We start from the raw sequence: 56,328 nt of genomic DNA on the forward strand, positions 1-56,328 counted from the left end.
TCGGCACCGGCGACGGCATCGGTTTCGAACTCGATATTATCGTCGGCTTCGACGATGCCGTAGACGTACTTGTGACTCACGGGTCGATCACCGTCCGTGGGCGTGACCGTACTTCTCTTCCAAACGGGTTGCGTGTCAATATCATAGGGGTTGAGACGAGAGTTGGCGAGCCGAATGACTCGTTAGTGGTGATTGGTCAGCTTCGAGCGTTACGGTAGTGCTTGCAGTGGCAGCGTCGGCACCTTATAACGGCAGGCTTGCATTAGCAGCGACAGCCGTGTTACGCGTCAATGGTCAAGTGTAGAATGCTATGCCACCCCAACAAAGACCCGACTCCTCGAGCCTCGCGGAAGTGCTGGACCGCGTCCTCGACAAGGGCGTCGTCATTGACGTCTGGGCGCGCATCTCGGTGGTTGGAATTGAACTGCTGACGATCGAAGCGCGGGTCGTCGTCGCCTCTGTCGACACCTTCCTCCATTACGCAGAGGAGATCGCGAAACTCGAACAGGCGACGGCGGAGGGGGACCTCGAAGAACTCGAGATCGAGGAGCGACCCGAATCCTCGCCACAGTCCACCTCCGAGTAATCATGCTCCGCGCTACGCCGGTTCGCGCGAGTCACCCATTTGAAACTGGATTCTGTGCCGATACCGCCTCGGTGACATTTTGGATGTACCGCATGCTCGTCGCGATCGCCATGATCCCGTCCATCAACGCTTGCTGGCTCGCTCCGTCCGGATAGATGCGGTACTCAATCTGAATCGTTTCTGCGTTCCGTAGCTCGCAAGACGCTCTCTCTCCGTCGAGAAACGTGTAGAACCCTGGCGTCGAGGCGAGCATTGGTCCGACATGCTTGAGCAACTCACCGCGACGCTGATCGTCCCGGAGCATCGTTTTGGCCGCGGCCGTGTCGAACCCGCTCTGACCGACGAGCCGTATCGGACCGAATTCGGTCTCCTTGATGACGTGTACCGGAAGTCGCGAGAGCTCAACTTGGTAGTTGAACGCGGTCTCCTCGTCGGTGTGTGGGGTCACGTTAGAAATCGCCGTATCATCTAACCACTCTCGTACCTGCGTTTCGCTCACGTGCGTCAACATACAGAACCAGCCACGACTGTTCGAATAAGGCTTCGGCGTGCCCTAGCCTGCAAATCGAGCCCGGCCATCGGTTGTGACGGTCCTTGTCTGATACGGATTAGTGTCATCAATTACCGCTGATCGGCCAGACGGTTCGCCGATCGGCGGTAACTACGGACACGAATCCGTATGAGGCCGGACAGTATCGCTATTTGTTTCGCTTCGGCATCGTCGAGTAGCGCTTGACTGCATGGATGTCGGCTCGTTCGGACGGCGGCGGCGCCACTGTCGAGAGACGAGAGGAATCACTTGAGCCGAGTCCGCCGTTTCCCAGCCCGAAGAGTTCGTTATCGTCTTCGTCGTCATCGTCGTTTTCCTCGTCGATGTCTTTCACTTCGTCCGCCTCGTCCTCGTCGCCCGCCGTCGCCTCCTCGACTTGCTTTTGGATTTCAATGAGCACTGAGTAAGAGGTATTACTTCCATGTGCCAGTGACTCAATTCTCGTTCCTTGCTATATCGGAAATCCAATTCGTAGCTCCAGTTCGTATATTCGCCAAACGGTAGGCTCGAATACACCCTTAGGTGAGAAATTGATCCGTTATAGAGTCGATTTCTCAGATTGTTCGGTGTCGTTTGATCGCATATAGACTTCGAGGATACCGTTCTTGAACCACGCTTTTCGTATTTCAGGCGACGTCCAGGGAAGCTCCACCCGTCCAACAGTAGTGCCCGTTTTCTTGATAACGAGTTCGTTCGTTCTTGGATTGATTCCAGCTGTGAGATCATCTTTGTTCGCTCCAGGAAGGTCAGCGACAACAACGAACTCGTCATTGTGAAGACGAGTATCGATTAAGCATTCTGTAGACTCCGATTTGCGTGCTTGTTTTTGGTCAGTACTGTCTGTACGTTGCTTTTGATCCATCCGAGGTCTCTGAGTAGGTGGGCGTGATCGAGGGGGGCCTCTTGAGGAGCGCTTTGCGTCTTCTCCAACCAGGTTTCCTAACCCCTCTGATAACGATCGCAACCCTGCTTGAAGTGAACTCTCAATAGCTGTTGCAAGGGAGGGGTCGGTTTGTTGGTGATTACGCTCGGATGTATCCCGTTTACTGTCTTCCCGCTCGTTTTCATCCTTGTTGTTCATGCGGGTTTATCTTTGTATCGCGATTACCTCGTGTGTTATGAGATGATCTCTAGCAGAATAAGTCCTTAGACTCGACAATTGTCATGTTTTATCTCATAATAGGTTCTAAAAGGCTATAAAAAACAGTTCGGTGGGTCATCTCATAACTACCAAGGGCATTGTTTAGTTGATAACCTCCTCAACTGGCGTTCGACCATCGAGCGCTTGATTCGGTCGATTGTGGTTATAGTAGTGTCTAAAGCGTCTGAGCCAGCGGCGTGCGCTGGCCGGACTGCCCCGCCAGAAGGAGTGAAAGCGGTCGATCCGCATTGAGACGGTCTGAAACCACTTTTCGACGTGGTTTCGGTAGCTGTAGTTGAGGTGACCGCTCAATTCGTGGCGAGCGAGGACAGTCAGATAACCACCAGCATCAATGAGAAATGCTGTATCGTCGAAATCGTATTTCTCCTCAAGTCGCGAGAGGAAGGCCGCCGCTGGATCGGTTCCGCGGCGTTGACGAGACGCACAGCGTCTCGTTCGCACACCAGAACGCTTCTCGTTCTGGGGGCGGCCAAAGACATCGATTTCCAGCAGCAGCTTTGATACTGTGTCGATTGCAGCGTATAGCCACTTTTTTTCGCCATCTACCTCGATCTATTTCTCATTGACCGCGACCGCGTCGCTGTCGGCGGGTCGCTCTATGCCTCCGACAATGTATGTGTCCAGTTCCAAGTCATGCCGTGAGACCGGTCAACGCCGAGTAATTCGAGCACTGAGACGACTTCCCGAACCGACAATCCCATTGAATGCAGACGCACCCCGAACACCCTGGCGGTGTCGGGATGCGCTCGTTCTCCTAAATCATCACAATCCACGTCTAAGCTCTCTCTGAGAAGGTTGGCGAGTTGCATGAGCATTTCTCGCCACCACCTGTTCGTTCCTCAAACTCTCATCTAGACAGTGCCCAAAATCGAATGTGTTATTTTCGTATTTTTCATATAGGAGGAAATATTAGCTTCACTCTTCAGACCTATTCGTCATTCCTGTCTGGGAAGACGATGACGGTCTACCGCATTCATAACTTGGCTGGCAGTAAGTCCGTGAACGAAAATCGACAGTAGAACCACGAACCCGACGAAGGCCCAGAGCCACTCTGCGGCGACGATCAGTTCCATTTCTTCGAATGATGCGTGAGCTAATGCGTGAGATAGATAATAGAACGATCCGATGCCGCGAATTCCGAAAAACGAGATGACAGCACGGTCGATCCACGGAGCGTCAGAGCCGAGAAATGCAATAATACCGGCGACAGGACGCAGTAGAAACAAAAAAGTGAGACCAAGTAACCCTCCGGCCCAGGTCAACGGTCCCAGGAGGCCGCCTGCAATCGCACCGCCGAATAACACGAGTACCGTGGCCATGAGGAGTCGTTCGACGATTGCGGCGAAGTCATGGAGTTGCCGATGGTAGTCATGTTCCCACTCGAAGCGTCGAAGTCCGAGCGCGGCGACGAAGACCGCGATAAAGCCATACCCGCCGAATAGTTCGGCTACTCCGTAGGCAAGCAATGTCGTGGCTAATGCCTCCGCTCCAACCATGACTTCCGATCGATAGGAGAGCGTTGGAGCGTGGAAAATAACACGAGCCATCACGTGTCCTACGACGTATCCGACTACGAGTCCGGCACCGATTTTGTACAGCACGTCAACCAGTACCCAGTTAACCAACCAAACGTAACCCGAAGCGTTCGCAGCAGCTGCAGCGATTGCAAGGTACGTGAATGGAAACGCTAGCCCATCATTGAGTCCTCCTTCCGATGTGAGCGCGAAGCGAATGGATCCCCATCTCTGTTCGATTGAATTTTCCTCTTCGATTTCGGTGAGCGGAGCGTCTGCCTCGACATCTGAGGCTAATACTGGATCGGTCGGGGCCAGGACCGCCCCCAAGAGAATGGCGGTCGGAAGCAAAAGTCCAACAAAATACCAGCTTAACAGGGCCGTGGCAGCGATAGTCAGTGGCATAGCAATCGCTAAAAGTCGCCAAGTTGATATCCAGGTCTGTACGTTGAACGGACGATCGATTTTCAGCCCAGCGCCCATCAATGCGATAATCACGACGAGTTCAGTGATCCGCTCGGTGAGACCGGACCTGGCGACTGGATCTACGGATGGCATCCCAGGAACGACAGAAAACAAGAGTATGCCGAACCCGACGTAGATCATTGGCAATGAGAGCGGTTTGTCCGCTAAAAAACGCGGAAGAATGACTGCCCCCAATACGGAAATGGCAATGACAATTAACGTAATTTCGTAGGCACTCATCCAGAGGATATTATGATAAGGACGGTGAAAGCTGTCAGGCCTGCTTGCACCCGTTTATAAGGGCTGCAAAACGAACACGAATTTGATAGTCGATTAGAAACGACGTGTCAAGGACCTTTATGCGCTATACGTAGAAGACACCGAAGCGATCATCTCGGCGTTCGTCAAGGAGAATCCCGCCGATCTCTCGGATTCGGAACTGGCACACGTCAAGGAGTGGGCCGATTACGAACACGGCGATTTCGCCGGCGTCGAACATCGCGAGGCGGACACGGTGTTTCTGGACCCGGAGGTGCCTCGAGCGTTCGGGGTGAAATCGCTTCACTTCGCGTTTTCGGAGTACCTGCCGGAGGAAGAGCTTCCACTCCCCGTTGCAGATGTCGCCTTGCTGCCCTTCGACGACGTGATCGTCAGTGATGGCTGGCTCAGACACGATCTGATGGGATCGATGGTCTGGCAGGAAACGGGAACCGACATCGATGCAGTGTACGAGGAAGCTAAACACCGCTTCGGGATCGTCGAGTCGCTCCCACCGGCCGACGAATCCGAGAAATCCGATGCCGAACAGCTCCGGTTTTTTATCAAGAACAAACGTAACCGCGAGCGATACGCCGACAAAATCGCCAAACTCAAAGACCGGAGCGAAGAACTCGCTCGGATCTACCATCAACAGTTGGGAAAAGCTCGAGCCCGCAGTCTCGGACGCACGTTCCGGGAACTGGAAGAAGCGTACGTCGCGATCTACGACGAACAAGTCGTTGCCACCGCACCGACGGAAGCGAAACTTCGGGAGACACTCGAGGCAATCATGCCCGATGGACGGGAAGACCATCCCTACATCTACCACTACGACCCCTGACGCGATCGAGTCGTACGTCTTGTTTCCGATCGAGGTAACTATTGGTCCCATTACATATTTATACCTCGTTGCACAAAATCAGACAGTGTCTGAAATGACGAAACAAGATGTAACTGTGTGTATGGATATCAATCCGGCTGACGATATCGATATTTTTCGAATCACTGCAGCCGACGACATTCTTCGTCTGTTGGCCGATGCTCACGAGACAGAGTTCACGATACCTGAACTCGTTAATGCGACCCGTGTTACTCGGTCTACAGTGTGGAGAGCAGTCGAGTTACTTGACGGAATCGGTGTAGTCCGTGTTCGCGAAACTCCTCAGAGAAATTATATATCTATCGATCCTCGACGGTTGCAGAAAGATAATCCATTACTGACAATCGAACAGACAGAATTCCATGCCCCGATACGCACATTTGTTGAACAGACTCGCGTGACTCTGGCTGACGACGACAACATTAATGATCTTCTCGGAATTGTCGTCTTCGGAAGCGTCGCTCGTGGCGAAGCCGACAGGCAGAGTGATATCGATCTGTTCATCGTTGTTGACGGTGACCGAACGACTGCACGCCGTCTTGTAACCGACGTTGTCAGTGATCTTAGTGAGCGCCGTTTTGATGGAGATCGGTTTGAGTTTGAGCCTTACGTCGAATCTGAAGAGAGTGCACAACGTGCCGGAGAGAAATTACGGGGAATTTTTCAAGAAGGAATCACAGTGTATGGCGGCGATCGAATTCAGTCAATACGTAAGGCGGTGTTCGCCGATGAGTAGTACGCGAATTGATCAACTGATCAACGAAGCACAAGCAGCATTTGACCGTCGGCCAACCGAGATTGAACTCGGCCTTGATGTCGAAGACGCTGCACTTCTCCAACTTCGTAAAGCATGCCGGTTGCTAGCTGGTGCAGAGACCCTCCAAGAAGAAGGCTACTACACCCTCGTCATTGAGGCATCATTTGTTGCAATCGAACGGACTGTCGAGTTTCGGCTCTTGGGACGGGGGACAATGCGACCTGTGGACTTACCCGGAACGCATCCTGGTGTGTATCGGGAAGCAGCTTCCGTCGGAATCTTTTCTGAAACCACTGCCGAGGACCTTACAGATCTCTGGCGTGATCATCGGGCAAAGACGTACTATCAGGATGGACTCGCTACGGCGAACCGTGCTGAACAAATGCTCTTACTCGCGACTGAGATTCATGCTTTCGTTGTTGGACGTTCATCCCAGAGCCATGAGTGCCTCTGTGACTCGAAATAGATGTCAAGATAACGATAGGCATTGAATGAGGCAAAATAGTTTATCAGCGGCCAAGGCGAATACTCCGGGGCCTGACCCCGAAGATGAAGCCGACACACGGTGATACGAACCATTACGCTCTTATTCAAAGCTCAGGAATGACCCCATAGCGAGGCTGTCGACGAGAATTTCGAGGGGTGCGCCGACGAGGTTGAATGATCGAACGATACCGAAGGTATGAGCAGCCTGTTCCAAGCCCTGCTTGGACAGGCCGCGAAACTTTCGCAGCCACGGTTTGACCAACGAAAACAGACACCCAATCTGGTTAATATGGGCACCCTCGGGCGAAATGTACGTCTCATCGTGAACGACGATTTTGTGGTCGAACTCCATTCATCGGTACGCTTGAAGACCGTCAGTCCAGACCTCTCCCAGCGGCTAGGAGAGGTCTTCAACCTCCAGCATTACCGGTTCTAAGTCCGTCTCATATTGAATGCCAAGCTGGCCGCGAATAACTCGTAACACGTCGCGGCAGGCCGCGACGAGCGTTAGTTGATCGCCGTGACGTCCTTTCCAGCGAGATCTGCCTGTCCGGGACGATCCGTCGCGATGACAGCTGTCACGCGGCGGATCTTGTCCTTCGTAGCCTGAACAAACTGAACTCGATTCGTCGACTTGAGTTGACCCGTCGATTCCGTGCTGAAAGCGTTCCCACACGGTTGGAAACCCGTTGTGTATTGCGGTTTCCACCTCTCGAATCGCGTAGCAGACGGTTCCGTACGCTCGATCAAGCAAGACGGCGATCTGTGAAATACGCAGCAACGTGTCTGCATAGAGAACGAACGCGAGAAGCACCTCTCCTCCGGTGAGGTGCTTCTCGTGAAATGGCGTTCCATAGGTATAGACCGGCTTGAAACCGCAGCTTCGACAAACTACGCGATCGGACGACTCCCACGTTTGGATGCTCGGATGATCACAGCTCGGACAGGTTGTTTGCTCCCAAAACTTCTTGAGTCGCCGCTCGATGTTTGCATCGAGCGGCTCGGTCCCAAGTTTGATCACGCCGAAATCGACGAGCTGGCAAAGCATCCGTCCAAGCGCCGGCTGTGACAGGGACATATTCTGCAGATATCACGCCGTTCACCGTAACTACGGGGGCGTTCCTCGCTTTTGAATAGGAGCGACGTAAGTTAACCAACAAATACCCGAGTCCGGGCCTGTTGTTGGTTAATGTAGTACTCCTCTCGAAGCCAACCAGCAGGCACCCAGTGCACCACTTTGGTCAGGAAATTATTCCTCTGAGTAAGAACTATATCCGTAGCCTCACAAGAACACGTATGCCCGACACAGTGTCCACGGACGGTCCCCCCTCTTTCGATGACCCGTTTAGTGGGGACGACGTCGAACAGCGTATCTATGGAACCATCCTCCAGACCCGGGAACCAGCGACGGCGAGCGCTATCGCCGACAGCGTCGACTGTGATCCCAAGACCGCTCGGAAGTACCTCGGCTGGTTCGACGATTTGGGTATCGTCACTCGACACGATGGCCATCCGGCCACCTACGAACGGAATGACGCGTATTTTGAGTGGCGACGCATCAACCAGCTCGCAGCCGACCATTCCGTCGAGGACCTGCAGGATCGCGTTCGTGAGCTGACGACGCGCATCACCGAGTACGAGGCGACGTACGACGCCGCGTCACCGGCCGCCGTCGACGCCATCGCCGCCGTGGAGGACAGCGACGAGCGAACCATCGACGACGTGTACAGCGACCTCACCGACTGGGCGACCGCCTGCGAGGAGCGTGACCGCTACGAACGTGCGCGCCAGCAACGCACGGGTGGCGAGCGCGAACGGGCGTCCGGGTAACCCGCTCGATGGTGCCACCGACAGGCGATGGCGGGAGCCCTGTCCCCATCGATCGTCCCATCCTCGAGTTCCTCCAGACGCGGCTCCAAGCGACGAGGCAGGTCTCCCGAGCGACCATCACGGACGCCAGCGGTCATCTGGAACTCCACGTCGTCTTTGCCCCGTCATACTACCCAGCAGCCGTCGACGAGGTGCAGTTGACGGTCCGTTGGTACACGAACGACGACTTCAAACTCCACTATCGAGAGCAGTACTCGGACCACGCCTGGGAGTGCCAGTGGGACCGGCACCCGAATCCGCACAATACACGGGACCACTTCCATCCCCCGCCCACCGCCCCGACGCCCGGCGAGGACGTATCGTGGCCAGACGACCATCGTGACGTCGTTGCGCTCGTCCTCGACGAGATCGAAGACCGAATCACCGCCCTGTGGAGCGAGTAGGGACCGCGGTCTCGCGTGAGGTTTGTCCGCGCCAAAAGGCGTGCAGCGCGCGATAACGTGCGCGACGTAACTCAACTCTGCCTGATTCCAATCCTCACGACGACACGAGTGCCGACTACGAACAGTTCGAGGCCGAACTCCCCGCCCAAGATCAAGACGCTGCCCGCGTTGGGACGGCGGACATGGACGATTCGGAGTCCCATAACCTGGTCAATGAGCTCGTCGACGCGGGTATCGTCATCCCAATCGCTGAAAAGCGCGTGCTCGTCCACGACCCTTCTGAGGTTCTGCAGTCCTACAAAAGGGTCAACTGGTTTAACCAACAAGTCCGAGAGTGGATCCGCAAAAAGTTGGCTAAAACTCCTGAAGCTCAGGGACTCGAGAGTGTACGCTGGCAGAGTTGACCGATTCGATTGAAATTAACAAATCGATAGCAAGTACTGTTATACGACGTGGAAAGGCCGATCGACTCGACTGGTTTTTACCGGACCCGATCGATAAAGAGAGGCTATCTGCATCAGGTTATCTGGCCCTTCTCCACATCCACATTAAGGACAATAACAATGTAAATACTAATGTCATTACAATGTATTCGAGCCCATCAATAGGGGTTCGGACAGCAATAATCCATACTGGGAACACAGTCTCAACAACGCGGATTGTTATCCAGAACACGAGAAGTCCGGCGTTGAGTAGAACTCCCAGTCTGAAAGTCCACCGGCCAGGGTCGAATAAGAGGCTGACACCCAACAGTCCCTGTCCAATAGCAAGTGCCGCAAAGAACGCCCCGTGCACTGGCCAGAATAACAGCGCCTCCGCTGCTACCCAGAGATAGAGCAGTTCTACCACGAATGCAAGACCAGCCGTGAGATATTGCAGATGAGTAACCGACTCACCAATAAGAGAGTCAAACAGTGATCTCTCCGACTTCGATTGGGGATCCAGACTCACGTCAGACCACCTCGAAGTTCGCCATCATCATCATGTCCTCATGTTCGAGGTTGTGACAGTGGAAGACGTACTTTCCACGATACGGACCAAATCGGGCGACGACCTCGACGGTATCTCCATCTAAAAACACCGTATCTTTCCACCCCGCATCGTACAGCCCCGGTGGGCCGCCATTCCGCGAGAGGACTTTGAAGTGAACCAGATGCAGATGAACAGGATGGGCAGGGTCGCTATCGAGCTCCCAGATTTCTACCGTGTCGAGTTTCGGGTTAGCGTCGATCCGCTCCGGGTCGAACGACTGGAGGTTGATCGTCGACATTCCTCCCTCCATCCCGGCGAGGAAATTGAACCGTCGAGTTTCAACAGCATCGTCGGGATCAGGGAACTCTAGTGGAGGGGTAAGCGTCGATGGGATTTCACTTTCATCGGATTCCTCGTGGGTCACCTCGAACTGCATGACATCGGCCGTCTTTCCCGACCCGCGCCGGTTCGTGAGTGTCACTTCTGTCCCGATCGAATAGTTCGAGAAATCGATGACGACGTCGAATCGCTCTGCTGGTGAAATACGAATCCGATCGTGTGAGAGCGATGTCTCAAGCAGACCACCATCGCTTCCGATCTGTACGAACGCACTGCCATCGGCTGGTGCTGGATCGAGTTCGAGGTCGTACACCCGCGCGTTCGATCCGTTGAGCATTCGGAAACGGTACTTCGTGTTCGAGACTTCTAGTTTCGGCCACGGTGCCCCATTTACGAGTATCGTATCGCCGTACCAGCCGTCACTCGCAGTTGGCAGGACTCCGTGCTCGCCGAGAAGCGACGGGTCGAGCGAGGGATAATACAGTTCGCCGTCCTCTCGGAAGGTTCGATCACAAATCAGGAGTGGAATCTCTTTTTCACCCGACGGGAGCGGAAGGTCGTCTTCGATTTCGTCGCGGATGATGTAGAAGCCTGCGAGGCCCTTGTACACCTGTGGTCCGGTGAAATCCATCCGGTGGTCGTGGTACCAGAGCGTCGCTGCCCGCTGTTCGTTCGGGTACGTGTACTCTTTAGTTCCGTGAGAAACCCCGTCAACGGTTCCGGCAGTGTGATGACCGGGCAGTTCATCATGATCGAGGTCCGGCGGAAAGAGAAGGTCCGTCGGGTATCCATCGCTCTCAGGAGGTGTGACACCCCCGTGGAGGTGGACAGCGACTGGAACGGGTAACTCGTTTTGTTGTTCGATCACGACCTCGCGTCCGCTTCGTGCTTCGATCGTTGGACCGGGAAAGAGTCCGTCATACCCCCAGATCGTCGTTTCGTATCCGGGGAGAATTTCGACCGTTTCCTCCCGCTGTGTGATTTCGTAATAGTCGGTCGTTTCATCGGAACGGACCGGTTCCGCCGTCGGTGGCACGGGAAGTGATACCTCGAATCGTTCGATTTCAGGACTTGCAACTCGACTCGCTTCAAGAAGGCGTGCAACGGGACGCGAGAGGGCACCGACTGGGAGGACGACTCCTGCCCCAGCCGTCAATCCGAGCTTCGTCAACCGTCTACGGGTGAATTCCATGCGATACTCGGATCTGGACTCAGATTCCGTTCAAGATGCTGGTGAACATGTTGCTCTTGACCAGAAAACGGAACCCGGTGTGGGTTCGCGGCGGTTGGCTCTGCGAGTGGCAGCCAGCTATTGTTCGACGACGGACGGAATGCCCTCCGCTGTCGACGATTCGAGGTAGGTGTAATAGTTGAACATATCTGTATAGGATGGTCGATCGATTTCAACGAGTGCGTGCTCGTAACTCGCGTCCAGTGCGTTCTTCGCGTCATTGAGCGAGGTTCCCTCCGGGAGGAACCCACGAACTTCGTCACCGCGGTGGAACGCACGTCCACCAACGAGTAACTCTTCGGGTGGCACGCCACCGCGAACCCGAAGGACGGATGGAAGCGTTTCGAGTAGCGCGTCGGGTGCGCTACTTTTGACAATGCGTCCGTTCTGAACGAAGGCGATACGATCGGCGATCTGCGCATCGAGTGGCGTGTGGCTGGTGATGAGGAATGTCGCTCCGGCCTCTCGACGTTCGAGAATCATGTCATGCAACACCCGAATCATCGATAGATCGAGTTCTGCGACAGGTTCGTCGAGAAGATACAACGGAACGTCCACCGACAGCGCGATCGCGACTTCGATCTTCCGTTTCATCCCGCCGGAGTACGTCCGAACGAGGCGATCGGCGTCGTCTTCCATTTCGAGTCGTTCGAGTATACGTTCGACGTCACCGGTCCCGCGCGGATGGAGGCGACGGTAGAACTCGATGTTCTCACGACCGGTGAGATCCGGATCGGTCATTTCACCCTGTTTCATCACGCTCATCATTGACTGCGCTTCGACGGGATCGTACGAGTCGAACAGCGTGATACGCCCATCCGTTATCCGGGAACTCCCCGCGAGACAAGACATGAAGACCGACTTTCCGACGCCGTTCGGGCCCATTAGGAGGACAATTTCTCCCTCTTCGACGAGCATATCGACTCCCCGGAGAACCTGTTCATCACCGAATCGCTTGTGTACGTTTGTGGCTTCGAGTACAGTCATTTTCACTCCCTCCGATAGGCAACCCGCTGAATAACGACGACGGACGCGACGAGCAGTACAAGGCCGTATCCGACAAGCAGTCCTAAATGTTCGATTCCATCAGGCATCGTTGGTGGTGTCAACCCCCAGTGAGCGAAGTCAGCGTCGGTCAGGTAGAAAATCTGAACGCGAGCCGCGAGCGCGTTCGGTACGTAGTTGACGAGCGCTTGATTTTCGGACAGCATCGCCGGCTGGACACCGTTGAATCCCGTGAGGAAGAAAGACATGATGACGATGACGACCGCGAGCGTCGTGATGTACTCCGGCTTCGTGATGAGCAGTGCAAGTCCCATCGAAAGCGCCATCGCAATGAGACAGAACACGAGGAGCGTCAGGAATGCGACTGGAATCGCAAGAATTCCGCGAGGACTGTAGGTTGCGCCGTGGACGTATCCCGCACCGATCGTCACGAGAAATGACGGGACCGCGATCGCCAGTCCAGCGAGAAATCGACCGGTCAGATCCGCAGTCGGCGAGATTGGAAGCGATCGAAACATGCGGAAGCGACCGGATTCGAGATCTCCCGCGAACGCCCCCGCAAAGACCGCGACGGTGACGGTAAACGCGCCAAAGAGACCGAACGAAATCGCGTTGTTTGCCTTGATTGCCCCGACCTGTTCTTCCGGTGGAATGAAAAACTCCATCGTGAGGAGGTACCACGCAACTGGCCAGGCGATTGCGAGAGCGAGTATGAGTTTGCTCCGGGAGAGGCTCCGAAGATACCGTTGCGTGAATGCACCGACTTGGTGCGTCCATCGTACAGTGGTTGGATTGGGATACACAAGAGAAGGTCGCTCACCAATGAGTCTCACCATTGTGGTGAACATGTAGCCATAGAACTCAGCTCTGAACATCAGATATAGTAGCCACTGCACGTCGTTGTACACCTGATCACCAGATGAATTGGCGATCAGTATGTAAATCGTTTCAGTTGTTACTATAGCAGTACATAGTAGCACGTTTTATTTATTCAGAACTTCTCCTGAAAATGAATCGGGAGATTCGGTAACTACGGATGCGTATAGTGCGAACTGTTTTGTCGGACGATAGAGAAGCGCCGGTATGGAGAAGTCGGAGGTAGAACTTCTTGGTGTGCAGTTGACGCTCGTCGGATTATTTCTCGTAGTATTCTTTGAAGGAGTCTTTCCGTATCCGCTTGTGGGATTATTATTCGGTGCTGTGGGCACGTCTGTTGTCCTGACTGCACTGTTTTCGGACACATGGTCTTGACATCTGTGCCCTCATTACTGAACAGTAACTACAAGTGTGTACAGAGTGGATTATACTACAGAATAGAGAAAATTTCAAAAGGCATTTAACAACTGATGGTAGGGCTATTCTTATGCTTGAAAACAAGTTTACCAGAGCAGGTATGTTCTTTGTTGTCGCATTCAGTGTTCCGATTCTCTTGAGTTTGCTCACTGATGGAAATCTGAACAGGGGGATTCAAATCGGAGCGGTGATGGGTATCATTTTCGGAGGCATAAGCCAATACTTCGAACCCAAACAGACCTCTGTTGAACAGTAGGTGTCCATCTTGTACTAGGCGATAACAACAGGTGCTTATGTAGAACTTTGATAGCCATCAATGAACATCAGAACAACGAATATGAGTACTGCGATACCAATCATCGAAAAGCCACCTGAATCTTGAAAAGCAAAAATCCAAATAAGGAATCCTGAGACGGCAGCAAGGAGACACATTGCAAAGAGGCGGCGGTCAGAGGAGATTTCCATAATTGGCAGTACAGTTGTCAAGTGATAAGTGCACTGTCTATACTGAACGTGAGTTTCACGGCTAACTCTAAATAAAGAAATGATACTACTAACTGCTGATAGGAAAAACGATTATCTGCGCGGATCCGGGTGACTGACTCCAAGGACCGTTCGCATATTCTTCCGTGTCTTTGGTCACATCACCGTCATTGGGAGTGTGGTCCTCCGGCTCATGTGAATTGAGAAGTGGTGAACATTGATACGCTGTAGTGAGAACGCTGGCGTATGAAGACAGTGCACAGGCTCGCAATAGCAGGTGGAATAGCAGTACTCGCAGTACTCTTGAGTTCTCTTGTCGGGGACTCGGTACCCGAACAACTCGTTACGAACTGGGACGCCGCCGGCGAGCCGAGTGGTACCATGCCGAAAGAACAGGCGCTGTGGCTTCCGCCTGCGTTCATGGCTGTCCTTATCGGACTATTCGCCGTGCTTCCGCGGATCGACCCGCTCCGAGAGAACATTGCTATTTTCCGCCGGTATTACGACTGGTTCGTCGTCGTCCTCACCGCCTACCTCTTTCTCGTTCACGCGGGGATTCTCGCTTTCAACCTCGGGTACGAGTTTCCCTTCGTACACCTGTTGATCGCCGGAGTAGCGCTCCTGTTCTACTATACCGGAGTCATTCTGACAAAAGCCAAACGGAACTGGTTCATCGGGATTCGAACTCCGTGGACGCTCAGTAGCGACGAAGTGTGGGACCGAACCAACAAACTCGGCGGACGGCTGTTCAAATTCACGGCGATCCTGGCGCTCGTCGGGCTTTTGTTCGGTGAGTGGGCGATCTACTTCTTGCTCGTTCCGGCGCTCCTGACCGCGGTCGTGACGGTTGTGTACTCTTATTACCTGTACGAACGGGTCGAACGTGAAGTCGATGCCGAGGGTACCTGAATGTCCACGACTCGTCCGCGCCTTCCACTTCGGAGCTCACAACTGCTCGCCGTCGTCGTCGCGGTTTCTCTCTACTATCTCAGCCAGTGGCTCACGGACGTGGTACGACTCCGAGCGTACCTACCGCTCGGTAGCGATCTGAGGATGGTTCAGTGGATCGGCGCGATTGACCACCACGTCGTGCAACTGTGTTTCGCACTCGGTTGTCTCTGGTATCTCAGCGGCCGTGACTGGCGGTCGTGGGGCCTGAACACGAAGAATCTGGGCGAGTCGAAGCAGCTGCTTACTCAGGGCTTCTTTCCGGTTCTGGTCCTGTTCCTGTTTCTCGGTGAGTTGCTTGTCCCCGTGCTGACTGATACACCGCCGGAATTCGAGTACGAACTTACCGTCGTGAACGTAGTCGGGATACTGGTCTTCATGGGAGTCGTTTCGGGCGTCTCCGAGGAAATCCTGTTCCGAGGATTTATTCAAACGTACCTGACCCAGTATTTCGATCGAACGTTCACCGTATTCGGCCACGTACTCCCACTATCAGGGCTCATCGCGGCAGTGATTTTCACCGTCGCTCACGTCGGGTTCACGGTGTTTCCACTGGGAATCTATCACCTACAGATCCCACAGCTCGCGCTCGCGTTCGTCCTCGGAATCTACTACGCGATCGCATACTACGAGACGGAGAGCCTAGTTGCGCCAATCGTTGCCCACAATATCGTAAACGGTATCATCATGACTGCCACGTTACTGGCGGCGTGGATTCTCATATAGGTGTCTTCGAAACTATCCAATCGTGGGGAGCAGGACGTGCTTGTTACGTGAACCGCCTCGGGGTCAAGCCCCGAGGCATTCGGCCTGCTCCGCCTGTAGAAGATCCCCAACCCTTGTCCAGCAACGGCTCACAGCTCCGAAGTGAACATGTGGTCGTCAATTCTCAACCGTCAGCGCGACCGTTACCTATCTGATGACGGAATTATCAGACATGCAGTGGAGACGGATCGTAATCGGCGGCACCGTACCCCACGTTCTCTCACTAGGCCTGTTGATCGTGGCGATCGTCGCCTATACGTTCCTCCTTGCGTTCGGGACTGGTGGCGAACCCGACCAAGGATCACTGGACCAATTCAACACGGTAGTCGGAACGCAGCTATTCCCCCTCGTGACGATTCTGCTGACGATACCAGCCGCGGCGTGGGTCGCCAACAAAACTGAACGTAAAGTAGCCATTGTTCACGGATTCGCCGTTGGTCTACTCGTCGCCATAATCGGACTCACCTTCGGTGCACTCGATCTGATGATGGGAGTTCGGTTCGTGGTCACGATCGCCGCTGGAGTTCTCGGTGCGATGCTAGCTCCGGTGATAGTAAGCGAGTAGTATTTTACAGAGATGAGTCTCTGGGTCGGTACTAACCGTACGAAGGCGATATACGCCATCTTCCTACTCATTACTCGTCTCCCACATTCATCATCGACGTGCGGATATGGCCGCTCTATGTAACAACCTATTTGTGACAGCAACCAGTGAATTGATTACCTTTTCCACTAAGTTAAGTGCGCTCATGCTAAAAAGTCGCTGATGGAAAAAACCGTTGAGCGGACGATTGGGAACACTAATATTCGATTGTCGAATCCCTGGATATTCTTTGCAATTACGTTCGCTTTCACATGGGCGTTCTGGATACCAGCGATTATCTTAGACCTCGCGTTTGATAACGCTCTCGGGCTCCTGCTCCTCCTCCTGGGGCTCCTCGGGCCAGGCATCACTGGTGTTGCACTCATGAAGTTGCTGTATACCGAAAGCGCCCAGAAGGACTTCTGGGACCGTGTCACGAATATCCGCCGGATCGGCATTCAGTGGTATCTTGCGGTCTTCTTATACGCGCCGATACTATTCGCCATTGCAGCAGGTATCGATATACTGCTGGGCGGTACTGGCTACTTTGTGGCCGATTGGGTATCACAGCTGACATCTAATCCAGCTGCATTTCTCCCAACACTGCTCTTTTCGACATTACCACCGGTTCTCGAAGAGTTAGGCTGGCGTGGCTATGCACTGGATCAACTCCAACGAACACGGACCGCGTTAGCTGCCGGGCTGGTTCTGGGAGTGTTCTGGGCTGCCTGGCACCTCCCACTCTTTCTTATTGAAGGGACAAACCAGCACGACGCTGTTGGATTCTTGACAATAGAATTCTGGCTGTTCATGGTCGGCGTCGTCGCACTCTCCGTCGCATTCACTTGGATACACAACGGCACCGGAGGGAGTATCCTTGCAAGCATCCTGCTACACTCTTGGACTAACTTCACCCTGCAGACCTTCGAGGGAACACTCCGGACAGATATATTATTCTACGCCGGTACCCTGTGGGCCTTCGTCGTACTCGTCGCCATAATCTATGGTGTGAAAACCCTGTCAAGAAGGGATGATCTCCCGCACCCGACCCTCAAAACGCAGCCGGCCGTCACTTCAGGCGGCAGTCAGAACCCATAGGTATACTCACTCACTGTGATAGACTCCCGGATCGTCATCAATCTCAGTTGAGTGATATTAGATGCTTGACCGGAAATCCGAATATCTATGACTCTTGATAAACCGGCCTGCGTTCACTAAGCACATCTACTTACCGGACAATTCACGAGAAGAGGGTTGAAACGAAAGTCCTGCAAATTTTTCTATTTACCATTCGGAGGGAAATAAACCGGTATATCGATCCTTCTCAAATAGGAAGTTGCAGGCAGTATGTGACGGAAGTAGTTTCCGACCAATATCGGTTAACGGATTCGTTTTCGATAGCGCTCACGAACAGTGGTCAGCAGTGCATAGCTTCCGCCGCCGATTAGGCTAAGAGCACCGAGTAATTGAATCCCGACTCCGAAGCTTGCACCGCTTCCACCAGGATCGCGGTGGTAATCGAGCATATGCCACCACGTGTCGGGGTCACCGATTGTCAGTGAATCGAGCCCAAACACGAGCGCACCGAGGAGCGCGAGAAGAATACCACCCATGAGTGTTCCGAACACTACGATCGATCCCAGAACGGCGTTCCAGAGGAGCAAAGCGTACGAATACGTCCGTCGATCGGTTTCAGAGCCGTAGATTCCGATTCCGACTCCGTTGGCCGTCTCCTTGACACGAACGTTCGGGGAGTAATCGAGTAACAAGATCGCTATCCAGATATCGCCGACAGAACCAGCCGCGTTTGCAGCGAGCGGGATGAGTAACCAACTCGACGGAACGACAAGCAACAGCACGAGACCCACGAGTGAGATGAGAACGAGGGGAGAGAGGAGAATAACCAACAGCTGGTTGCGCGTATACGTTTCGTCGCTCGTTGCATATGCGTACGGGAGAACAAAATAGGCGACACCCGTACCGTATCGAGGCGTGCCACCATATCTGGTCATTGCTGCACCGTGAATCAGTTCGTGTGGAATGACTACCGCGAGCAACAATGCAGCGAACGCCCCGAAGGTCAGTAATCCATCCAGGCCGCTCCCAATAGAGAAGGTTACATCCGGTTGATACCCTGTGAAATAGTGAAAGATCCAACCGAACGCATAGATGGCGACAAAGAAACTTCCCGTCGATATCAGTAGCCAGTGACCGGCTACGCGGCGGGTCAGTTGCCATTCGTTCAGTAGTTGAGTCCGATCAGTTGCGGTTATTGCTGTCTCGGTACGGTCGTTCATTTTGTCTCTTCGGTCGAATACGAAACGCGGACTACTTCCTGTGAACAAAATCCGAAAGCGTCGTAGCTCATGTTTGAGGTGCTATTTCAGAATCTCGTGGATCTCCGATTGCGTCCTTGATGATCTCCCCTTCCGCTCGGTGGAGGACGCCGCTGATGACTGATTTATTCACATCGAGTTCATCAGCGAGATCGGTGAGCGAACACTGACGCGGGTTATCGTAATACCCTCGTTCGATAGCAACGGTCACAATTTCGCGCTGGCGGGCTGTGAGTGAATCGACAACGTCGTACCCTTCCGTTATCGATAACACGTCATAATCGACGTTTCGCTCATCCAGAGACTGCCACAAGTCACCCATCTTCGATTCTGGCATAACGAACTCGATGAACAGGTAGCCGTCACGGGCGACGACGGGAGACGTCGGATGATATCCGATGTCTTCGGAAACAAAATATCCCTCGGGTGGTTCCCCTTCTAACATGACGACTACCGTCTCGTCGTCACTGTGCAATATCTCTACGGTCTCCGTATCCCAGTACTCCATCGTGTCTTTGAATCGGTCTGTTTCATCCGTTCGAACTTCCAGTACGCTACAAACGTCCTCACCTTTCGGATAGTTCGCTAAAAACCGGAGAGAGATATCCGGAAACTCCTCGGATAGTGTCATCATATCCGGCATTGGTCCAACTTTCAGACGGACTCGAGGCATACGCACCCTTGGAAGGATGCCCTATTGGGGATGTGGGTGAACATGTTGCCGTACTCGCGGCCGAATACTTCAGTTTTGGTTCACCACTTCCATCGGACCGTCCCAATCGACTCGATACGAGTAGATCCGCTCGAAGCGTTCGACTCCCCGTTTGAGCAAAAACGGAAGGATGAGATCACGGAATTTTCGAGTTATCACGCTCGATGGTGCCTTCTGGTTTCCCGTCTCACGAGACATTTCGACGATCGCTTCCACTCGTTCTCTCCGAAGTTCTTCGAACGCTGTGAAGGCATCAGACACACCCCCAACGTCTCGAAGACACTTTGCCAGTACAATTGCGTCTTCCATCGCCAGTGACGCTCCTTGACCAACGTGTGGAGATGTCGCGTGAGCCGCGTCGCCAATCAAACAGACCGTGTCTCGATGCCACGCTGGAAGCGACGGCAGGTCGTATACCGGCCACTTGCCGATGTCGCCGTCAGTCGAGCGAATGATTTTGGCGATTGGCTCGTGATCTCGCTCGTGTAGTCTGAGCAGTTTGTCTTTCCACTGAATCCGAGAGATTTCGTCCAGCTCCCTACGCCTCGGTGCCTGCGATCGTTCGTGGTTCTCGAACCAGTAGATCTCTCCCGTCGGGACTTTCTGGTAGCCGAAAAAACCGTTCAGACCGAACGTCATTCGCATGATTCCGTCGGATGGAGGAACCGACTCGTTTCGCGTGAACGCACCGGAGTCAATTATCCCGGTGTATTCCGGTTCGGGTGCGTCTGGGAAGGTCGACTTCCGCGTTTGGGAGTGGATGCCGTCACAACCGACGAGAAAATCACCGTGAGCTTCCGTTCCATCGTCAAAGTATGCGATAGCCATGTCCTCGTGTGGGATCTCGACATCGGTGAGTCGCTTTCCGAACTCGATGGTAATTGCACGTTCGAGCGCTGCTTCTCGGAGCACCTTCGTGAGGTGCCCGCGCTTGATGAGTACGGTTTCCTGTTGATTTTCACCAAGTTGTTTGTTCGCGTGATTCTGGAAGATTAGTTTCTCCGATCGGTGGCCGTGTTCGAGAACCTGTTCTTCAATCCCGAGAGTTTCGAGTACGTCGGTCCCGTTCGCCGCCAGATTGAGGAAAAAACCCGCTTCGTCTCGTGGTTGAGGTCTACCCTCGTAAATAATTGGTGTAACCCCAATTCGCCGGAGAAACATTGCAAGCACCGGTCCTGCGACCCCACAACCGACGATTAGTGCTTTCTGCTCTGAGAGCCTCGGTGGCTTATCAGTCGTGTGCTTGGCGCTTCGATTGGTATGTCGATTCATCGATGAGTGTTAGCACTCAATCTCGGTTCAAGATTCAGATGAACATGTAGACAAGAGTCGATTCAGCATGAATCGAGGTGGAGCCTCCGACCTCAAGGAGCGAGAGCAGCGAGCGAGTAGGTCGGAGAGGAAACCGACAACGGACGACGCAACCGCACGACGGTAGCTACCTGACTCCCAAGTGTATAAGTACCATCGGGTAGTAATCTGAAACATGGAGGTGCGTCGAACCGCGCCGGTCAAACTTGTTGTTCCCGATGAGCGGCGCGACGACCTCCACGAATCCGCGCGACAGTTCCTTCACTGTGCGAATCGTGCCGCCGAGTTCTTGTTGGGACGACGACTCCTACACGAACTGCGTTACGGCGAACTCGACCGCACGGGACGCGCTCTACGGACAACTTCGAGAGGAAACTGATCTCACTGCGAACCTCGTTCAAGAGGCCATCCGACGCGCCGTCCAAGCGACGAAAGGGTGCGTCGAACGGTGGAAACAGGGCAAGCGCGTGAACCAGCCGGAGTTCACCTCGTGGAGCATGGTCTACGACAAGCGAAGCGCGACGTTCTACCGCGGCCGTGTGTCCCTCTCGACCGTCAACGGGCGCGTCGAGTGCGAGTTTGAACTTCCGGCGGATAGCCCGACTCCCTACGAGCGGTACGTTCTCTCGGAGGACTACGAGTTCCGGGCGAGCACACTGCAATACGACAAGGCGACTGACGAGTTCTACTTTCACATCACGACGCGGAAGTACGATACCGACGAATCCGAGGTTTCGGAAGATGCCCAGCACCAAACAGTTCTTGGTATCGACCTCGGCGTCAACAGCCTCGCAGTAGCTTCGACCGGCACGTTCTGGCAGGGCGACGAATACGATCACTGGTGCCGCGAGTTCGAGAAGCGACGTGGTGAGATGCAACAGCGCGGGACGCAAGCCGCGCACAACGCGGTTCTTCGCCTCGGAAATCGTGAAGAAGCGTGGCGGAAACAGTACATCCACACCGTTGCCAACGAGATCGTCACGGAAGCCGCCGAGAACGGATGCGATGTAATCGCGTTCGAGAACTTGACCGACATCCGCGAGCGACTTCCACAGGCGAAGTGGCACCACATCTGGGCGTTTCGATGCCTGTTTGAGTATGTCGAGTACAAAGCGCCCGAACAGGGCGTCTCCCTGAAGCAAGTTGAGCCGAACCACACGTCCCAACGCTGTTCTCGAACGGACTGTGGGTTCACGCACGAATCGAACCGTGACGGCGAACACTTCCATTGCCAGAAGTGTGGCTACGAGGTCAACGCAGACTACAATGCAGCGAAGAATATCGGGCTACGCTATGCCCGAAATCGGAAACACAGACTCCGTTCCTCGCCCAAGTCGGGGAATGGAGACGCACCAGTAGACGTGCGTGTAAATGGTGGGACGTTGAACGGCAAGAGTCACCAGCCTATTGCTGGCGACTGATTGCTGGGAGTCCACATCAAAGCCCTACCCTCAACGAGCGAACCCCGTATGGGGTGAGCGAAGTAGGGTAGGGTAGGGCAGTTTACATCAAGAATAGTCAGAAATGGTGTTGTTTTGTATCTATTAAATTATTCCCGAATAAAAGGTGCTAACAGATAGAAACATTACCATTGTGTCTCAATTAGAGATATGGTTGAATTTACTGAAGAGTTAAGCGATACTGAATTACTCGGCGTTTGTATGGCCTTTGGTGCCGGAATCGGAATGTCCTTCGGCTTTTCTTTTGGCTTCTTCTTTAATGATGTTCTACTTTGGGGACCAATGGGAGTTGCCATCGGTGTAGCAATGGGCTTTGTATTTTGGATAGGACTATCAGATTCCTCAAATCTTGATTAAGACTATATAATTGAGGAGCAAAGATATTGGAGTATACGCGAAACAGAGACTAGAAAAGTCGCCGGATAGTGGGTAGAAACGGATTCTATGACACGCTTCACCTGTGAGCAGCAATCGTGCGTAATCCATTCTAAGATCTGATTTGATGTCTCCTGAGCCGAGTGAATGATCCGAATATACATCTATCTGGGCTGTTTTCCCAATTATTCATATTCTTGCAAAGGGCCAGTCAGAGCCAAATCACTCTAGTCTCTGCACTAACTGGTCCAGAGGCTTACGCTGTACTATTGAAATCACATGTTCAATTTGTTGCAGGAGTCGTTGAAGTTCCTGAAGCCGTTTTTGCGCATGCTTTGTCCGTTCGTTTTCAGGCGCTGATTCGAGCGTTTCCTCTGCCGAATTAACTGCTTGAACCATGATTTGGTATTCCCGTCTCCCCTCATTGAGAATAACTTCCCGAATTGCGGTCCAAAAATCAGTTTGCGCCGAAAAATACACCCTCTTGCCTTCACCAGGTTTTGAATGCCGCGATACCAAATAGTATCGTTCAAAAACCTTCATAGCTGAACTGACCGTTGATTTCGCATATCCGCTTTTCTCGGCTAATTCGTCGAGTGAATACGGTTCTGGCGCTAAATAGAGTACACCGAAAATCTGTCCATAACTCTGATTTAAACCATATACTTGAGTCACTTTCCCCATAGCGGTTGCTAGCTCGCTTTGCACCTGTTCGAATTCTTCAGATCTGTTGTTGGTCATAGTAATTCGGTATCCGATCGTTCACTGAACACATGGTTCCCTCTGGTGCGAATAGGCATATATTCTATGAATCGAATATACGTCATATAGAGAATAGGCAAAAGCCAATTTGACAAATATCGAAGATTATAGGTAATAGTCACAGCTACTGGGGGCACTGGATCGACTTTTATGACATTATCCGAATAGAGTACAGCGACACCTCTTCCGAAATGCTTATTGCCTATATTCGCTACATTGCGAACGTAGCGAATTTAGCACAGATTTGCTGCTCGACCATTGCGGTCAATGAATCCAAAAAATATGATGAACAGAAAATCGTTTGGTACTGGGCAGAACCAGCCCAGAGATGCTGTTTCACAGCTAGAACCGCGTTCGGGAGTATTAGGATATTGGGACCGATTAGTCGGACCAACTGCTACTCCAGCCGAGCAAACACTAACTCTGACCGTTGCGACAGTCTACACCGTCGTCGTCTGTGGGTATGCTTTGTGGGCAGATCTTGGCTGGTCACTGCTTCAACTGGTCGCCGTTGCGATTATCACATTCGACGTTGCTGGAGGAGTTACCGCAAACGCTACCGTCAACGGGCGCCGGTGGTGGCATAGAGCGAGCAAGACGGACTGGGATCATTTCAAGTTCATCGCAGTCCATATCCATCCGTTCGTTTTCGCCGCGCTCTTTCCAGCGTTCTCATTGCAAGCAGCCGCAATTCTCTATTTGGGGCTTATATTCAGTGCGGTGATAATCCTGAGCGTGGATTCGTATCTTCGAAGAGGAACAGCTCTCGCCCTCTTCGCGGGCTGGATCCTATTTGCGTCATACTGGACAATCACACCAGCTGGACTGGAGTGGTTCGGCACGGTGCTGTATCTCAAACTCTTGGTTGACCATCTAATTGGAGATAACTGACGCGAATTTATGTTTGTACGTCACAATCCAAGTGTTGGAACGCTGTCTATCGAAACGGAATTGTCAGAACACCCTATCGCATCCACTTAAATCATGCCAGAACGCATTAATTTAGACGGAAAAAAGCTAGTCGGAGTCGAAAACGATGAAGGAGAGGTAAGCGCGGACACCGTCTTTCATTTTGAACAGACCGGAGAACATATCTACGCCCATTACTGTGGCGGGCAGATCGTAGACGGACATTTAGTTGGAACGTTTGATGGGCAAGAATGGAATATTCGCTACGTTCAGATTACGACGGCCGGCGAAACTGCCACTGGCCATTCTGTTGGAACAGCAGAGATCCTACCTGACGGACGAATACGTGTTGAAGATAGATGGGAGTGGGAATCAAAGGACGGTAGCGGTACCTCCGTGCACGAAGAAGTCAAACGATGAGCCTCGTAGCGGAATTTACCCAGGAGGCCCAGGTACTGACCCGCGCGACAAGGGCAGTTCCCCAGATGCGCTTTCAGCTCGACGAGTACTACCTGCAGACGGACGCAACGTCGAAGTTCCTCGTCTGGGCGATCGGTGACGCTCACGATCGATTCGAGGCCGAACTCGAGGACGAACCAACTGCCGATCGATTCACTCGCCTGGCGGAACTGCCGGGTCGAAGGTACTACAGTGTCCAGCTCTCGGAGGACGGAACGCAATCGCTGACCTACCCGATCGCCTCGGCATACGACATCGTTTACCTGACGGTCGAGACGGCGGTTGACACCGTCCACATTACGGCCCGGGTTCCCTCTCGAACCGTGCTGAAGGAGTACCGGGCTAAGTGCGCCAAACGGCAGATCCCGTTTCGCCTCGAGAAGTTGTATCGTGAGGACGATGCCAAACCGATCGGTCGAGTCGGACTCACCGATAGACAGCTTGAGGCAGTCACACTCGCCCACGACCGTGGGTATTTTTCCTCACCACGAGAGGCGAGTTCGGCCGAGCTGGCGGCCGAACTCGAAATCAGCCACCAGGCGTATTCCGATCTTCTCCGACGAGCAGTCGAGCGACTGGCGGCCGCGGCACTCGACGAGGAGACTATATAAAATGTTGCACGAGCAGTATCAACGGCTTCCCCTGGTGGCCGCTAACAGTCAAGCGTGTTTCAGACCGTCCGATTTCTTGATTCTGCACCGCCCGGAATCGGCTCGAACGCTGGTTCCAGAACTGATGACACTGGCCTCCTCAGGGGTGGTGGAAATTCGTGAGCGAGAAGACGCCGTCTCGGTCGAATCCCTTCGAGAATCTGCTCCTCGGGTGTGCGACAGTCTGGACCGGGCTCATGGCAGGGTTCTTCTTCGCCTTCTCCGTCGACGTGATGCCCGCGTTCGCGGCGACGAGCCCGGAAACGTTCGTCGAGTCGTTTCAACAGATCAACGTCGCCGTACGGAATCCGGTGTTCGGGGTCGCGTTCTTCGGAGCGGTCGCGCTCGTTTCGCTCGTGGCACTCGTCGGAATCCTGCGGTGGCCGCGACGGCTCGCGGCGCTCGCCTGTCTTGCAGCAGCAGTCTACCTCGTTGGGGTTTTCGGAGTCACGGGAATAATAAATGTCCCGCTGAACGAGACTGTGGCGATGTGGGATCCGGCGGCACCGCCGGAGACGTGGCAAGCAACATACGACCGGTGGACTTGGGCCAATCTGGTCAGGACGATCTCGGCGACGGTGACTCTCTGCTGTTTGGCTGTTCTCTCGCAGCAGGTTCCAAGGTCTCACCTGCAACAAGAACAATGATTTTCAGTCGAAGGAGTCCAAATCCCGTTCATTTAACGCGAACGGGTCCATCTCCTAAACGTCTCACACGGTCCGGTGCTACGCCCGTATCGTCAGGCCAAACGGTGGTGAGTTGACCGTGACACGCGTGCTCGTCGCGGGAGCGACCGGGTATCTCGGACATCATATCGTTGAAGTATGTGCGAACCGCGGTCACTGGGTGCGGGCACTATCGCGGCCCGGTTCGGTCGAAAAACTGTCGTCCACTGGCATGCACCTTGAGCCAGCCGTTGACGCGTATGTGGACGACCTATTTGTCGGTTCGGCCACCGAACCCCGATCGCTCGCGGGACTCTGTGACGATATCGACGTCGTGATCTCCTCGCTCGGGGTGACCCGTCAATCCGCCAGTCGGTGGGCAGTCGACTACGAGGCCAACCGCACAATACTCGATCTCGCGATGGACGCTGGCGCAGACCGATTCATCTTCGTTTCTGTCGCGGAACCGAAACTGTGGGGGGAGTTGATAGAGCCTCGAGAGCGCCTCGTTGCGGAACTGGAAGCGGAGTCGATCGACCACGTGATCATCCGTCCGACGGGCTATTTTTCAGACATGACGGCGGTGCTTCGGATGGCCGAGCGAGGGGTGGTCGTCCTTCTTGGTGACGGACGTGCGCGGGTGAACCCGATCCACGGCAGTGACCTCGCAACCGTGTGCGTTGATGCGATAGACAGTGACAAAGAAACGATTCACGCCGGCGGGCCTGAGACGATGTCTTACGACGAGGTCGCAACGGTCGCATTCGACGCGCTGGAAAAATCGAAAAGGGTGATCCACCTCCCAGAGCGTCTCACGAGGATGGCGCTGGCGGCAGTTCGCCCGATCCACTCCCGTTACTACGGTCTAGGTAACGCCTTCGCGAACGTCATGACGGCTGACGTCGTAGCGCCCGAGACTGGAAGTCACCGGCTTGGCACCTACTACGAGTCGGTACTCCGGCGGGACGCCAAACAGGAGTGATGAGTACCGTTTCCAGCTGATTTGGCATGTCCGAGAATCGTCTCGTCGATATATACTTAGGTGATCCGGGTATTCTTCAAATCGTCTAATGTCCATCTATCGTTCATCAACAGGGAGACGAGTACTGGAGGAAATGTACGATTTGGCTGTCGAAAACCTCGATGTCGAAGTCGATGAACGGTACGTTGAGACGCGACATGGTGAAACCCACGTCCTCGTCGCGGGACCGGAGAATGGAGCACCCGTAATCGTCTTTCAGGGCGGTAACGCCACAAATCCGATGACGCTGGACTGGTACAGCGATCTGGCTGATGAGTATCAACTGATCGCACCGGATACAATTGGACATCCTGGATACAGCGCCGAAACACGAGTTGCCCCCAACGGAGATGGGTACGGTGAGTGGGTAATCGATATCCTCGACGCATTTGATATCAAGTCTGCGCCGATGATTGGTACCTCCTACGGTAGTGGTATCATCCTCAGGACGGCTGCGACCGCACCAGAGAGAATCACCAGCGCTGCACTGGTTGTGCCAGCAGGATTCGGAACTGGGTCACTTATCCCGATGATGAAAGTCGGACTTCCGTCGATACTGTATCGCTTTCTCGGCTTCGAATTGCTGTTGGAGCGAGTTCTGAAAGCGATGGTCACGCGCTCCGATCCAGACCCAATCGTTCGAGAGACGATTGCTGCGTCACTCCGGTATGTAACTCTCGAACGAGAGTTCCCCACTGCTACTGCCGACGAACTTGATGGATTCACGGCCCCGGTTGCGTTGTTCGCTGCTGAAAGCGACCCATTCTTCCCATCTGAATCGATTGTCCCCCGGGCTCGTTCTCAACTACCAAACGTCTCGAGGACGGAGATATTGGACGGAGAGAAGCATATCCTCTCGCCAGAGGCTCAAGAGACGGTAACTGCGTCTATCTCCGCGTTCTTCAACCAATGACCGGAGCGAGTACCGATTACAACAAGTTGCTTAAATCCCCCTCATTGCGGGCCAACTCCTCCTGTATGGACTTTTCAGCCTCTTCTTTTGACCAATCATCCTCATTTCGGAAAACAATATTCCGAACACCGATTTGTCCTGCGGCGTTTCGAATATCCGCACTCGTTTCGTACGTGACAACCTCTTCGCCTTCAAAAATCACTGTATATGAGTACGCTTTCTCCGTTCCTATTTCAACGACAACGGTCACAGATTCGTTGATTTTGAGTTCCACTTGACCCATCGTTACCACGAGATTTGATCGTTTATCGATATTTTGCCAGACTTGACCACAGTTGCATTGAGTCCCCCGCGATGAACGAGTGACTTGCTGAGGCCCTCTTCACCGACCAGAGATTGCATATAGCCGCAAGGTTCACACAGCATTTCCCCTCTACACACTACCTCTCCGACGGTGAATTCTTCCCCGACGAGATGGTTCAATGGGACTCCTTCAGTTGAGATGTTACGTCGATGTGCTCCACGTTGCAAGTTGATTCCAGCATCCCGCTCGATCGCCTCAATGGCTTCTAATTCGACGAACGTGACGTCACTTGCTTCTTTTACTTCTCTATCTGGATTCTGATCTAGCAGGTTCCAGAGTCCTTGTTTTTTGAAATACCGATTGTCTTTCAGCCCCTTACTCTCTACGGCTTCTACTTCTACAGGTAGAGCAGGCCGAGTGCCCTCGGGGCTTGACCTCGATAGTGATGTTATCCTGATATCAACAAATCCACTGCAGTCGAAGTATTTACAATCAAACGCGTCGAACTACTTACCATGGACGAGGATGGACTCACCTACACTCTCGACTTCCAACTAGACATTCGAGAGGAAAGTCCATCTCTCCTGACCGACGGCACCCTCGAAGCCCGCAGAGTCGTCAACGAAGTCTTCCGCCTCGACAAAGAAGGTTGGGACTGGAACGACATCGAAGAAGCCGTCGGAAACCGCAGCATCCACGTGAAAAACACCACACAACGACTCGTTGCCAAAGCTATCACCGCACTCGAAGAATACTACGGTGATGAAGACGACGAATACGGACGCCCAAACCACAATGTCCGCGAACCGTTCCCCATTCGAATGAACTACCAAGAGGGATACGACCTATCTCTCGACGAGGACACGGAACACATCCACTTCAGAATCAGCGCACTCAAATACAAGTACGTGCGCGGCACCCTCAAGGGCAGTCCAGATCATGTGGAACAACTGCGAACCGCACTCCAAGACGAAGACGATAAGTGGCGTGTTGGTACCGCAGAGGTCGTTCCAGTAGACAACGGCCACGAACTTCACGTCAACGTCACTCGGAAGAATGCGGAAGTCCGGGATAAAGAAGACTCACAGACGATCGTCGGTGTTGATATTAACGAAGATTGCATCGCTCTCACTGCGTTGACCGAAGACGACATCATCGACTCGGTTGTCATTGATTACGCGAGCATCAAAAAGCGTCGTCACGAGTTCTTCACGATGCGGAAGCGCATGCAGAAAAACGGACAAAACGCGTTCGAGAATGTGCTGCGAGATCGCGAGAAGCGGTACGTTCATGACCAGCTGCACAAGGTATCTCACGACGTAGGTGAGTGGGTTACCCAGTTCGAAGACCCGGTTATCGTCTTCGAGAATTTGACGAACATCCGTGAGGATGCGGATTTCGGGACGCGGATGAACCGCCGGTTGCACTCGTTACCCTTCGCCAAACTCCGAGAGTATGTGACGTACAAGGCAGCATGGGTGGGGATTCCATCGGACGATGTGAATCCTGAGTATACCTCACAGGAGTGTCCTCGCACGGAGTGCGAGCATCGGGCTCGAACAAACCGGCGTGGGAAGCGGTTCAAGTGCATGGAGTGCGGATGTCAGGACCATGCGGATCGCGGTGCTGGAATCAGCGTCGCAAAGAAGTGGATGTATGAGTACGATAGAAATGTGCCTCCTCTCAAGACCCTGCCGGGTTTTCAGCGGGTGCGACGGGAGGCATCGGGGCGTGTGGACCGCCCGACTGCGACCCCTTCACTCGTTCGAGGTCATCAGACCGAGAGTGTCGCGGGAGTGTTACGCTAAGCCGCAGGAAGAAGCCTCGGGGCTTGACCCCGAGGCAGTTCACGACTGTCCCAGATCTCATAGAAAATCACGACACTCCTCACAGTAGTGTTCGAACGATTCACCTAAATTGCGAGGCGGAGGCCCCTTCCTCGACGGAGTGACCGAAGCGAACAGAGTAGAGAGGGGAGGAGACGACAATACCGCAACGGACCACGTCCTCCGACTGGCCTAGCCCCAAACGTTTAAGTAACATCTCCATATTATGTGAAATATCGTGGAATACCGTCGTACCGCCGTAATCAAGCTCGACGTGCCTCAGGACGCCGATGCGTCCCTCCGCGAGACGATGGAGCAATTCAAACACTGCGCGAACACCGCGAGCGAATGGTGTTGGCATGGTGACGACGGATACCACGTTACCTCGAAGGCCAAAGCCGAACGTACCTTGTACGACCAACTGCGGGACGAAACCGACCTTACCGCAAACCTTGTTCAGAAGGGGATTCGGAGGGCAGTCGAAGCCGTCAAAAGTGGTGTAGCACGACTGAAACGTGGCGAACGAACGTCGCAACCCTACTTCTCCGCCGATAGCGCGGTCTACGACAAGCGAAGCGCGACGTTCCACCGCGACTACGTTTCGCTTTCGACCGTTAACGGACGCGTCGAATGTGACTACATCCTCCCCGACGACTCCGACCGCCATCCACGGACGTACCTCGATGATGAAGACTACGAGTTCCGCATGGCGAATCTACAGCGTCGAGACGGCGAGTGGTTCCTTCATGCATCAATGCGGAAGGTCGAAGCCGACGACCCCGAACCCGACACCGAGCACAGAACAGTCCTTGGTGTGGACCTCGGGGTGAACAATATCGCCGTTTCGTCCACCGGCACGTTCTGGTCCGCCGATGAGTTCAACCACTGGCGTCGAGAGTACGAAAAGCGTCGTGGCTCGCTACAACAGTGTGGGACGCGAGCCGCACACGGAGCCATCGAAGGCGTCGGTCGCAAGGAGTACGGACGCTTCGGGATATACCTCCACGGCGTAGCGAACGAACTCATCGAGGAGGCCGTCGAATACGGTTGTTCGCACATCGTCTTCGAAGACCTAGCGCATATCCGCGAGAACATCCCGCAGGCGACGTGGCAACACGTCTGGGCGTTCCGACGGTTGTTCCGATACGTCGAGTACAAGGCGGCAGAACACGGCGTCGAATCCGTGCAAGTCCCCCCGAACCACACGTCTCAACGCTGTTCGACGTGCGGCTGTACTCATGAGGATAACCGCGATGGCGAGCACTTCGAGTGCCTGAAATGCGGGTATCAGAACCACGCGGATTACAACGCGGCGAAGAACATCGGTTATCGGTATCTCCGTCGGCGGCAAAACGCAGCCGACGGAGGCGCACCTGTAGACGTGCGCTTGAATCGCGGGACGCTGAACGTGAGTGGGGAGTACGTCCCCCCTGCTACCACCGACGGTGTTCGCAAGACGTAGTCTTGCGCAGCCCGCCAGATCCGGAGAATCTGGGGATGGCATTGAACGGGAGTCCACGCGAAAGCCCTCCCCTCAACGAGCGAGGTCGTCAGACCGAGCGAAGTGGGTAGGGTAGTTTACGAGCTGGCACAATGACGGCATTTACGCCCCTCCAGTCTCATCGTCGAGAACTAATCCGCGGACTATTGTTTCGATGTGGAAGTCCTGTATTCGTTCGAAGTCCGCTTCGCTTCGAGTCGTTCCTTGCTCCTTGTACAGTTGCATGAGACCAATCGGTCGGAGGAGACTCAAGACTGCACCCGGGTCATGCTCTGCAAGTCTCCCGTCACTTCGTTCCTGCAGGTCTTCGATAATTGGGAGGGTAACGCTGTACCACTGCTGTTTCACTTCATCAATTCGCTCCTGCGGGACGTTACGAAAGAGTTCTCGCGGGTGATTCTCCGAGAATACCTCTATGAGGTCCGGTTTGTTCTCGAAAAATTCGACGTAACTCGTGAAGACACGCTTTAGCCCCTCGTAGGGGTCTTCGACATCAGCGAGGTCGGAGCGTAGTTGTTCGGAGAACGCCTCTGTTTCGCGGGCGATGATTTCGAGGTACAGTTCGCCTTTCGAATCGAAGAATTGGTAGAACGTTGGCTTGGCGATCCCGACTGGTTCGGTGAGGTCTTTCACCCGAGTTCGCTCCGGTCCATACCTGAGGAACTGTTCTCGACCGGTTCGGATCAGGTCTTCTCGGATTCGTTCTCGCTCCTCCTCGCTGAATCCTCGCATATACAAAATAACGATGATGATGTATATAACCAGATCGGTATTCAAGTCATGTATTCATGACCGAAACGTGTTTGTAGTCATAGGAGGATTAGAGACGTATGAACCTCGCCGAGCCCACAACGCGAATAATACCCCTCAGCGATGCTCGAACGACGAAACTCGCGTACGCAGGCGGCAAAGGAGCAAACCTCGCGCGCCTTCTTAACGAAGGATTCCCAGTCCCAGAAGGGATTTGCGTCACGACAGCCGTCTACGACCACCTCGTGGATGAGAACGCAATCACCTCACAGATCGACGACCTCGACACCATTGGAACCGAATCGAATACCGACCAACACGCTGTAGCCTCACAAATACGAGAACACATTCGCAACCGCAAAATTCCAGACGACGTTTCGGACGCAGTTGCAGCGTTTATCGACCAAGACAGCTCGTACGTCGTTCGCTCCAGCGCAACGGCAGAAGACCTTCCAACGGCCTCCTTCGCCGGCCAACACGAAACTGTACTGGATGTCTCGGGACTCGACGAAGTGCTTGACGCGATTGCCGAGTGTATGGCGAGTCTGTTCACGGATCGAGCCGTCTCGTACCGAACGAATAACAGGATTTCACACAGCGGCGTAGCGATGGCCGTCATCGTGCAACGAATGATCGACGCTGACGTCTCTGGTGTGTTATTCACCGCTGATCCACTTACGGGAAACAGGAATATCGCGTCGATTGACGCCGCCAGTGGACTCGGTGAAGCGGTCGTCTCGGGAACCGTCACCGCGGACAATGCCCGAGTGAACCGTGAGACGAGCGATATCCTCGACTATCGAGTGGGTGACCACGAACAGGAACTGAGTGGTTCCGAAAGCAAGAGAATCCTTTCCGATGACCAGGTACTCTCTTTAGTACGATACGGTGAGCGTATCGAAGAGCTATTTGGCTCACCCCAGGATATCGAATGGAGCTTCGCTGGCGAGGAGATTTGGATTCTCCAGTCACGCCCGATAACGTCCCTCTTTCCCACCCCGACACCCGAACCGGAAGACAATGGCTTACACGTCTATTATAGCTACAATCACCGCCAGGGAATGACTGATCCGATGCCGCCACTCTCCGTTGATTTCGTCCGGCGATATGGAAGCTGGACGCTCGAGACTTTGTTCGGATACAGCCCGTCGACGTACACACCGATGGCAGGTGCCGGTGGGTTCGTGTATATCGACGTCACACCGATGTTACGGTCAGACCGCCTCCGATCAAAATGGCTCGGCGGGATCGCTGAATTAGATGAGCCGGGGGCAAAACTCCAACGGGCAATTGCCGAGCAGCGCGTTCACGAGTTGTCTCAGGCGTCGGCACTCGGTGAGAAATCACTGCAAACGTATTGTATCGCTATCGGAAAATTAGCCCGAATTGCTCTCGTTGGAGGTGCTCGAACAGTACAGGGTTTCCTCAAGCGAGATTACCAGAAGTTCCCGGAGCAGTCACGAGAATGGTACGACGAATATGCAGAGAGAACAATCGACTCGATACGAGCGGGGGAAACTGAAGCTGAACGGATCCGACGGGCGATGGAGGAGACGTCACGGTTTGGCTGGATCGGAACACGGCAACTCGTAACGTCAGCAGGTCTGCTTTCGAAGACAATCCTCCGGCGATTGTGCCCCGACTCGGCAGACGAGTTTGAAGCACTCGACAAGGGCATGCGCGGGAACGTAACCATCGCAATGGTCCTTGAGCTCGGAGACATAGCGGATCTCGCGCGTGAGTCCCCTGCGGTCTCGGAGGCAATCCTCGCTGGGAAGACGCTCAATGAGCTTCGAGAGATGGATGAAGCTGACCAATTTGTCGATGAGTTCGAACAGTTCCTCGATGTATATGGACATCGCGCCTCTTCGGAACTTGATCCGAGTAAACCGCGATACTGCGAAGATCCGTCGCCGCTGCTTGGAACGATTCAGATGAAACTTGAGGGAGGTGAACCGGGTGAGCATCGTGAAAAATTACGACGACTCGAAGCGAACGCCGAGAAGGCCGTTTGCGAACTGGAACGAGCAGCTGACCACGGACTTTTTGGACCTATTCGAAAACGACTGGTTCGTCCGCTCGCTTACCGATACAGGAGCTACAAATCCACTCGGGAAACACCGAAATACGCGTATGCGCACCTGTGGATGGAGTTCAGACGCCAAGTCCTCAAAGCAGGTAAACGCCTCGAACGCGACGGTCACATTGAGTCTGTCGACGATGTGTGGTTATTCTACCTTGATGAGCTTGTTGACATCCTCGAAAATCCCGAAGACCCACTCGATATCGATCTCGTTAATCGACGATCTGAATACCACGGTAGTCAGGAACTTCACGCACCCCGCGTCATCACAAGTGACGGAGAAATACCGCGTAACGAATCGTCGCATGAAACGAGCAGCTCATCACTCACTGGTGTCGCTACCTCAAACGGAGTGGCAGAAGGTGTTGCCCGTATCGTCCACGATCCCCGAACCGACCGGATCGAGGAAGGGGAGATTCTGGTATGTCCGTATACAGACCCAGGGTGGACCCCGTTGTTCCTGAATGCAGCTGGATTGGTCACTGACGTCGGCGGCGTGTTTTCGCACGGATCGCTCGTGGCGCGAGAATATGGAATCCCATCAGTGGTCGTAGATAACGCAACGGAGAAAATTGACACGGGGCAACGGATTCGCGTGGATGGTGATGCTGGCATCGTCGAACTAGTCGAAGAGGAGTCTTGATACCCGTGAAATTCCGACGTGAACTCAGGTGGATACATAGCTATATCCCGGTTACTCGAGCCGATGGAGTAGCAACGGGGAAATTCGGCCTGCTTCTCGGAATTCTCGTTCTTCTTCCCGATCAGGAACTCAGTTTTCTCTATGGGGTAAATCCACGACAGATTTGGTTGGTCGTCGTGTTTGTTTCGACCTTCAGTTTCTTAGGGTACGTACTCACGAAGATCGTAGGACCTGAGAAGGGGGTTGGATTGACAGGGCTTCTTGGTGGATGTATTGCTTCAACACCAACAGTGGTATCAATGGCCGAGCAGGCGAAGCGGAATCCAGAAGTGGATTCTCTCTACGCGTTCGGTGCTCTCTTGGCTTCAATCGCCATGATTGGCAAGATATTCGCGATTGTCGTTATCGTCACTCCACACCTAGCAACAACAGTGATCATACCATTCCTCGGTATGTTGGTTGTGGGAGTTCTCTTTGCGTTTCTCGTGTTGAGGCGATACAAAGCAACGAAAACACCGACAGTCGAGATAGACAATCAGTTTCGAGTGAAGCCAGGACTCGCGTTCGGTATAGTAATCGCATTCATTTTGGTCGGAGTCAACACCTATGACGTGAGTGTCCCTCCAGTCTATGCAGAGATAAGTGCCGTCACAGCGGTCCTTGTTAACATCTTTTTCAAAGCCGTCATCACGTACCTTGGGGGAACGAATTACATGGCACTGGCGTTCATAGGGCTGTTAATCCTGAGTACAGTGGTTGGTATCAGCCTGACTGTATTTTAAATATGTTCCCCATTTTGTATGCCGTAACTGTCGAAATCATATCAAAAAAGCACTATCATGAATCAAGCCACTCCAAAAATTACTGCTGAGCACAAGGACCTTGTCGCATTCACTGGGCTCGTCCTCGGATTGAGCTGGCTACAGTTCATTCCACCCTATTTGGAAGGAGGCATGGATATTGACGTCCCCGATGGCATTGGTCTTGTACTGGGAGCTGTGTTCATGTTTTCGCCTGTGGTCGCTGCTCTGGTCTTGATCACATGGGGGTCAGCGACGGAACATCCCGTTTTATTCCTCCGCCAACGGTTACGATGGCGCGTCCCCGTCATGTGGTACATGATCGGGTTCATCTTACTTCCGGCCCTCGCAATCCTCGCCGCCGCCGTGTTCACCTTCCAAGGTGAACCCATCCCTCTCAACAACACCGCTGTGGTGCTTCTCGTGCTCGTTTTCACACACGGTTTCATTGCAAACCTCTTCGAAAACTACGGGTGGCGGGGATACCTTCAGGAAGGGGTCCAGGCCACTCAATCCGCGTTCGTTGCATCGCTTGTCGTTGGCGTGATTTGGGGGTTATGGCACGCACCGCTCGTTATCATCAGCGGAGCTCCCTTGTCAGCGATCCCGTTCGGTAGGTACATGACCTTGCTCATTGGACTGGCTGTCCTCATCGGCTGGGTCTATAATGAAACAGGTGGTAGTGTTCTACTCGTTACACTAATGCACTGCACGTTCAATGGTTCAATTGGACTGATGACTTTTTCACTCATGAATTCTGGTGGTGATGTCGCTGGCTTCATCACAATTAGTACGATCATTATCTGGGTCGCAGTTGGAGCGCTACTCGTTCGTGGCGATTCGGAAACTCTTACACAAGTACCGGAAAACGTCGGTGAGCAGTGAATCACTTCGCTGTGTTCGATCTGTTATCTGTCAGTCAAACCTACTGTAGACGGCGTTCGTATCGGGACCGCAACCGGCCAGTTCCCTGCAGAACTGAACGCGCAGCACGACGGCTGAAACTGGCGTGATTGATTCGTGTCTGCAAGAGCGACACCGATCCCGCCCGGTTACGGCCTCTCGAGTTCGTCTGCGCGATCGATGACTGCCTCCAGACCCATATACACTGGGACGCTACGACAGCTATGGCATCCAACACTACTCGGCTTAGATGATCGGAAACCGGAAGAGCGCTCCAAGACCCCCGAATGCAGTATCGAACTGGGCGCACCTCGGTCTGTGTCAGTCGACACGACGAGACACTCACCGCCTTGGTCGGTCGTCGCTGCCTCCAACTCACGAATCTCTGCTGGCGGTCGTGCATCAGAAGCGATGAGGACATCGACCGCTCCGTAGTCGAGGGCGGTTCGCGTTTCCTCAGCTCCGTAGCCGACATCTTCACTCTGCCCCAGCGCCGTGAAGAACCGATCGAGAGCCTCCCGTTCCCGTCGGCGCTCAGCACCAGACAGTACGTCCTCGGCGCGCGCAACGAGCTGCGAGAAGCCCTGTTTAGTCGCGTATTCAATGGGATAGACGCCCAGTATGTGGTTCCGCAACTCGTGGTGGAGACAGTCACCCTGCTGAAACTCGTCGACGGTAATCGTCGTGCCGCCGAGGAGGACACCATCGACAGTAGGCTCGTCGAGGAATGTCTGTTCGGCAGCGTCGGCGACCTGTTCGAGGAACTCGTGCTTCTGGCGATCGCGCTCGCGTTCGAAACGCTTCGCACTCTGACCGCCCGCACGGGATTTTCCCATCACCTGACTCTCGAACGTCCGGATGGAAACGATGTGATCGCCGGCGAGGCGGCCGAGGGCGGCACGGTCCCGTTCGAGGACGACCAGGCCGTACACCTCTGACGGGGAGAGCGCCTGCTCGACGGGGGTTGTCTCGACTTTAGCCGCACAGCGGTACAACGAAACGTCGACGGGAACGTCGAGATCGTCGAAGACGGCGTCCTGCAGCTCACCGTCAACGACACCAGCGTAGATGACGAGGCCGCTTGGTGGCGTCTCTTCGTACGCTTGCAGAAGGCGTCGGATGCGTCCAAAAGCATCCTGGACGTGGGTTCGTGTCTTATCGGATTTGCTGTTCGCAGCCTGTGCATATTCGCGGTCGATGCGCTCACGGACCGCATGGAGTGATTTGTCTGGCAGAACGGCCACGGTGATGAGTTCGGTGCCCTCATCACGGTAGTTTGTGAGCTGGTCGATTCGATCGCGGCGCTCACGCGGTTCCGCGTCGAACTCTGCCATCTCGAGGGCTCGTTACAGCTGTGTACGAGGTGCAGCCCCGGTGGGCCAGCTACCTACTGGACACGTGACCTCGAAGAGCACCTCATCACGACGCCGATACAGTGAAAGATAGAGTCAAACCGGACTTCAAACGTGAGTGGTTCCCCCTGTAACAAACACCTAAAATAGCTATCGACCCACGGTACCAACAGTAATCTATGTCGAGCGGCACCATCGATATCGACGAGTTCGAGAACGACGACGACGATGAATTCGAGGAACGAAACGATACCGAGCGGATCGTGCTGTTCCTCGACGAGAACGATGACCGGGCGTGGAAAGCGGCAACGATCGCTGACCAACTCGACCTGGATACGGACGCCGTCAGTGCCATCCTCTCACGAGTGAACTACCCCACCCTACTCGCTCACGGCTTGCGCCGTTCGCTCCTTGAGGGTGGCGTAAGACCTTTGATCTCACGGACCATGCGAACGGGCGCTTCGCGCCCGTGAGCAGATGGGGCTTCCTGTTTCCACGACGCGCTTTGCAGATACGGATGTATCCACAGGGAGCACAGTCTCCACAGGCGTTAACGAATCGCTGCGCGATTCGTTCGCACACCAAAAATCTTCGATTTTCGAACCACATTGCCGGACCTTCGCATATTCTCATCTCATATTGCACCCAGCGTTTAACCCTGTAGAACAATTCATTCTGGGTAATGGAACGCCTGACCCACCAGAAAGAGCGTGATGATGAAACTGAGCACGAAACCACTGGACAAGAGGGCGTTCGGTCCTGTCCTGAATGTGACTCAACGACGCTCACGAGAAGTTCAGATGGAAGTGAAATCAGCTGCAAAGACTGTGGACTAATCCTGGAAGAGGAGACGATCGATCGAGGGCCAGAATGGCGGGCGTTCAATGCAGCCGAGCGTGACAACAAATCACGCGTCGGTGCGCCGACGACCCAGACGATGCACGACAAGGGACTGACGACGTCGATCGATTGGAAAAACCAAGACGCTTACGGACGATCGCTTTCCTCGGAAAAGCGCAGTCAAATGAATCGACTGCGGAAATGGCAAGAACGAATCCGAACAAAGGACGCTGGCGAGCGAAATCTTCAGTTTGCGCTCTCGGAAACTGATCGGATGGCCTCCGCCCTTGGTGTTCCCCGCTCTGTTCGAGAGGTTGCAAGCGTCCTCTATCGACGCGCGCTCGATGAGGACCTCATCCGGGGACGATCGATCGAAGGTGTTGCTACCAGTACGTTATACGCAGCCTGTCGGATGGAAGGAATCCCACGATCGCTCGATGAAATTGCGGCCGTCTCACGAGTAGACCGGATGGAGATCGGACGAACCTATCGATACATCTCACAGGAACTGAACCTCGAGATGGAGCCTGTCGATCCCAAAAAGTACGTCCCTCGCTTCTGTTCTGAACTCGAACTTCCCGAAGAGGTACAAGCGAAGTCCAACGAAATTATCGACACGACAGCCGAGAAAGGGTTACTGTCGGGCAAATCACCGACTGGGTATGCCGCAGCTGCCATCTATGCGGCTGCCCTCCTCTGTAATAACAAAAAGACGCAGCGAGAAGTCGCTGACGTGGCGCAAGTAACGGAGGTCACAATTCGGAATCGATATCAAGAGCAAATCGCTGCAATGGGAATTCACAGCTAACCCTGACGATCGGGAGCCGATTTACAAGTAGTAGTCTTCACGTTCGAGCACGTCAGCGAAGGCAACGGTTTCTCTGACATCCGTGAGTTCGATCGTCACCCGTTCACCCTTCTCCGTATCGGGGACGATGATCACATATCCTCGTTCGACGCGAGCGATTCCATCACCCTGCTCTCCGATACCTTCGATATCTACAGTACGGGTTTCGCCGTCCTCAACAGGTGACTCTGGATTGCTTACCTCTCGTCTCTGTGGATTGTCCTCATTGACTTCAGAAAGATAACCACCCTCTGATTTAGAGTTGAACGGGAATTATCAAATAGCCTAATACTAAGTGTATCGCCTGTCCACTATCCTCCATGGCGAGTAGACGTGGGCTTTTGGTCGCTCTGGGTGGAATATTTGTTGGCGGGGGAGCGGTAATCGGATCGGGTGCGTTTTCGTCCATCGAAGCACAGCGTCAGGTTACGGTTGAGACTACTGGTGACGCTGATGCCTTGCTTGCTCTTGAACCGGAAAGTGAGTATACCGAACAAAACGATGCCGGCTTGCTCGAAATCGACTTCACATCTGGGGGTGATCGCGGATTTAACCATAATGCGTCCACTTGGGTGAGGGAACTGTTTTCCATTACGAATAATGGGACGCAAGTGACGGAAATTCAATTTGACATGAATGCAAATCAGATCGACGATGCTGTTCCTGGTGAGCAGGATCAAGATTTTAATGACCCATCAGACGAAGATTTCGGTATCTTTCCAGGAAGTGAAGAAGATGATAACCTAGGTAGTATCTGGCTAATATTTGGAAATGAAGACGATTTCATCGGATTGGAACCAGACGACCACAGACTTGGGCCTGAGGACAAAACGAATGTTCAATTCTTTTATTATGAAAATGGTTATGTGAGGGATGTTGACAACTTTGATCTTACCATCAAAGCCACTGCTGTTGACGACTGAGTATACGTCGGGATTCTCTCGCCGTTTAGAGAGGATCAACTAACATCTTGCCCCCAATTTTTCCTCACTGTAAGTTCGGTCGGAGGTATCATCAATACCGACCAACGAGTCCTCTCGGCACTGTCTAGTTTAGCACCTCCGCTGGCGTCTGTCCGTTGAGTGACTGGTGTGGTCGCTGTGTGTTGTAATAGTGTACGAACTGTTCAAGCCATTCTCTGACGCTCGCCCGACTGCCGACCCACGAATTATGGAAGCGGTCGATCCGCATTTTGAGCGTGTGAAACCACTTTTCGATGTGGTTTCGATCAACGTAATCGAGGTGACCGCTCAATCCCAATCGGGAGAGGGCAGTCAGATAGCCAGCACCATCGACGAGAAACTCAGCGTCGGAGAGATCGTGTTTCTCGGTGAGTCCATGCAGAAACGCAGCAGCTGGATCGGTCCCTCGCCGTCCAAAGAGAGCGACGGCGAGAATGAGTTTCGTGTCGAGGTCTATTGCAGCGTACATCCAAGATCGGTCGCCGTTAATCCTGACAACGGTTTCATCTACCGCGACCCGCGACGGCTTCGCCGTCGGCGGGTCTGGCACGCTGTCAGCCAGCCGATGTACCCAGTGCCAGATTGCTTGATGAGAGCGTTCAACGCCGAGTGAGCGAAGAATCGCTTGTGTCTCTCGAAGCGAACAACCAGTCGCGTGGAGCTGGACGGCGAACACCCTGACGGGCGTCGCCGTCCGCTCACGCTCCCAACATTCATCAAATTCCGCCGCGTACCTCTCGCTGAGCAGGTCTGCGAGCATTGATCCAAACTAACTCTACGACCTGCTCGTCCCTCAAACTGCGCTAACTAGACGGTGCCGTCCTCTCACTGTTGTCAACTTAGTTGATCAACTTGTGCAGATAGATACTCTTAGAAGGCTGTGACTGTCTCGGTAGAGACAGCTGATGCCCCGAAATCACTCCGATACCCGTGTTATAGTTCCTCACTCTCTAAGAACTCCAATCCCCGTTCAAGTTGCTCTCGAAGCGCAGCTTCGTCCCCTCGCTGCAGATGGGGTGTGACAGCTTCGAGGTCGACCTCTTCTGCGACCGCCAGGACGTCTCGAAAATCTGTTTCGCGGCCGCTGTGGAGCTTTGCCGCCACAAGGATCGCCCCATCAATAACTCTGGCCGTCGTCGCTACCGTGCCACCGCTTACCATCTGTTACTGGCTGTGGTCGTACAGGTAATCAAACGACCACTGCGCCTCGGTCTGGCGACAACCGAGTCCATTCACCAGCAGATCGAAGCCGATCGGTTGCTGAGGCGTGAGTCGCTTCTCATACTCGATCACTTCGGTGTCGTGAACCACCTCAGGGTCAAGCCCCGAGACTTCCCGTGGTTTAGTCAGACACTCCCACTCGACCATCGGCCTGATAGCAGGCGGTCCTATCCCGGAGAAACCGCCGATTTCGACTCGTATTTTCCGAGAGTTCGTTGTTGTGACTGACTACGGATAGAGGCTGCTCGGTCCGACCGAGATGATCGGTCAGAACGCCGTACCTAAGTGGAAACGCTCAAAAACGCCGCTACTGGCGGCGTTTCTTCACTCCCTTTCTCTCTGTCTCGCCCAGATCGTCGTCGCGTCGGAATCCATGTCGTCCGATCAACCGCCTTTGCTCGGCCGTCCGCGTTGGATCGGCAACTACTGTTTACGGCGAGGAGGATGTCACATACCCACACCCTCCGCAGTATTCACGTCCGTCTCGTCGCCGTCTCCGCCGCTCGAGTCGCCGAAATGTGCCACCCCCGGTTCGACACGGCAAACTCTTTCATAGTGGGGTACCTCGACTGCTACTATGTCTCGTGGCGTACATACGACGGACGCAACAATTATCGACTTCTGCGCGCACATCCATCCGGACGACCCGCCGGAGACCGAGTTCTTCAATCAATTCATGGATGATGACATTGGCGAGCCGGTCTATCGCGACCTTGATACGTACGTTCGTCACTACGAGGAGGCTGGACTCGACGGTGCCGTCCTCTCACAACCGTACTATATGGGTCACGAAGACGTCGATCGAACGCGACACGCGAACGACGTCCTCCTCGAGGGGATCGACGGGCGCGAGAATTACTACGGACTGGCGTCGATTCCGACGGCTGCGGGCGGCGAAGCCGCCGCCGCGGAGTTCGAGCGCTGTCTCGAAGCAGGCTATCACGGTGGTGCCCTCGAGACGCGTACGGACGGGATCGAGCCACATCACGAGGAAGTCGAGCCCATTTTCGACGTCGCGGAAGAGCACGACGCACCGATTCTGGTGCACCCGAAGCTCAACGATTCGCTCTCTCCCGACGCACTCGACGACACGTGGCTGCTGAACGCGACGTTCGGTCGCGAAGTCGCACTCGCCGCGAGTATTACGAAAGTTGTCCACACGGGCGTCCTCGATCGTCATCCGGACCTGAACCTGGTTTACCACCACAACGGTGGCAACATCGCAGCGATGCTCGGTCGGGCTCAACTCATGCTCGAGAAGTTCCCACCGCAGAAGTGGGCCGACCGCAAAGGCGAGACACTCGGCGGCCAGGTCAAAGACTTCGAGTCATTCCAGGCCCAGCTCGAGGACCGGATCTACATCGATACGGCGGGGTTCTACGCCTATCACAACGTTCTCAGGAGCGCACTCATGCAGTTCCCAACGTCGCAACTGCTCTTCGGGACCGACTTCCCCTTCGAGGCCCGGACGCCGAAGGACTTCGAGGACTATATCACGCTGATCGAACGGGAGACGGGAACGCCGGACTCCGAGCGGATCCTCGGTGGCAACGCGCTCGATCTGCTGGCCAACGTCGACTGAGATCAGTTCGGTAGTCGGAGACGCTCTCCTCCGCGTCTAGATCACGCACGCCGTTTTGGAAGGAGCGCGGAGATGGCCATGGCGACGGCAGTCAGGCCTGCCAGCAGGTAGAACGCTTCGTCGGGGAGAGTATCGATAATATACGGGTTCATCACCGACGGCCCCGCGATTTGGGTGGATGTCACGACGATCAACAGTGTCAGTGGGAACACTCCCCAAAAAACGGAAGGAGGCCGATAGAGGGTGCCGCGACGAACACGATGAGGAGTATGACCGGTCGGGTTCCGTACCAGTCGGTTGCGCTGCCGCCGAGCAATTGAAATCCCGCCCCGACGGGGAGCAGTAGCGCAAAGAGTCCGTTGGCCGTCCCCTGATCCAGCGTCTTTTGCTCGATGAGACACGTCGGCAGGAACGATGTCAGAGCCTGGAACGTAAACAGTAGTACAGTCATCCCGAGAAACGCCGCCACGGTCGCCCGATCACTAGCCGCCAGCCAGCGATATCGGTGAGTGAACCCCCGACAAACGGAAGCGTCGCAGATCCGACGCACCCCGCAGCGAGCGCGATGCCGAACGCTCGGCCGGGATTTGGCTCGAAGAACCGCGAGAGAGCGGTGCCACGAGACGTGCCAAAAAGGCCGGTCGCGAGTCCGAACGAGCCACGCGCCACGAGGAAGACGCCGAAAACGGGCGCAACGCTGATAAGACCGAGACTAACACCTGCCAAGGCGAGACTCAAGCTCAACAGGACCCGCTCACCAAGCAGGTCGACGAGCAATCCGGCCAGGTGTTGCATAATTCCGTACTCGACCCAGACGACGGTGATCCCGAACCCTGCGGTCGTATCACTGATCTCGAACGTTCCCCTGATCTGGGGTAAGATCGCAGGCAACAGAAACCGGGTTCCCAAGGTGATGAACCAGCCAAACGCGATCAGCGCTAAGATTCCCTTTTGGCTGTCTTTGTGGGGCTGGCTGACTATCCCTATCAAATAGCTCACTGCGCCCACCTTGTTAGCCGTTGGTAAGAAGCAACGTCATTGGTCTGTAGCTAAGCCTCAGCAGTCGGTTGGATGGTAGTAGCGAGCTGTTCTTGGAGGATCGGTCGTTGCTTGTGAATCTTTTGAGCGTCATTGATCAGTCGCTGTAGAAGTGGCGGCGGGAGTAGGCGAGGTACTCACTCAGTTCACGGAGGATGAGCTGGGCGTGCGACCGGAAGGTCGCCGCCCAGCGTTCCGGTGGGAACACGACCCTATCATCAGCATGCTCGATGACCAGACCAAGCAAATTACGACTCACGATCAGGGACAACAACGCCAGAATCTCTACGATGTGCTTCTTCATCGTATCGAACTCATCCAGCTCGTGCTGCGTTTTGAGTTCCCGGAACAGCAACTCCACCTCCCACCGGCACCGGTAGATCGTCGCTAAATCAGCCGGGCGAAACTCCTCCCGAGAGAGGTTCGTGACCGCATACACCGTCCCAGACGAGGACGCGGCCGGTTACCTCAACTTCGGGGTGACGACCGATGACGGCGAGCGTCAACTCGTCACGTACGAAGATCGCGTCTGGGCAGGATATTACCAAAACGTGACGCTCGTCGACGAAGGAGTCAACACACAGACGTTCGTCGTCGAACCCGGAGAAACTAAACACGATTTCGTTGACGGGTGGTCATCGGAAGATGTAACGGTGTATGTTAGTGGGCGTGGGTCCCAACGAAAACACGTCACATCTCGAACCATCAGTTGCGGGAGCCGTCGCCAGTCATACTCGTTTACTCTTCAGGAATCCGGAACTGGGGGATCATACACCTGTGCTGGTGGGTTCTGGTGGTTACTCCGGTGAAGATAGAGAACAGTTCAGTCTTTCTCAGACAATTTCGTTGACAACCGATCGAGGCGCTCCTATGCAGACTCTTTGCGAGACTGTGTGACTTCAGGAAGGTATCCGGCTTCGCAGAGTTCACTTGCTTCGACAGCGATCTCGAGAACTGCCCCTTCGTGCTGAGCCGCTGGTGGCAGCGTCGTTGCGGCGACATCGAGTTGGTCGACGGTCTCGTCGTCCTCTTCGAGCAAGAGCACCGCTGTTTGCCGTCGACGATCCGATCGATCGTCGCGGTGTACGTTTCGGTCATTGGCCGGTTAGTGGTGTTATAACCACGTCAATCGAGTGAGTGAGCGACGTTTGTGTGTCGTCATCAGCTGGATTTCGCTCGAGGAGACCTGCAGCATCGGTCGAGAATTCGTATTCCGTCTCGAGTTCGACATCGCTCCCGTTCGCCCGTCGGTTCCTTCTTGAGCGTGACCTGCTTGAGTGCGGCGTCGTCAGGAATCTGTCGGTGGAGTTGGATTGGAATGTCCGCGAGTTTCGAGAGTGACAGTACAGTCTGACCACCCTTCTTGTCGAGCTTGAAGCCAGACTGATTGTACGTGAAACTGTGGAACTCGCGCGGTGGTTTCCACTTGAGCACCCCGACGCCGTAGCCGCTCTGCATGAGTGCAGAAAGGCTACTGAGATTGTTGAACAGCCGCTCGACGACGGTTTGGAGAACCTTCGAGTACACGTCCGAGAGACCGTCCCACCACTGCTTGAGGTCGGGAACTTCCGACCGAAGTGTGGTCATGGACGGCAGTTCGCCGTGGTTCTGTCGGTACTCATTGAGTCGGTAACCGATACTGGCCTCTCTTTTTTGTTGGTGTCCGACCGCCAACTGTCCACTCGAAACCAAATTAGACGCTATCGCTCTCTCATTGCTAGCGCTGCACATGAACTGTATAATCTAGCTATAGAGAAGAAATACGATACTATTTAATCACCTACAGCCAAGTTCTACAGAAATTGTCCCGACATGGATAAATGATCGCCTTCTGGTTCATCTTAGAACAGTGATTTGGCTAAAATTTGAGTAAACATCAACAATTTGTACTGCCAACTATCTCGTCCGATATATCTGTTAACATTACAATCTAGATAAATATCAAAAATCCTATTTGACGGCTGTCGTAGCATTACTCGACAGACGTATTTTCAGTTCCCAGGATTATACTCTCTGTTCATCCGATCGCACGAGAGCTATGTATCGGTGTGTGAACAGATTTGATTGTTACTCTATATTATCTCGTTATTTTTTTGCGATCGCCTCTATCTCGACACCAATATCGATCGGCAGTTCGACTACCTGAACGGCACTGCGAGCGGGATACGGGTCGCTGAAATACTCCTGATAAACTTCGTTGATCGAGTCGTAGTCCTCCATATCAGTCACAAACACAGTTGTCTTAATTGTATCATCGAGACAACTACCACCCGCTTCGAGAATTGCCTCGATGTTTTCCAGTGTTTGGCGCGTTTGTGCTCGAATATCTTCGGAGACAATCTCGCCAGTGGATGGGTCTACAGGTCCCTGACCAGAGACGAAAATGCGTCCCTCGTCGACGATTGCCTGCGAAAAGGGACCGATACTAGCCGGTGCGGCATCAGTTTCAATTTCGTTCATTCGACGGTACGAGACTATTGACTCCGTAGAAATAATTTCACCGGTTGGATCGGACATGCGAAATCAGACTTGGTGGTACGGTATATTTCGAGCGGGTCCTTTTCAAGAGAGTAATAATTGTGTTCAGTCCGTCTAGTAACCTGTCTAAGACCGTACGGACGAGCGAATAGGCGTTTCAGCCACTTCCAAGTAGATTTGGAATTTCCGAACGACTTGCCTGTAGTCCAAGTCCATCGTATTTCTCCGCCAGGAAATTACACACGTACCGGTGTAAGATACTAGGTGTGATTTCAGGTGTGTTGAAAAGTACCTTCGTCGAAGGGTCAGTCTAGGGGAACAGTTATTACGAATCAGCATAGAGCATTGACAACGAAAACCATGCCCCAAAACGAAGGAAATACCGTCAAAACGACGGCCCGATCCCTGGACATTATCGAAACGTTGCGGCAATTCAACGGGGCGCGACTCACTGAAATTGCCGATGCCGTCGGGTTGCCAGCCAGTACGGTCCACAATCATATTTCGACGCTTCGGAAACGTGGGTACGTCGTCAAGCAAGGTCATCAGTATCACGTCGGACTGCGATTCTTGGACATCGGAGACTACGCGCGTCGGACTCGTGAAGCGTACTTGCCGGCACAGGACGAACTGGACCAGCTCGCTTCGGAGACCGGTCAGACGGCATTTCTTCTTACCGAAGAGAATGGCGTCGGAGTCGTGCTCTATGTTTCGTCCGACGATGGGGCGGTACCGGTCGACCTCCGTCCAGGAAAGCGGATTCCGCTTCATACTTCCGGCGTCGGCCAGGCGTACATGGCGTACCTTTCCGACGGGGAAATCGACGAGATCGTCGATCGGTTTGGTCTGCCTGAACGAACCGATTCCACCATCTCCGATCCAGGCGAGTTGCATACGGTTCTTGCAGAGGTTCGCGAACGCGGTCTCGCAATCGATGCTGGTGGCCGTTTAGCCGGTGTCACGAGCATTGGAACAGCAGTCAAAAACGAGAGCGGGAAAGCCGTCGCCGCTATCGGGATCGCTGGTGCTAGCGGTAGCATCGACCAGATGGATACAGCTTCTCAGCAGGTGAAAAGTACTGCGAATATCATTGATCTTCGAATCGCTCATTCCTGAACTGCGTTTCAACTCTATCGAACTGAGTTTGAAGTAGCTTTCCGACGTGGTGTATCTGGTCCGACAAAAGGATTGATATAGAACGCCACGAGCATTGGCAGTATGACAATCACGGACCTAGAAGCGATCCCGGTACGGATGGGTGTCGCCCCCCTCGAAGACGAACTCGGATTGGCACCGTACGTCAGCAACCACGATCAGGTCGAATCCGTAGATCGGGTTCTCGTTCGTCTGGAAACAGACGAGGGAATTCTCGGCTGGGGTGAGATGTTGGTAGCGCTCAAATCGGCCAAGGTCACGAAAACGGTAATCGAGGACGTTATTGCGCCGGAACTAGTCGGGGAGCCGATCGAGAACGCACACGCGGTCCTCGAGGAGTTCTATTATCCCTACGTTCGGATTGACCCCTTTTTGGGTGCGGTTGATACCGCAGTATGGGACGTTCTCGGAAAGAAGAACGATGCGTCGATATCGGAGCTACTCGGCGGGAGGGGAACTGACGAGGTCGACGTTGCGTTTTGCCTGGGGATTCTTTCGCCCGAGGAATCTGCAGTTCACGCCCAGCAAGCTGCTGACGCGGGGTTCACTGCGTTGAAAACGAAAGCAGGGCCGGACTGGAACGTAGATGTTGAGCGGTTGGCAGCGATGCACGATGCTGTTGACGGCGAACTCGACTTTCGTCTCGATCCGAATCAAGGGTGGACGATGACCGAGGCCGTCCGTGCGCTTACTAGGTTAGAAAACCGTGGAATTCTCCTAGAGTACATCGAACAACCAATCCGGACGGAAACCTTCGGAAGTTACGCATCGCTCCGTTCCCGGACACGTACGCCGGTCGGCGTAAACGAAGACACGTACTTCAACGGCAACCTTCGACAACTGTTGAAGGCGGATGCCATCGACGCTGCCGTCATCGATCTCGTTCCCGCTGGCGGTCTCTCGGCGGCGCGAGGGCAAGCTGCAGAAGCTGAAGCAGCGGGTGTGTCGGTCTCGCACCACTGTGGGTTCGACCTCGGAATTAAGACCGCTGCGATGCTTCATCTCGTTGGGTCCACCGCTGCGATCGATCTGGCACCCGATTCCGTGTATTACGGATGGGAGGATTACGTGCTCGTGGATCCCTTCGAGGTTCAGAACGGGGCGTACCCGGTTCCCACTGGCCCCGGCCTGGGGATCACGGTCGATGAGTCCAAAGTCGAAGAATACCGTCTTGACGCATGAACGGAGGACAGATGATGCATAAGACACGAGCACGCAACAACGGAGATCGTAGATGAAGTGTGTCTGGGCGTACCCATGGGCACTTCAGGAGAAGGGGCTGGAAAAAACCTGCCAGGAGTTAGTAGACGCTGGCGTCGACCGGATCAACGTCGCCGCCCAGTATCACTCGATTAGGACGCTCAACCCACGATCGGAATCGAATCCTTTTACGGATGTTCCCGGAGGGTGCTTCTTCCGACCGAAGAAAGACCATCTCTTCGACTCCAGCATCGACCCTCCGGTATGTGAGGTGGCCGGACTATCCGACCCGCTCCGTGAGGTAATTGACGTAGCAACCGCTGTAGACTTGGACGTGTCCGCGTGGACCGTGTGCCTGCACAGCTCTCGATTGGCGAATGAAAACCCCGAGTACCGACCCGTCGGCCCCTTCGGAACGGAACACGAACACGGTCTCTGTCCCAGCCATCCGGCTGTTCGGACGTACCTAGCAGAGGTCGTCCGGGTGCTCGCCGACTACGGTGTGAGTCGAATCGACCTCGAATCGATCGGCTATCCAACAGCACTTCACCCTCACGGAGAGTCGTTCGGTCACCTGAAGAACTTCGCTGCGAGTGACGATCTGAGTCAGGTCTTGCTCTCACAGTGTTTCTGTGATGCGTGTCAGGAACGAGCTGACTTCGATCTCGAGCCAACAGCAGAGCTGGTTCGGGACCTCCTTTCGCGGTCCTTGAATAGTGTGACCGGTGCTTCTGATACTTCTCTCGTCGACGTTGTAGACGAATATCAGAATCTGCATGATTTGTTCGCGTTCAGGCAGGCGACAATCACTGACCTCGTTTCAGACCTCGAAGCGAGCAGTGGCCGAGTCCCACTGAACTATTACGTCGCGGACGGGTTGGGGAGAGGGGTTGACGATGGACGATGGGCCGGGGTTCGACTCGAGCGACTCGCGCCCCACTTAGACTCGGTTACGGCGCTGTATTATTCGGACGATCCAACCGTCACGGACGGGCGAGTTCAGCGGATCCGTGAGCGGACGGGAATACGAACCGAAGCGGGAGTTACGGTGGATCCTACCCGCTGGAACGATCAGTCGAGGTGGATGCGTGCAATCGATTCGTTGCTCGATGAGAACCCAGCTGCCGTCCACGTGTACAATCACTCGCTGATGACCGACGAGCACATCGAGTGGCTTCGGAGCGTAGAATTGTAATAGTAGAAGCGTTTATTTACAATGCTCATAGACTAATTTAGTAGAATGGTTACCTTAGGGGTCGAAGCGTTCCTCGATACGGATCGTGGCCGGGAGGAACCAACAGTCGGGCTCGTCACCAATCCGTCCGGAGTTACGGCTGATCTCGAATCGACTATTGATTTGCTGAACGCGAGCGACGTCGTCCAACTCGAAGCGCTGTTCGGACCAACTCACGGTATCCGTGGCAACGAACATTCTCAGGATGCGATCACAGAGCACATCGACGAGAAAACGGGACTCCCGGTGTACGACCTGACAGCACAAGGACACGGCCGAAATGGAGGGCCGAACGGAACGACAGTCGAGCAGATAGCGGAGCTCGATCGATTGATTTACGATATACAAGAGGTCGGTACACGATTCTCGACGTTCGCCCGAATCCTCGGGCACGTCCTCACTCAGGCGGCGAAGGCTGATACCCCCGTTACCGTGCTCGATCGACCCAATCCTATCGCCCCGCTCGGTCCTGCAGGTACGCTCGCTCAGCAACCGACGGGAACCCCCCTCCCGATACTCCACGGTATGACAGTGGGCGAACTCGGACGCTACTTTGCGAGTGAAATGGATCTGGATGTGGATCTCACGATAATTGAGATGGCTGATTGGTCTCGCAATCGGTGGTTTGACGACTTCGAGTTGACCTGGGTCCCGCCGTCTCCGAACATGCCGTCTTTGATGACCGCGCTGGTTTATCCTGGGACGTGTCTCTTCGAGGCGACGCCCCTCTCAGAAGGACGCGGAACAACGAACCCCTTCGAGTTGGTTGGTGCACCCTGGATCGGTGCGACGACCTTCGCAGCGATGCTAAACGACATGAATCCGCCCGGCGTGAAGTTTCGGCCCGCACATTTCACCCCTATGTTCTCGAAGCACGAGCGATCAGACGTGGAAGGCGTGCAAGTTCACGTACTTGATCGTGAAGTGTTCGATCCGCTTAGAGTCGGCGTTACCATGGTTCTCACCGCGTTTTACGAATACGCCGAGTGTACATGGGTCCAGATCGATGGCGAATACCTGATCGACGACCTCACTGGCGGGCCCGAATTACGGATTGCCACGCAAGATGTCAGAAACGGGGCTAACCTTCGTGTCGCGATCGATCGCATTGTCGAGGCATGGAACGACGAGGGAAATCGATTCTTCGAGTCGAATTCTGAGTATCTCTTGTACGAATAAATTGGTTGCTCGCAATCCCGATCGGAGATACCCATTCAGTCCATTATCCCCGATAGTTTTATAATGGTACAATCGAGTTCAGTATTCGAAGTATGCAAAGCGATAGCAATGACATTGGCGTCGATAGGCGTAGCACTCTGCGCGCTATCTCTGGGGTCGCTCTCGGAGCTGCACTTGCTGGGTGTAGCGAGGGTGACGCGGAACCCCAGGAGGGTATTGGTGGGAACGGAAACGGGGATGGGCAGGTCCTTACTGTAACATTCCCTGACGATCCCGAAAACTTCGACCCGCATCTGACGACGATTAACAGAGCCCAGCGTGTGCTAGAAAACGTCGTCGAGGGCCTCTTTCGGCTCAACGCTGACCTCGAGCCGGAACCGCTGCTCGCCACGGACTACGAGATCAGCGACGACGAAACCGAGTACACGATCTCGCTCAAGGAGGGTGTCCAGTTCCACGAGCCGATCGGCGGCGAAATGACGGCTACCGACGTGGTGTACACGTTCGAGCGCGTGATGGATCCGGACGTTGGCTCGCCGCGTGCGGCGAACTTCACCCGGGTCGAAAACGTCGAGGCTGTCGACGAGTACACAGTTCGATTCGAACTCGACGAGCCGTTCGCACCGATGTTGACTGCCTTCGCGGAGTCCGTAGAGATTATCCCCGAGGGAGCAGCTGAAGAGGTGGACCTACAGGAACACCCGATCGGGACGGGTCCCTTCTCGTTCGTGGACTGGACGATTAATCAGGGTGTCGAGATCGAAGCGTTCGACGACTATCACGTCGATGGCGTGCCGAATCTGGAGGATGTGGAATTCGATATCGTCCCCGAGCCGGCAGCCCGATTGACGGCACTCGAGGTGGGCGACACGCACGTTTTGGAGAGCGTTCCGTACCAGGATATCGAAAGCCTCTCCGAAAACAGCGAAACGGACGTAGCGACGGAGACTGGCCTGTTCAATCAGGGCTACTGGTTCAACGGCGATGAGGAACCGTTCGACGACGCGCGTGTCCGACGTGCCGTAAGCCACGCGATCAGCAGGGAAGACATCGTTCAAGGCGTCCTCTTCGGACACGGCGAACCGGTTCATTATCCGATCCCGCCAGCGAGCGAATGGGTGAATACGATCGATCCCGGTCCAACTCCGGATCAGGACCTAGACCAGGCTCGCGAGTTGCTCGATGAGGCGGGAGTCGATCCAAACAGTGTCGAAACGTCGATCAAGGTATCGCGAACTCCGGGACCCGGTGCAGACGCTGCGACACTGATCCAGGGACACCTCTCCGACCTCGGATTCGATGTCGAAGTTGTCGAACTCGACTTTTCGACCTGGCTTGACGAGGTCTGGGTCAACAACGACTACGAAATGGCGATCGGGTCCTGGAGCGGACGCGTAGATCCGGACGGATGGTACTACAGACAGTACCACTCCGAAGGACCGTGGAACCACTGGGCTTACGAAAACGATCGCGTCGACGAACTCCTCGAAGAAGGACGTTCGGAGACCGATCCGGATGCCAGAGCGGATATTTACGGTGAGATCGAAGAGATCGTTCAAGAGGAGGTTCCGATGACATACCTTTACTTCGACAACGAAGCCGTCGCGCACCGTACCGAGGTTGAGGGGTACGAATTGGAAGTCGCGAACCTCACGAGTTTCCACAACGTCTCGCTAAACAGCTAACATCCTGGGAAATGAAACGCTACATCGTCAAGAGAATCGCCCAGTACGTTCCCGTCCTATTCGGCGTGACACTGATTGCGTTTCTGCTGATCAATGTGGCCGGCGGTGACCCTGTCCGGACGATGCTGGGGACGGAGGCCACGGAGGAACAGGTCCAGATGGTCCGTGAGGATCTCGGTCTCGACCAGCCGCTGTACGTTCGATACTTCAATTGGCTGGGAGACGTCTTGACTGGGGATCTCGGGACATCGATAATGTACGGACAACCCGTTAGCGATCTCATCGTCCAGACGCTTCCAGTGACTCTCTGGCTGGCCGGCGGCGCTCTCTTAGTGTCCATTTTTATCGGTATCCCGGCTGGCATTATCTCCGCCACCCACCGAAACACGAAGTTCGATTCCGGGGCGACTGTAGTCGCGTACTCGGGGATCGCAATCCCGAATTTCTTCCTTGGAATTCTCCTCATTTTGGTGTTCGCGGAGTACCTTCGGGTACTGCCGGCTTCCGGGTTCGTTTCCCCTCTAGCACACCCCATCGAAGGGGTCCGATACCTGATTCTTCCGTGGATCGCACTCGGGACCGCACAGGCAGCGATCGTAATGCGGTATATGCGCTCGAGTTTACTCGAAGTGATGGATCAACAGTACGTCGAGGTCGCGAGGGCCAAGGGACTCGTTCCTGCACTGATCAACAACAAGCACTCGATCATGAACGCACTCATTCCCACGGTGACGATTATCGGAATCAACCTGGGCTACTTGCTCGGCGGCTCGATCGTCATCGAAGAGATTTTCGCACTCCCGGGGTTCGGGCGACTCGCCCTGAACGGCGTTCTGAATCGAGACTTCCTGATCTTACAGGGTGTCCTGTTAGTTACAGCGTTCCTGTTCACGACGGTTAATTTCGTCGTCGATATCCTGTACACCTATCTCGATCCGAGGATTCGTTATGAGTGATGCACAATCAACTGCCGACGTCGACAACGAACTGCAGGAGGGATCGAGCCAGCAGTCGTTCCTCGAGGTATTCGTCCGAACGATCCGGAACGATCGACTCGCACTTCTCGGAACGGCTGGACTCGGGTTCACGCTCTTTTTCGCGGTATTTGGGCCGCTCGTAATTCCGCACGATCCGACGGCGACAAACCTGGACATCATGAACCAGGCGCCATCGTTGGTCCATCCCTTCGGAACCGATCGATACGGTCGTGACATTCTCGCTCGGGTGGCACTCGGTGCTCGCACATCGCTTACCGTCGCGTTCGTCGGCGTCGCCGTGGCGGCCGGAATCGGCGTGACGCTCGGTGCGATCGCCGGGTACTACGAGGGCGTGCTCGGAGAGGGGATCATGCGGTTTGCGGACACGATCTTCTCGTTCCCAGCACTGCTGCTCGCGCTGGCGATGGTCGCTATCCTTGGTCAGAACTGGTACAACGTGATCATCGCAGTTGGTGTGGTCTACTGGCCGATCTTTGCCAGGGTCACACGCGGGAGCGTTCTCTCGGTCAAGGACGAGGAGTTCGTTCAGGCCGCTCGATCGATCGGGGAGTCTGACTTCCGGATCATCGGGTGGGAGATCCTCCCGAACGTCACGGCACCGATAATCGTTCAGGGAACGATTAGCATGGCCGTCGCGATCCTGCTGGAGAGCGCCCTTTCGTTCCTCGGGCTCGGTGTTCCTCCGCCGGAGCCGTCATGGGGTCGCATGCTGGCGGACAGCCGTCAGTTCATGACGCACGCGCCGTGGTGGACGATAGCTCCGGGTCTCGCGATCATGTTCACCGTCCTGAACCTCAATTTCATGGGCGATGCACTTCGTGACGCCCTCGACCCACACCAGGAAGAAGAAATGGAGGCTACCCGATGACGCAAGATCGAAACTTCGACAAGACGGGAACCGGTACAGACCAAAACCGCTCGGAAGACACACAGGCGCTACTGGACATCACGGATCTCTCTGTGAATTTTCCCACTCAAGAGGGACTCGTCGAAGCGGTAACCAACGTATCGCTGTCGATCGAACCCGGCGAGACCGTCGGTCTCGTGGGGGAAAGTGGCAGCGGTAAGTCGGTGACTGCGTCGTCGATTCTAGGGTTACTGGAGGACTCGGCCCAGATCGATGGAACGATCGAGTTCGACGGTGAAGAGATGTTGAAAAAGACCGAGGACGAGATCCGTGAAATTCGCGGGAACAGGATCTCGATGATCTTCCAGGAGACTGGGTCGTCGCTGAATCCCGTCCTCACAGTTGGGGACCAAATCTCCGAGACGATCCGAACTCACCGGTCGATTCCGGGCGAGGGTATCAGTCGGCTCGAGAAGTCCGTGCTCGGCAACCTGATCCGCTCGAAATCCCATCCGACAAAGTACGAGAACTCGTGGGACAAGACGGTCGAATTGTTCGAACGGGTCGGAATCCCCGCCCCCGAAAAACGCGCGCTGGAATATCCTCACGAGTACTCCGGCGGCATGAAGCAACGAGCGATGATCGCGATGGCGATCAGTTGCCAGCCCGACCTGTTGATCGCGGACGAACCGACGACAGCGCTCGACGTGACCATCGAAGCGCAAATTCTAGACCTGATCAACGAAGTTCAAGACGAGTTCAACACGGCGGTTCTGT

58 protein-coding genes and 10 pseudogenes (2 of these 68 running past the window's edge) are annotated in these 56,328 nt (G+C 54.4%); 40 read left to right on the forward strand and 28 right to left on the reverse strand.

The genetic code is table 11. The annotated features are described in order from the left end of the window. A protein-coding gene (locus AC6I6L_RS17685) for a GvpL/GvpF family gas vesicle protein (RefSeq protein ID WP_497919089.1) crosses the window boundary here: on the reverse strand, window positions 1-80 show its start. The gene continues 550 nt to the left of window position 1, outside the view; 80 of the gene's 630 nt are visible here — the first part of the coding sequence; its start codon is at window positions 78-80; the stop codon falls past the left edge of the window. A gap of 230 nt (window positions 81-310) precedes the next feature. Here AC6I6L_RS17685 and gvpA point away from each other — a divergent pair, with 230 nt between their 5' ends. After that, the gene (gene gvpA / locus AC6I6L_RS17690) at window positions 311-586 is read left to right on the forward strand and encodes a gas vesicle protein GvpA (protein WP_497919090.1); all 276 of its coding nucleotides are present in this window, start codon (window positions 311-313) and stop codon (window positions 584-586) included. Between the two features lie 31 nt (window positions 587-617). Here gvpA and AC6I6L_RS17695 read toward each other — a convergent pair whose 3' ends face one another. The 5 genes and pseudogenes from AC6I6L_RS17695 to AC6I6L_RS17715 all read right to left on the reverse strand — a co-directional run bounded on the left by AC6I6L_RS17695 (window position 618) and on the right by AC6I6L_RS17715 (window position 4,517). Then, complete coding sequence (locus AC6I6L_RS17695) at window positions 618-1,097, reverse strand: DUF2299 family protein (RefSeq protein WP_497919091.1); 480 nt, start codon at window positions 1,095-1,097, stop codon at window positions 618-620. Between the two features lie 187 nt (window positions 1,098-1,284). After that, the gene (locus AC6I6L_RS17700; protein ID WP_497919092.1) at window positions 1,285-1,536 is read right to left on the reverse strand and encodes a hypothetical protein; all 252 of its coding nucleotides are present in this window, start codon (window positions 1,534-1,536) and stop codon (window positions 1,285-1,287) included. Window positions 1,537-1,674: 138 nt separating this feature from the next. Further along, the gene (gene gvpH / locus AC6I6L_RS17705) at window positions 1,675-2,217 is read right to left on the reverse strand and encodes a gas vesicle protein GvpH (protein ID WP_497919093.1); all 543 of its coding nucleotides are present in this window, start codon (window positions 2,215-2,217) and stop codon (window positions 1,675-1,677) included. 162 nt (window positions 2,218-2,379) lie between these two features. Next, window positions 2,380-3,107: pseudogene (locus AC6I6L_RS17710) on the reverse strand (transposase domain-containing protein). A 126-nt stretch (window positions 3,108-3,233) separates the two neighbouring features. Then, window positions 3,234-4,517 (reverse strand): cation:proton antiporter, encoded by a 1,284-nt coding sequence (locus AC6I6L_RS17715; protein ID WP_497919094.1) that lies wholly within the window; start codon window positions 4,515-4,517, stop codon window positions 3,234-3,236. A 274-nt stretch (window positions 4,518-4,791) separates the two neighbouring features. Between AC6I6L_RS17715 and AC6I6L_RS17720 the strand changes: the two genes are divergently transcribed. From AC6I6L_RS17720 to AC6I6L_RS17730, 3 genes are all read left to right on the forward strand, one after another. After that, entirely contained in the window at window positions 4,792-5,376 is a 585-nt protein-coding gene (locus AC6I6L_RS17720) for a hypothetical protein (protein WP_497919095.1), read from the forward strand. 94 nt (window positions 5,377-5,470) lie between these two features. After that, complete coding sequence (locus AC6I6L_RS17725; RefSeq protein ID WP_497919206.1) at window positions 5,471-6,151, forward strand: nucleotidyltransferase domain-containing protein; 681 nt, start codon at window positions 5,471-5,473, stop codon at window positions 6,149-6,151. Next, entirely contained in the window at window positions 6,144-6,638 is a 495-nt protein-coding gene (locus AC6I6L_RS17730; RefSeq protein WP_497919096.1) for a DUF8154 family protein, read from the forward strand. Before AC6I6L_RS17725 ends, AC6I6L_RS17730 begins: the two co-directional genes overlap by 8 nt. Before the next feature lie 120 nt (window positions 6,639-6,758). Here AC6I6L_RS17730 and AC6I6L_RS17735 read toward each other — a convergent pair. Next, window positions 6,759-7,736 (reverse strand): annotated as a pseudogene (locus AC6I6L_RS17735) (IS1595 family transposase). Window positions 7,737-7,954: 218 nt separating this feature from the next. On the opposite strand from AC6I6L_RS17735, the gene AC6I6L_RS17740 reads away from it, so the two are divergent. The 3 genes from AC6I6L_RS17740 (at window position 7,955) to AC6I6L_RS17750 (ending at window position 9,335) form a co-directional block, all read left to right on the forward strand. Then, window positions 7,955-8,488, forward strand: a complete 534-nt coding sequence (locus AC6I6L_RS17740) for a DUF7342 family protein (protein ID WP_497919097.1) — start codon at window positions 7,955-7,957, stop codon at window positions 8,486-8,488. A gap of 8 nt (window positions 8,489-8,496) precedes the next feature. Then, window positions 8,497-8,931, forward strand: a complete 435-nt coding sequence (locus AC6I6L_RS17745) for a toxin-antitoxin system TumE family protein (protein ID WP_497919098.1) — start codon at window positions 8,497-8,499, stop codon at window positions 8,929-8,931. A gap of 77 nt (window positions 8,932-9,008) precedes the next feature. Then, window positions 9,009-9,335, forward strand: a complete 327-nt coding sequence (locus AC6I6L_RS17750) for a DUF8069 family protein (RefSeq protein ID WP_497919207.1) — start codon at window positions 9,009-9,011, stop codon at window positions 9,333-9,335. A 118-nt stretch (window positions 9,336-9,453) separates the two neighbouring features. On the opposite strand, the gene AC6I6L_RS17755 is transcribed toward AC6I6L_RS17750, so the two are convergent. From AC6I6L_RS17755 to AC6I6L_RS17770, 4 genes are all read right to left on the reverse strand, one after another. Next, entirely contained in the window at window positions 9,454-9,882 is a 429-nt protein-coding gene (locus tag AC6I6L_RS17755; RefSeq protein WP_497919099.1) for a hypothetical protein, read from the reverse strand. Window position 9,883: 1 nt separating this feature from the next. Then, entirely contained in the window at window positions 9,884-11,278 is a 1,395-nt protein-coding gene (locus AC6I6L_RS17760) for a multicopper oxidase family protein (RefSeq protein WP_497919100.1), read from the reverse strand. 273 nt (window positions 11,279-11,551) lie between these two features. After that, window positions 11,552-12,460 carry an ABC transporter ATP-binding protein gene (locus tag AC6I6L_RS17765; protein ID WP_497919101.1) on the reverse strand — a complete coding sequence of 303 codons (909 nt, stop codon included), beginning with the start codon at window positions 12,458-12,460 and terminating at the stop codon, window positions 11,552-11,554. Window positions 12,461-12,462: 2 nt separating this feature from the next. After that, window positions 12,463-13,314: an ABC transporter permease gene (locus AC6I6L_RS17770; protein WP_497919102.1), complete on the reverse strand. Its 852-nt coding sequence runs from the start codon at window positions 13,312-13,314 to the stop codon at window positions 12,463-12,465. 247 nt (window positions 13,315-13,561) lie between these two features. Between AC6I6L_RS17770 and AC6I6L_RS17775 the strand changes: the two genes are divergently transcribed. From AC6I6L_RS17775 to AC6I6L_RS17800, 6 genes are all read left to right on the forward strand, one after another. Then, on the forward strand, window positions 13,562-13,729 hold the full coding sequence (locus tag AC6I6L_RS17775; RefSeq protein ID WP_497919103.1) for a hypothetical protein: 168 nt from the start codon (window positions 13,562-13,564) through the stop codon (window positions 13,727-13,729). Window positions 13,730-13,841: 112 nt separating this feature from the next. Beyond that, entirely contained in the window at window positions 13,842-14,027 is a 186-nt protein-coding gene (locus AC6I6L_RS17780; RefSeq protein ID WP_497919104.1) for a hypothetical protein, read from the forward strand. A 473-nt stretch (window positions 14,028-14,500) separates the two neighbouring features. After that, window positions 14,501-15,163, forward strand: a complete 663-nt coding sequence (locus AC6I6L_RS17785; protein ID WP_497919105.1) for an SdpI family protein — start codon at window positions 14,501-14,503, stop codon at window positions 15,161-15,163. Beyond that, window positions 15,164-15,928 (forward strand): CPBP family intramembrane glutamic endopeptidase, encoded by a 765-nt coding sequence (locus AC6I6L_RS17790; protein WP_497919106.1) that lies wholly within the window; start codon window positions 15,164-15,166, stop codon window positions 15,926-15,928. Between the two features lie 277 nt (window positions 15,929-16,205). Further along, a complete protein-coding gene (locus AC6I6L_RS17795) occupies window positions 16,206-16,532 on the forward strand; it encodes a hypothetical protein (RefSeq protein ID WP_497919107.1) in 327 nt (108 codons plus the stop codon). Between the two features lie 201 nt (window positions 16,533-16,733). Further along, window positions 16,734-17,648 carry a CPBP family intramembrane glutamic endopeptidase gene (locus tag AC6I6L_RS17800; RefSeq protein ID WP_497919108.1) on the forward strand — a complete coding sequence of 305 codons (915 nt, stop codon included), beginning with the start codon at window positions 16,734-16,736 and terminating at the stop codon, window positions 17,646-17,648. A 281-nt stretch (window positions 17,649-17,929) separates the two neighbouring features. Here the strand turns inward: AC6I6L_RS17800 and AC6I6L_RS17805 are convergent, their stop codons facing one another. The 3 genes from AC6I6L_RS17805 to AC6I6L_RS17815 form a co-directional block, all read right to left on the reverse strand. Then, on the reverse strand, window positions 17,930-18,847 hold the full coding sequence (locus AC6I6L_RS17805; protein WP_497919109.1) for a DUF3267 domain-containing protein: 918 nt from the start codon (window positions 18,845-18,847) through the stop codon (window positions 17,930-17,932). Between the two features lie 67 nt (window positions 18,848-18,914). After that, window positions 18,915-19,394 (reverse strand): helix-turn-helix domain-containing protein, encoded by a 480-nt coding sequence (locus tag AC6I6L_RS17810; RefSeq protein ID WP_497919110.1) that lies wholly within the window; start codon window positions 19,392-19,394, stop codon window positions 18,915-18,917. 234 nt (window positions 19,395-19,628) lie between these two features. Then, complete coding sequence (locus tag AC6I6L_RS17815) at window positions 19,629-20,870, reverse strand: FAD-dependent oxidoreductase (RefSeq protein ID WP_497919111.1); 1,242 nt, start codon at window positions 20,868-20,870, stop codon at window positions 19,629-19,631. A 214-nt stretch (window positions 20,871-21,084) separates the two neighbouring features. Here AC6I6L_RS17815 and AC6I6L_RS17820 point away from each other — a divergent pair. Then, window positions 21,085-22,330 (forward strand): annotated as a pseudogene (locus tag AC6I6L_RS17820) (RNA-guided endonuclease InsQ/TnpB family protein). 189 nt (window positions 22,331-22,519) lie between these two features. Further along, a complete protein-coding gene (locus tag AC6I6L_RS17825; RefSeq protein WP_497919112.1) occupies window positions 22,520-22,726 on the forward strand; it encodes a hypothetical protein in 207 nt (68 codons plus the stop codon). Between the two features lie 240 nt (window positions 22,727-22,966). Here AC6I6L_RS17825 and AC6I6L_RS17830 read toward each other — a convergent pair whose 3' ends face one another. Next, window positions 22,967-23,485: a GbsR/MarR family transcriptional regulator gene (locus tag AC6I6L_RS17830; protein ID WP_497919113.1), complete on the reverse strand. Its 519-nt coding sequence runs from the start codon at window positions 23,483-23,485 to the stop codon at window positions 22,967-22,969. Window positions 23,486-23,773: 288 nt separating this feature from the next. On the opposite strand from AC6I6L_RS17830, the gene AC6I6L_RS17835 reads away from it, so the two are divergent. The 6 genes from AC6I6L_RS17835 (at window position 23,774) to AC6I6L_RS17860 (ending at window position 28,123) form a co-directional block, all read left to right on the forward strand. Then, a complete protein-coding gene (locus AC6I6L_RS17835; RefSeq protein ID WP_497919114.1) occupies window positions 23,774-24,397 on the forward strand; it encodes a hypothetical protein in 624 nt (207 codons plus the stop codon). Window positions 24,398-24,490: 93 nt separating this feature from the next. Beyond that, complete coding sequence (locus AC6I6L_RS17840; protein WP_497919115.1) at window positions 24,491-24,835, forward strand: avidin-fold protein; 345 nt, start codon at window positions 24,491-24,493, stop codon at window positions 24,833-24,835. Further along, window positions 24,832-25,485, forward strand: coding sequence for a helix-turn-helix domain-containing protein (locus AC6I6L_RS17845; protein WP_497919116.1), 654 nt, complete (start codon window positions 24,832-24,834; stop codon window positions 25,483-25,485). The genes AC6I6L_RS17840 and AC6I6L_RS17845 overlap by 4 nt, the downstream gene beginning before the upstream one ends. Window positions 25,486-25,643: 158 nt before the next feature. Further along, complete coding sequence (locus AC6I6L_RS17850) at window positions 25,644-26,171, forward strand: anthrone oxygenase family protein (protein WP_497919117.1); 528 nt, start codon at window positions 25,644-25,646, stop codon at window positions 26,169-26,171. Window positions 26,172-26,298: 127 nt separating this feature from the next. After that, complete coding sequence (locus AC6I6L_RS17855; RefSeq protein WP_497919208.1) at window positions 26,299-27,171, forward strand: SDR family oxidoreductase; 873 nt, start codon at window positions 26,299-26,301, stop codon at window positions 27,169-27,171. Between the two features lie 88 nt (window positions 27,172-27,259). Beyond that, complete coding sequence (locus AC6I6L_RS17860; RefSeq protein WP_497919118.1) at window positions 27,260-28,123, forward strand: alpha/beta fold hydrolase; 864 nt, start codon at window positions 27,260-27,262, stop codon at window positions 28,121-28,123. A 16-nt stretch (window positions 28,124-28,139) separates the two neighbouring features. Here the strand turns inward: AC6I6L_RS17860 and AC6I6L_RS17865 are convergent, their stop codons facing one another. After that, window positions 28,140-28,406: a hypothetical protein gene (locus tag AC6I6L_RS17865; RefSeq protein WP_497919119.1), complete on the reverse strand. Its 267-nt coding sequence runs from the start codon at window positions 28,404-28,406 to the stop codon at window positions 28,140-28,142. Between the two features lie 2 nt (window positions 28,407-28,408). After that, entirely contained in the window at window positions 28,409-28,885 is a 477-nt protein-coding gene (locus AC6I6L_RS17870; RefSeq protein ID WP_497919209.1) for an MOSC domain-containing protein, read from the reverse strand. A gap of 57 nt (window positions 28,886-28,942) precedes the next feature. Between AC6I6L_RS17870 and AC6I6L_RS17875 the strand changes: the two genes are divergently transcribed. Further along, the gene (locus AC6I6L_RS17875; RefSeq protein WP_497919120.1) at window positions 28,943-30,235 is read left to right on the forward strand and encodes an RNA-guided endonuclease InsQ/TnpB family protein; all 1,293 of its coding nucleotides are present in this window, start codon (window positions 28,943-28,945) and stop codon (window positions 30,233-30,235) included. 256 nt (window positions 30,236-30,491) lie between these two features. Beyond that, window positions 30,492-31,715, forward strand: a complete 1,224-nt coding sequence (locus AC6I6L_RS17880) for an RNA-guided endonuclease InsQ/TnpB family protein (RefSeq protein WP_497919121.1) — start codon at window positions 30,492-30,494, stop codon at window positions 31,713-31,715. Window positions 31,716-31,856: 141 nt separating this feature from the next. Here the strand turns inward: AC6I6L_RS17880 and AC6I6L_RS17885 are convergent, their stop codons facing one another. Next, entirely contained in the window at window positions 31,857-32,387 is a 531-nt protein-coding gene (locus AC6I6L_RS17885; RefSeq protein WP_497919122.1) for a TetR/AcrR family transcriptional regulator, read from the reverse strand. Between the two features lie 197 nt (window positions 32,388-32,584). Here AC6I6L_RS17885 and AC6I6L_RS17890 point away from each other — a divergent pair, with 197 nt between their 5' ends. The 3 genes from AC6I6L_RS17890 to AC6I6L_RS17900 all read left to right on the forward strand — a co-directional run bounded on the left by AC6I6L_RS17890 (window position 32,585) and on the right by AC6I6L_RS17900 (window position 36,915). Further along, window positions 32,585-35,230 (forward strand): PEP/pyruvate-binding domain-containing protein, encoded by a 2,646-nt coding sequence (locus tag AC6I6L_RS17890; RefSeq protein WP_497919123.1) that lies wholly within the window; start codon window positions 32,585-32,587, stop codon window positions 35,228-35,230. 5 nt (window positions 35,231-35,235) lie between these two features. Next, on the forward strand, window positions 35,236-36,012 hold the full coding sequence (locus AC6I6L_RS17895; RefSeq protein ID WP_497919124.1) for a DUF4010 domain-containing protein: 777 nt from the start codon (window positions 35,236-35,238) through the stop codon (window positions 36,010-36,012). 336 nt (window positions 36,013-36,348) lie between these two features. After that, entirely contained in the window at window positions 36,349-36,915 is a 567-nt protein-coding gene (locus AC6I6L_RS17900; RefSeq protein ID WP_497919125.1) for a CPBP family glutamic-type intramembrane protease, read from the forward strand. 167 nt (window positions 36,916-37,082) lie between these two features. Here the strand turns inward: AC6I6L_RS17900 and prf1 are convergent, their stop codons facing one another. Next, window positions 37,083-38,267: a peptide chain release factor aRF-1 gene (gene prf1, locus AC6I6L_RS17905; RefSeq protein WP_497919126.1), complete on the reverse strand. Its 1,185-nt coding sequence runs from the start codon at window positions 38,265-38,267 to the stop codon at window positions 37,083-37,085. On the opposite strand from prf1, the pseudogene AC6I6L_RS17910 reads away from it, so the two are divergent. The 3 genes and pseudogenes from AC6I6L_RS17910 to AC6I6L_RS17920 all read left to right on the forward strand — a co-directional run. Further along, window positions 38,217-38,372: pseudogene (locus AC6I6L_RS17910) on the forward strand (DUF7558 family protein); the annotation flags it as partial. The gene prf1 and the pseudogene AC6I6L_RS17910 overlap by 51 nt on opposite strands. Before the next feature lie 92 nt (window positions 38,373-38,464). Continuing rightward, window positions 38,465-38,677: pseudogene (locus AC6I6L_RS17915) on the forward strand (MarR family transcriptional regulator); the annotation flags it as partial. A 290-nt stretch (window positions 38,678-38,967) separates the two neighbouring features. Next, window positions 38,968-39,933: a transcription initiation factor IIB gene (locus AC6I6L_RS17920; protein ID WP_497919127.1), complete on the forward strand. Its 966-nt coding sequence runs from the start codon at window positions 38,968-38,970 to the stop codon at window positions 39,931-39,933. Window positions 39,934-39,954: 21 nt separating this feature from the next. Here AC6I6L_RS17920 and AC6I6L_RS17925 read toward each other — a convergent pair. Beyond that, window positions 39,955-40,164 (reverse strand): annotated as a pseudogene (locus AC6I6L_RS17925) (TRAM domain-containing protein); the annotation flags it as partial. A 128-nt stretch (window positions 40,165-40,292) separates the two neighbouring features. On the opposite strand from AC6I6L_RS17925, the gene AC6I6L_RS17930 reads away from it, so the two are divergent. Beyond that, the gene (locus AC6I6L_RS17930) at window positions 40,293-40,895 is read left to right on the forward strand and encodes a hypothetical protein (protein WP_497919128.1); all 603 of its coding nucleotides are present in this window, start codon (window positions 40,293-40,295) and stop codon (window positions 40,893-40,895) included. A gap of 124 nt (window positions 40,896-41,019) precedes the next feature. Here the strand turns inward: AC6I6L_RS17930 and AC6I6L_RS17935 are convergent, their stop codons facing one another. Together AC6I6L_RS17935 and AC6I6L_RS17940 are read right to left on the reverse strand one after the other, a co-directional pair. Further along, window positions 41,020-41,694 carry an IS6 family transposase gene (locus AC6I6L_RS17935; protein ID WP_497919129.1) on the reverse strand — a complete coding sequence of 225 codons (675 nt, stop codon included), beginning with the start codon at window positions 41,692-41,694 and terminating at the stop codon, window positions 41,020-41,022. Window positions 41,695-41,804: 110 nt separating this feature from the next. Continuing rightward, window positions 41,805-42,239, reverse strand: a pseudogene (locus tag AC6I6L_RS17940) (hypothetical protein); the annotation flags it as partial. Window positions 42,240-42,732: 493 nt separating this feature from the next. Between AC6I6L_RS17940 and AC6I6L_RS17945 the strand changes: the two are divergent. Next, the gene (locus tag AC6I6L_RS17945) at window positions 42,733-43,737 is read left to right on the forward strand and encodes an amidohydrolase family protein (RefSeq protein WP_497919130.1); all 1,005 of its coding nucleotides are present in this window, start codon (window positions 42,733-42,735) and stop codon (window positions 43,735-43,737) included. A 199-nt stretch (window positions 43,738-43,936) separates the two neighbouring features. On the opposite strand, the gene AC6I6L_RS17950 is transcribed toward AC6I6L_RS17945, so the two are convergent. The 3 genes and pseudogenes from AC6I6L_RS17950 to AC6I6L_RS17960 all read right to left on the reverse strand — a co-directional run. Then, a complete protein-coding gene (locus tag AC6I6L_RS17950; protein ID WP_497919131.1) occupies window positions 43,937-44,188 on the reverse strand; it encodes a hypothetical protein in 252 nt (83 codons plus the stop codon). Beyond that, window positions 44,185-44,736: an MFS transporter gene (locus tag AC6I6L_RS17955; protein ID WP_497919132.1), complete on the reverse strand. Its 552-nt coding sequence runs from the start codon at window positions 44,734-44,736 to the stop codon at window positions 44,185-44,187. Before AC6I6L_RS17955 ends, AC6I6L_RS17950 begins: the two co-directional genes overlap by 4 nt. 50 nt (window positions 44,737-44,786) lie before the next feature. Continuing rightward, window positions 44,787-45,205 (reverse strand): annotated as a pseudogene (locus AC6I6L_RS17960) (transposase); the annotation flags it as partial. Here AC6I6L_RS17960 and AC6I6L_RS17965 point away from each other — a divergent pair. Next, the gene (locus AC6I6L_RS17965; RefSeq protein WP_497919133.1) at window positions 45,201-45,584 is read left to right on the forward strand and encodes a hypothetical protein; all 384 of its coding nucleotides are present in this window, start codon (window positions 45,201-45,203) and stop codon (window positions 45,582-45,584) included. The pseudogene AC6I6L_RS17960 and the gene AC6I6L_RS17965 overlap by 5 nt on opposite strands. A 59-nt stretch (window positions 45,585-45,643) precedes the next feature. Here the strand turns inward: AC6I6L_RS17965 and AC6I6L_RS17970 are convergent. The 3 genes and pseudogenes from AC6I6L_RS17970 to AC6I6L_RS17980 form a co-directional block, all read right to left on the reverse strand. Continuing rightward, a pseudogene (locus AC6I6L_RS17970) lies at window positions 45,644-45,873 on the reverse strand (DUF3006 domain-containing protein). A gap of 141 nt (window positions 45,874-46,014) precedes the next feature. Next, window positions 46,015-46,407 (reverse strand): annotated as a pseudogene (locus AC6I6L_RS17975) (RNA-guided endonuclease TnpB family protein); the annotation flags it as partial. A 453-nt stretch (window positions 46,408-46,860) separates the two neighbouring features. Continuing rightward, the gene (locus AC6I6L_RS17980; RefSeq protein WP_497919134.1) at window positions 46,861-47,235 is read right to left on the reverse strand and encodes a Rid family detoxifying hydrolase; all 375 of its coding nucleotides are present in this window, start codon (window positions 47,233-47,235) and stop codon (window positions 46,861-46,863) included. Between the two features lie 363 nt (window positions 47,236-47,598). Here AC6I6L_RS17980 and AC6I6L_RS17985 point away from each other — a divergent pair, with 363 nt between their 5' ends. The 8 genes from AC6I6L_RS17985 to AC6I6L_RS18020 form a co-directional block, all read left to right on the forward strand. Further along, entirely contained in the window at window positions 47,599-48,369 is a 771-nt protein-coding gene (locus AC6I6L_RS17985; protein ID WP_497919135.1) for an IclR family transcriptional regulator, read from the forward strand. Window positions 48,370-48,471: 102 nt separating this feature from the next. After that, a complete protein-coding gene (locus AC6I6L_RS17990; protein ID WP_497919136.1) occupies window positions 48,472-49,590 on the forward strand; it encodes a mandelate racemase/muconate lactonizing enzyme family protein in 1,119 nt (372 codons plus the stop codon). Between the two features lie 52 nt (window positions 49,591-49,642). Next, window positions 49,643-50,803, forward strand: coding sequence for a hypothetical protein (locus AC6I6L_RS17995; RefSeq protein WP_497919137.1), 1,161 nt, complete (start codon window positions 49,643-49,645; stop codon window positions 50,801-50,803). A 45-nt stretch (window positions 50,804-50,848) separates the two neighbouring features. Then, on the forward strand, window positions 50,849-52,021 hold the full coding sequence (locus tag AC6I6L_RS18000) for an exo-beta-N-acetylmuramidase NamZ family protein (protein WP_497919138.1): 1,173 nt from the start codon (window positions 50,849-50,851) through the stop codon (window positions 52,019-52,021). Between the two features lie 320 nt (window positions 52,022-52,341). Beyond that, window positions 52,342-53,706, forward strand: coding sequence for an ABC transporter substrate-binding protein (locus tag AC6I6L_RS18005; RefSeq protein ID WP_497919139.1), 1,365 nt, complete (start codon window positions 52,342-52,344; stop codon window positions 53,704-53,706). Between the two features lie 11 nt (window positions 53,707-53,717). Next, window positions 53,718-54,662: an ABC transporter permease gene (locus AC6I6L_RS18010; RefSeq protein WP_497919140.1), complete on the forward strand. Its 945-nt coding sequence runs from the start codon at window positions 53,718-53,720 to the stop codon at window positions 54,660-54,662. Beyond that, the gene (locus AC6I6L_RS18015) at window positions 54,655-55,572 is read left to right on the forward strand and encodes an ABC transporter permease (RefSeq protein WP_497919141.1); all 918 of its coding nucleotides are present in this window, start codon (window positions 54,655-54,657) and stop codon (window positions 55,570-55,572) included. Before AC6I6L_RS18010 ends, AC6I6L_RS18015 begins: the two co-directional genes overlap by 8 nt. Beyond that, window positions 55,569-56,328 carry the 5' portion of an ABC transporter ATP-binding protein gene (locus AC6I6L_RS18020; RefSeq protein WP_497919142.1) on the forward strand. 479 nt of this gene lie beyond the right edge of the window, so 760 of the gene's 1,239 nt are visible here — the first part of the coding sequence; it begins with the start codon at window positions 55,569-55,571; its stop codon lies beyond the right edge, outside the window. The genes AC6I6L_RS18015 and AC6I6L_RS18020 overlap by 4 nt, the downstream gene beginning before the upstream one ends.

The sequence above is a fragment of the Halosolutus sp. DAT137 genome (genome assembly GCF_059736405.1).

What these genes read in the sequence shown, in the direction of transcription:
- gvpH (WP_497919093.1), bottom strand. Translation starts at nt 2,217, where the DNA reads ATGAACAACAAGGATGAAAACGAGCGGGAAGACAGTAAACGGGATACA.
- AC6I6L_RS17900 (WP_497919125.1), top strand. Translation starts at nt 36,349, where the DNA reads ATGATCGGGTTCATCTTACTTCCGGCCCTCGCAATCCTCGCCGCCGCC.
- gvpA (WP_497919090.1), top strand. Translation starts at nt 311, where the DNA reads ATGCCACCCCAACAAAGACCCGACTCCTCGAGCCTCGCGGAAGTGCTG.
- AC6I6L_RS17840 (WP_497919115.1), top strand. Translation starts at nt 24,491, where the DNA reads ATGCCAGAACGCATTAATTTAGACGGAAAAAAGCTAGTCGGAGTCGAA.
- prf1 (WP_497919126.1), bottom strand. Translation starts at nt 38,267, where the DNA reads ATGGCAGAGTTCGACGCGGAACCGCGTGAGCGCCGCGATCGAATCGAC.
- AC6I6L_RS17745 (WP_497919098.1), top strand. Translation starts at nt 8,497, where the DNA reads ATGGTGCCACCGACAGGCGATGGCGGGAGCCCTGTCCCCATCGATCGT.
- AC6I6L_RS17805 (WP_497919109.1), bottom strand. Translation starts at nt 18,847, where the DNA reads ATGAACGACCGTACCGAGACAGCAATAACCGCAACTGATCGGACTCAA.
- AC6I6L_RS17770 (WP_497919102.1), bottom strand. Translation starts at nt 13,314, where the DNA reads ATGGTGAGACTCATTGGTGAGCGACCTTCTCTTGTGTATCCCAATCCA.
- AC6I6L_RS17995 (WP_497919137.1), top strand. Translation starts at nt 49,643, where the DNA reads ATGAAGTGTGTCTGGGCGTACCCATGGGCACTTCAGGAGAAGGGGCTG.
- AC6I6L_RS17775 (WP_497919103.1), top strand. Translation starts at nt 13,562, where the DNA reads ATGGAGAAGTCGGAGGTAGAACTTCTTGGTGTGCAGTTGACGCTCGTC.
- AC6I6L_RS17860 (WP_497919118.1), top strand. Translation starts at nt 27,260, where the DNA reads ATGTCCATCTATCGTTCATCAACAGGGAGACGAGTACTGGAGGAAATG.
- AC6I6L_RS17825 (WP_497919112.1), top strand. Translation starts at nt 22,520, where the DNA reads ATGGTTGAATTTACTGAAGAGTTAAGCGATACTGAATTACTCGGCGTT.
- AC6I6L_RS17980 (WP_497919134.1), bottom strand. Translation starts at nt 47,235, where the DNA reads ATGAACGAAATTGAAACTGATGCCGCACCGGCTAGTATCGGTCCCTTT.
- AC6I6L_RS17785 (WP_497919105.1), top strand. Translation starts at nt 14,501, where the DNA reads ATGAAGACAGTGCACAGGCTCGCAATAGCAGGTGGAATAGCAGTACTC.
- AC6I6L_RS17695 (WP_497919091.1), bottom strand. Translation starts at nt 1,097, where the DNA reads ATGTTGACGCACGTGAGCGAAACGCAGGTACGAGAGTGGTTAGATGAT.
- AC6I6L_RS17810 (WP_497919110.1), bottom strand. Translation starts at nt 19,394, where the DNA reads ATGGAGTACTGGGATACGGAGACCGTAGAGATATTGCACAGTGACGAC.
- AC6I6L_RS17890 (WP_497919123.1), top strand. Translation starts at nt 32,585, where the DNA reads ATGAACCTCGCCGAGCCCACAACGCGAATAATACCCCTCAGCGATGCT.
- AC6I6L_RS18010 (WP_497919140.1), top strand. Translation starts at nt 53,718, where the DNA reads ATGAAACGCTACATCGTCAAGAGAATCGCCCAGTACGTTCCCGTCCTA.
- AC6I6L_RS17875 (WP_497919120.1), top strand. Translation starts at nt 28,943, where the DNA reads ATGGACGAGGATGGACTCACCTACACTCTCGACTTCCAACTAGACATT.
- AC6I6L_RS17920 (WP_497919127.1), top strand. Translation starts at nt 38,968, where the DNA reads ATGGAACGCCTGACCCACCAGAAAGAGCGTGATGATGAAACTGAGCAC.
- AC6I6L_RS17935 (WP_497919129.1), bottom strand. Translation starts at nt 41,694, where the DNA reads ATGCTCGCAGACCTGCTCAGCGAGAGGTACGCGGCGGAATTTGATGAA.
- AC6I6L_RS17845 (WP_497919116.1), top strand. Translation starts at nt 24,832, where the DNA reads ATGAGCCTCGTAGCGGAATTTACCCAGGAGGCCCAGGTACTGACCCGC.
- AC6I6L_RS17790 (WP_497919106.1), top strand. Translation starts at nt 15,164, where the DNA reads ATGTCCACGACTCGTCCGCGCCTTCCACTTCGGAGCTCACAACTGCTC.
- AC6I6L_RS17740 (WP_497919097.1), top strand. Translation starts at nt 7,955, where the DNA reads ATGCCCGACACAGTGTCCACGGACGGTCCCCCCTCTTTCGATGACCCG.
- AC6I6L_RS17945 (WP_497919130.1), top strand. Translation starts at nt 42,733, where the DNA reads ATGTCTCGTGGCGTACATACGACGGACGCAACAATTATCGACTTCTGC.
- AC6I6L_RS17990 (WP_497919136.1), top strand. Translation starts at nt 48,472, where the DNA reads ATGACAATCACGGACCTAGAAGCGATCCCGGTACGGATGGGTGTCGCC.
- AC6I6L_RS17815 (WP_497919111.1), bottom strand. Translation starts at nt 20,870, where the DNA reads ATGAATCGACATACCAATCGAAGCGCCAAGCACACGACTGATAAGCCA.
- AC6I6L_RS17835 (WP_497919114.1), top strand. Translation starts at nt 23,774, where the DNA reads ATGAATCCAAAAAATATGATGAACAGAAAATCGTTTGGTACTGGGCAG.
- AC6I6L_RS17765 (WP_497919101.1), bottom strand. Translation starts at nt 12,460, where the DNA reads ATGACTGTACTCGAAGCCACAAACGTACACAAGCGATTCGGTGATGAA.
- AC6I6L_RS17950 (WP_497919131.1), bottom strand. Translation starts at nt 44,188, where the DNA reads ATGACTGTACTACTGTTTACGTTCCAGGCTCTGACATCGTTCCTGCCG.
- AC6I6L_RS17830 (WP_497919113.1), bottom strand. Translation starts at nt 23,485, where the DNA reads ATGACCAACAACAGATCTGAAGAATTCGAACAGGTGCAAAGCGAGCTA.
- AC6I6L_RS17715 (WP_497919094.1), bottom strand. Translation starts at nt 4,517, where the DNA reads ATGAGTGCCTACGAAATTACGTTAATTGTCATTGCCATTTCCGTATTG.
- AC6I6L_RS17930 (WP_497919128.1), top strand. Translation starts at nt 40,293, where the DNA reads ATGGCGAGTAGACGTGGGCTTTTGGTCGCTCTGGGTGGAATATTTGTT.
- AC6I6L_RS17800 (WP_497919108.1), top strand. Translation starts at nt 16,734, where the DNA reads ATGGAAAAAACCGTTGAGCGGACGATTGGGAACACTAATATTCGATTG.
- AC6I6L_RS17865 (WP_497919119.1), bottom strand. Translation starts at nt 28,406, where the DNA reads ATGGGTCAAGTGGAACTCAAAATCAACGAATCTGTGACCGTTGTCGTT.
- AC6I6L_RS17780 (WP_497919104.1), top strand. Translation starts at nt 13,842, where the DNA reads ATGCTTGAAAACAAGTTTACCAGAGCAGGTATGTTCTTTGTTGTCGCA.
- AC6I6L_RS18015 (WP_497919141.1), top strand. Translation starts at nt 54,655, where the DNA reads ATGAGTGATGCACAATCAACTGCCGACGTCGACAACGAACTGCAGGAG.
- AC6I6L_RS18000 (WP_497919138.1), top strand. Translation starts at nt 50,849, where the DNA reads ATGGTTACCTTAGGGGTCGAAGCGTTCCTCGATACGGATCGTGGCCGG.
- AC6I6L_RS17725 (WP_497919206.1), top strand. Translation starts at nt 5,471, where the DNA reads ATGACGAAACAAGATGTAACTGTGTGTATGGATATCAATCCGGCTGAC.
- AC6I6L_RS17730 (WP_497919096.1), top strand. Translation starts at nt 6,144, where the DNA reads ATGAGTAGTACGCGAATTGATCAACTGATCAACGAAGCACAAGCAGCA.